This window comes from Larkinella sp. VNQ87 (assembly GCF_049445795.1).
Taxonomy (GTDB): domain Bacteria; phylum Bacteroidota; class Bacteroidia; order Cytophagales; family Spirosomataceae; genus Larkinella.
The window spans coordinates 515,635-570,802 of the sequence record NZ_JBMSDT010000002.1 but is presented as its reverse complement, the minus strand read 5'-3'; the positions used below and the strand labels follow the sequence as shown (position 1 = coordinate 570,802).

At 55.3% G+C, this 55,168-nt stretch carries 57 protein-coding genes and 3 pseudogenes (2 of these 60 running past the window's edge); 30 read left to right on the top strand and 30 right to left on the bottom strand.

Features of this window, described 5'->3' with window-relative positions; translation table 11 throughout:
• Positions 1–285 carry the 3' end of an adenosylhomocysteinase gene (gene ahcY, locus ACO2Q8_RS05070; RefSeq protein ID WP_423343696.1) on the top strand. The gene continues 1,032 nt to the left of window position 1, outside the view, so 285 of the gene's 1,317 nt are visible here — the last part of the coding sequence; its start codon lies beyond the left edge, outside the window; its stop codon occupies positions 283–285.
• Positions 286–445: 160 nt separating this feature from the next.
• Entirely contained in the window at positions 446–1,030 is a 585-nt protein-coding gene (locus tag ACO2Q8_RS05065) for a Uma2 family endonuclease (protein ID WP_423343695.1), read from the top strand.
• Positions 1,031–1,116: 86 nt separating this feature from the next.
• Here the strand turns inward: ACO2Q8_RS05065 and ACO2Q8_RS05060 are convergent, their stop codons facing one another.
• Positions 1,117–1,746 (bottom strand): DUF3267 domain-containing protein, encoded by a 630-nt coding sequence (locus ACO2Q8_RS05060; protein WP_423343694.1) that lies wholly within the window; start codon positions 1,744–1,746, stop codon positions 1,117–1,119.
• Between the two features lie 129 nt (positions 1,747–1,875).
• On the opposite strand from ACO2Q8_RS05060, the gene ACO2Q8_RS05055 reads away from it, so the two are divergent.
• The 11 genes from ACO2Q8_RS05055 (at position 1,876) to ACO2Q8_RS05005 (ending at position 12,515) form a co-directional block, all read left to right on the top strand.
• Complete coding sequence (locus tag ACO2Q8_RS05055) at positions 1,876–3,543, top strand: M1 family metallopeptidase (protein ID WP_423343693.1); 1,668 nt, start codon at positions 1,876–1,878, stop codon at positions 3,541–3,543.
• 149 nt (positions 3,544–3,692) lie between these two features.
• Positions 3,693–4,457 (top strand): 5'-nucleotidase C-terminal domain-containing protein, encoded by a 765-nt coding sequence (locus ACO2Q8_RS05050; protein ID WP_423343692.1) that lies wholly within the window; start codon positions 3,693–3,695, stop codon positions 4,455–4,457.
• Positions 4,435–5,358: a bifunctional metallophosphatase/5'-nucleotidase gene (locus ACO2Q8_RS05045; RefSeq protein WP_423343691.1), complete on the top strand. Its 924-nt coding sequence runs from the start codon at positions 4,435–4,437 to the stop codon at positions 5,356–5,358. The genes ACO2Q8_RS05050 and ACO2Q8_RS05045 overlap by 23 nt, the downstream gene beginning before the upstream one ends.
• A 150-nt stretch (positions 5,359–5,508) precedes the next feature.
• Positions 5,509–6,840 (top strand): NAD(P)/FAD-dependent oxidoreductase, encoded by a 1,332-nt coding sequence (locus tag ACO2Q8_RS05040; RefSeq protein ID WP_423343690.1) that lies wholly within the window; start codon positions 5,509–5,511, stop codon positions 6,838–6,840.
• 114 nt (positions 6,841–6,954) lie between these two features.
• On the top strand, positions 6,955–7,581 hold the full coding sequence (locus ACO2Q8_RS05035) for a sterol desaturase family protein (RefSeq protein WP_423343689.1): 627 nt from the start codon (positions 6,955–6,957) through the stop codon (positions 7,579–7,581).
• Between the two features lie 142 nt (positions 7,582–7,723).
• Positions 7,724–8,206 carry an NADH-quinone oxidoreductase subunit A gene (locus tag ACO2Q8_RS05030; RefSeq protein WP_423343688.1) on the top strand — a complete coding sequence of 161 codons (483 nt, stop codon included), beginning with the start codon at positions 7,724–7,726 and terminating at the stop codon, positions 8,204–8,206.
• A 93-nt stretch (positions 8,207–8,299) separates the two neighbouring features.
• Complete coding sequence (gene nuoB, locus ACO2Q8_RS05025) at positions 8,300–8,872, top strand: NADH-quinone oxidoreductase subunit NuoB (protein WP_423343687.1); 573 nt, start codon at positions 8,300–8,302, stop codon at positions 8,870–8,872.
• A 69-nt stretch (positions 8,873–8,941) separates the two neighbouring features.
• On the top strand, positions 8,942–9,289 hold the full coding sequence (locus ACO2Q8_RS05020; RefSeq protein ID WP_423343686.1) for a hypothetical protein: 348 nt from the start codon (positions 8,942–8,944) through the stop codon (positions 9,287–9,289).
• A gap of 9 nt (positions 9,290–9,298) precedes the next feature.
• Positions 9,299–9,796, top strand: a complete 498-nt coding sequence (locus ACO2Q8_RS05015; RefSeq protein WP_423343685.1) for an NADH-quinone oxidoreductase subunit C — start codon at positions 9,299–9,301, stop codon at positions 9,794–9,796.
• Positions 9,797–9,877: 81 nt separating this feature from the next.
• On the top strand, positions 9,878–11,563 hold the full coding sequence (locus ACO2Q8_RS05010; protein WP_423343684.1) for a TlpA family protein disulfide reductase: 1,686 nt from the start codon (positions 9,878–9,880) through the stop codon (positions 11,561–11,563).
• A 37-nt stretch (positions 11,564–11,600) separates the two neighbouring features.
• Positions 11,601–12,515 (top strand): glycosyltransferase family 2 protein, encoded by a 915-nt coding sequence (locus ACO2Q8_RS05005; protein ID WP_423343683.1) that lies wholly within the window; start codon positions 11,601–11,603, stop codon positions 12,513–12,515.
• On the opposite strand, the gene ACO2Q8_RS05000 is transcribed toward ACO2Q8_RS05005, so the two are convergent.
• The 4 genes from ACO2Q8_RS05000 to ACO2Q8_RS04985 all read right to left on the bottom strand — a co-directional run bounded on the left by ACO2Q8_RS05000 (position 12,430) and on the right by ACO2Q8_RS04985 (position 14,869).
• Entirely contained in the window at positions 12,430–12,789 is a 360-nt protein-coding gene (locus ACO2Q8_RS05000) for a hypothetical protein (RefSeq protein WP_423343682.1), read from the bottom strand. The two genes, ACO2Q8_RS05005 and ACO2Q8_RS05000, sit on opposite strands and share 86 nt — an antisense overlap.
• A 140-nt stretch (positions 12,790–12,929) precedes the next feature.
• Entirely contained in the window at positions 12,930–14,150 is a 1,221-nt protein-coding gene (locus ACO2Q8_RS04995; RefSeq protein WP_423343681.1) for an NADP-dependent isocitrate dehydrogenase, read from the bottom strand.
• A 126-nt stretch (positions 14,151–14,276) separates the two neighbouring features.
• Positions 14,277–14,663 carry a type II toxin-antitoxin system VapC family toxin gene (locus tag ACO2Q8_RS04990; RefSeq protein ID WP_423343680.1) on the bottom strand — a complete coding sequence of 129 codons (387 nt, stop codon included), beginning with the start codon at positions 14,661–14,663 and terminating at the stop codon, positions 14,277–14,279.
• The gene (locus ACO2Q8_RS04985) at positions 14,663–14,869 is read right to left on the bottom strand and encodes a DUF2281 domain-containing protein (RefSeq protein WP_423343679.1); all 207 of its coding nucleotides are present in this window, start codon (positions 14,867–14,869) and stop codon (positions 14,663–14,665) included. The genes ACO2Q8_RS04990 and ACO2Q8_RS04985 overlap by 1 nt, the downstream gene beginning before the upstream one ends.
• Positions 14,870–15,308: 439 nt before the next feature.
• On the opposite strand from ACO2Q8_RS04985, the gene ACO2Q8_RS04980 reads away from it, so the two are divergent.
• From ACO2Q8_RS04980 to ACO2Q8_RS04965, 4 genes are all read left to right on the top strand, one after another.
• The gene (locus ACO2Q8_RS04980) at positions 15,309–16,973 is read left to right on the top strand and encodes an amidohydrolase (protein WP_423343678.1); all 1,665 of its coding nucleotides are present in this window, start codon (positions 15,309–15,311) and stop codon (positions 16,971–16,973) included.
• A 7-nt stretch (positions 16,974–16,980) separates the two neighbouring features.
• Complete coding sequence (locus tag ACO2Q8_RS04975) at positions 16,981–17,568, top strand: Crp/Fnr family transcriptional regulator (protein ID WP_423343677.1); 588 nt, start codon at positions 16,981–16,983, stop codon at positions 17,566–17,568.
• A gap of 67 nt (positions 17,569–17,635) precedes the next feature.
• Positions 17,636–17,779 carry a hypothetical protein gene (locus ACO2Q8_RS04970; protein WP_423343676.1) on the top strand — a complete coding sequence of 48 codons (144 nt, stop codon included), beginning with the start codon at positions 17,636–17,638 and terminating at the stop codon, positions 17,777–17,779.
• A gap of 415 nt (positions 17,780–18,194) precedes the next feature.
• Positions 18,195–18,980, top strand: a complete 786-nt coding sequence (locus ACO2Q8_RS04965; protein WP_423343675.1) for an alpha/beta hydrolase — start codon at positions 18,195–18,197, stop codon at positions 18,978–18,980.
• A 73-nt stretch (positions 18,981–19,053) separates the two neighbouring features.
• Here ACO2Q8_RS04965 and kbl read toward each other — a convergent pair whose 3' ends face one another.
• Both kbl and ACO2Q8_RS04955 read right to left on the bottom strand, forming a co-directional pair.
• The gene (gene kbl / locus ACO2Q8_RS04960; protein ID WP_423343674.1) at positions 19,054–20,286 is read right to left on the bottom strand and encodes a glycine C-acetyltransferase; all 1,233 of its coding nucleotides are present in this window, start codon (positions 20,284–20,286) and stop codon (positions 19,054–19,056) included.
• Between the two features lie 91 nt (positions 20,287–20,377).
• Complete coding sequence (locus ACO2Q8_RS04955) at positions 20,378–21,340, bottom strand: NAD-dependent epimerase/dehydratase family protein (RefSeq protein ID WP_423343673.1); 963 nt, start codon at positions 21,338–21,340, stop codon at positions 20,378–20,380.
• A gap of 192 nt (positions 21,341–21,532) precedes the next feature.
• Here ACO2Q8_RS04955 and ACO2Q8_RS04950 point away from each other — a divergent pair, with 192 nt between their 5' ends.
• Positions 21,533–21,997 carry an Lrp/AsnC family transcriptional regulator gene (locus ACO2Q8_RS04950; protein ID WP_423343672.1) on the top strand — a complete coding sequence of 155 codons (465 nt, stop codon included), beginning with the start codon at positions 21,533–21,535 and terminating at the stop codon, positions 21,995–21,997.
• Here ACO2Q8_RS04950 and ACO2Q8_RS04945 read toward each other — a convergent pair.
• Positions 21,991–22,608: a trimeric intracellular cation channel family protein gene (locus tag ACO2Q8_RS04945; protein WP_423343671.1), complete on the bottom strand. Its 618-nt coding sequence runs from the start codon at positions 22,606–22,608 to the stop codon at positions 21,991–21,993. The genes ACO2Q8_RS04950 and ACO2Q8_RS04945 overlap by 7 nt on opposite strands.
• Positions 22,609–22,682: 74 nt before the next feature.
• Here ACO2Q8_RS04945 and ACO2Q8_RS04940 point away from each other — a divergent pair, with 74 nt between their 5' ends.
• Entirely contained in the window at positions 22,683–23,864 is a 1,182-nt protein-coding gene (locus ACO2Q8_RS04940) for a sialidase family protein (protein ID WP_423343670.1), read from the top strand.
• A 9-nt stretch (positions 23,865–23,873) separates the two neighbouring features.
• Here the strand turns inward: ACO2Q8_RS04940 and ACO2Q8_RS04935 are convergent.
• From ACO2Q8_RS04935 to ACO2Q8_RS04920, 4 genes and pseudogenes are all read right to left on the bottom strand, one after another.
• A pseudogene (locus tag ACO2Q8_RS04935) lies at positions 23,874–24,834 on the bottom strand (nitrilase family protein).
• 183 nt (positions 24,835–25,017) lie between these two features.
• Positions 25,018–27,033 carry an SUMF1/EgtB/PvdO family nonheme iron enzyme gene (locus ACO2Q8_RS04930; RefSeq protein ID WP_423343669.1) on the bottom strand — a complete coding sequence of 672 codons (2,016 nt, stop codon included), beginning with the start codon at positions 27,031–27,033 and terminating at the stop codon, positions 25,018–25,020.
• Positions 27,034–27,144: 111 nt separating this feature from the next.
• Positions 27,145–28,110, bottom strand: a complete 966-nt coding sequence (locus tag ACO2Q8_RS04925) for a dihydrodipicolinate synthase family protein (protein ID WP_423343668.1) — start codon at positions 28,108–28,110, stop codon at positions 27,145–27,147.
• A 126-nt stretch (positions 28,111–28,236) separates the two neighbouring features.
• On the bottom strand, positions 28,237–29,829 hold the full coding sequence (locus tag ACO2Q8_RS04920; RefSeq protein WP_423343667.1) for a sodium:solute symporter: 1,593 nt from the start codon (positions 29,827–29,829) through the stop codon (positions 28,237–28,239).
• Positions 29,830–30,063: 234 nt separating this feature from the next.
• On the opposite strand from ACO2Q8_RS04920, the gene ACO2Q8_RS04915 reads away from it, so the two are divergent.
• Positions 30,064–30,930, top strand: coding sequence for an AraC family transcriptional regulator (locus tag ACO2Q8_RS04915; RefSeq protein ID WP_423343666.1), 867 nt, complete (start codon positions 30,064–30,066; stop codon positions 30,928–30,930).
• Positions 30,931–31,045: 115 nt separating this feature from the next.
• Entirely contained in the window at positions 31,046–32,425 is a 1,380-nt protein-coding gene (locus ACO2Q8_RS04910) for a DUF3748 domain-containing protein (RefSeq protein ID WP_423343665.1), read from the top strand.
• A gap of 15 nt (positions 32,426–32,440) precedes the next feature.
• On the opposite strand, the gene ACO2Q8_RS04905 is transcribed toward ACO2Q8_RS04910, so the two are convergent.
• Entirely contained in the window at positions 32,441–33,565 is a 1,125-nt protein-coding gene (locus ACO2Q8_RS04905) for an ATP-binding protein (RefSeq protein WP_423343664.1), read from the bottom strand.
• A gap of 259 nt (positions 33,566–33,824) precedes the next feature.
• Here ACO2Q8_RS04905 and ACO2Q8_RS04900 point away from each other — a divergent pair, with 259 nt between their 5' ends.
• Both ACO2Q8_RS04900 and ACO2Q8_RS04895 read left to right on the top strand, forming a co-directional pair.
• Positions 33,825–34,700 (top strand): helix-turn-helix domain-containing protein, encoded by an 876-nt coding sequence (locus ACO2Q8_RS04900; protein ID WP_423343663.1) that lies wholly within the window; start codon positions 33,825–33,827, stop codon positions 34,698–34,700.
• A gap of 70 nt (positions 34,701–34,770) precedes the next feature.
• Positions 34,771–35,508, top strand: coding sequence for an SDR family oxidoreductase (locus ACO2Q8_RS04895; RefSeq protein ID WP_423343662.1), 738 nt, complete (start codon positions 34,771–34,773; stop codon positions 35,506–35,508).
• Positions 35,509–35,551: 43 nt separating this feature from the next.
• Here ACO2Q8_RS04895 and ACO2Q8_RS04890 read toward each other — a convergent pair whose 3' ends face one another.
• The 5 genes from ACO2Q8_RS04890 to ACO2Q8_RS04870 form a co-directional block, all read right to left on the bottom strand.
• Positions 35,552–36,028: a GyrI-like domain-containing protein gene (locus tag ACO2Q8_RS04890; protein WP_423343661.1), complete on the bottom strand. Its 477-nt coding sequence runs from the start codon at positions 36,026–36,028 to the stop codon at positions 35,552–35,554.
• Between the two features lie 41 nt (positions 36,029–36,069).
• Positions 36,070–36,258, bottom strand: coding sequence for a hypothetical protein (locus ACO2Q8_RS04885; RefSeq protein ID WP_423343660.1), 189 nt, complete (start codon positions 36,256–36,258; stop codon positions 36,070–36,072).
• A gap of 63 nt (positions 36,259–36,321) precedes the next feature.
• A complete protein-coding gene (locus ACO2Q8_RS04880) occupies positions 36,322–37,602 on the bottom strand; it encodes an alpha/beta hydrolase family protein (protein WP_423343659.1) in 1,281 nt (426 codons plus the stop codon).
• Between the two features lie 35 nt (positions 37,603–37,637).
• A complete protein-coding gene (locus tag ACO2Q8_RS04875; protein WP_423343658.1) occupies positions 37,638–37,790 on the bottom strand; it encodes a hypothetical protein in 153 nt (50 codons plus the stop codon).
• Complete coding sequence (locus ACO2Q8_RS04870; RefSeq protein ID WP_423343657.1) at positions 37,768–38,241, bottom strand: PIN domain-containing protein; 474 nt, start codon at positions 38,239–38,241, stop codon at positions 37,768–37,770. Before ACO2Q8_RS04870 ends, ACO2Q8_RS04875 begins: the two co-directional genes overlap by 23 nt.
• Positions 38,242–38,338: 97 nt before the next feature.
• Between ACO2Q8_RS04870 and ACO2Q8_RS04865 the strand changes: the two genes are divergently transcribed.
• The 3 genes from ACO2Q8_RS04865 (at position 38,339) to ACO2Q8_RS04855 (ending at position 39,827) form a co-directional block, all read left to right on the top strand.
• A complete protein-coding gene (locus tag ACO2Q8_RS04865; protein ID WP_423343656.1) occupies positions 38,339–38,686 on the top strand; it encodes an ArsC family reductase in 348 nt (115 codons plus the stop codon).
• 21 nt (positions 38,687–38,707) lie between these two features.
• Positions 38,708–39,106, top strand: a complete 399-nt coding sequence (locus tag ACO2Q8_RS04860) for a group III truncated hemoglobin (RefSeq protein ID WP_423343655.1) — start codon at positions 38,708–38,710, stop codon at positions 39,104–39,106.
• A 67-nt stretch (positions 39,107–39,173) separates the two neighbouring features.
• Positions 39,174–39,827, top strand: a complete 654-nt coding sequence (locus tag ACO2Q8_RS04855; RefSeq protein ID WP_423343654.1) for a DUF2306 domain-containing protein — start codon at positions 39,174–39,176, stop codon at positions 39,825–39,827.
• A 50-nt stretch (positions 39,828–39,877) separates the two neighbouring features.
• Here the strand turns inward: ACO2Q8_RS04855 and ACO2Q8_RS04850 are convergent, their stop codons facing one another.
• A complete protein-coding gene (locus tag ACO2Q8_RS04850; protein WP_423343653.1) occupies positions 39,878–40,021 on the bottom strand; it encodes a DUF2256 domain-containing protein in 144 nt (47 codons plus the stop codon).
• Entirely contained in the window at positions 40,018–40,665 is a 648-nt protein-coding gene (locus tag ACO2Q8_RS04845; protein ID WP_423343652.1) for a flavin reductase family protein, read from the bottom strand. The genes ACO2Q8_RS04850 and ACO2Q8_RS04845 overlap by 4 nt, the downstream gene beginning before the upstream one ends.
• 202 nt (positions 40,666–40,867) lie before the next feature.
• On the opposite strand from ACO2Q8_RS04845, the gene ACO2Q8_RS04840 reads away from it, so the two are divergent.
• The 3 genes from ACO2Q8_RS04840 to ACO2Q8_RS04830 all read left to right on the top strand — a co-directional run bounded on the left by ACO2Q8_RS04840 (position 40,868) and on the right by ACO2Q8_RS04830 (position 43,388).
• Complete coding sequence (locus ACO2Q8_RS04840; RefSeq protein ID WP_423343651.1) at positions 40,868–41,434, top strand: hypothetical protein; 567 nt, start codon at positions 40,868–40,870, stop codon at positions 41,432–41,434.
• Positions 41,431–42,426, top strand: a complete 996-nt coding sequence (locus tag ACO2Q8_RS04835) for an alpha/beta fold hydrolase (RefSeq protein ID WP_423343650.1) — start codon at positions 41,431–41,433, stop codon at positions 42,424–42,426. Before ACO2Q8_RS04840 ends, ACO2Q8_RS04835 begins: the two co-directional genes overlap by 4 nt.
• 110 nt (positions 42,427–42,536) lie before the next feature.
• Positions 42,537–43,388 carry an aldo/keto reductase gene (locus tag ACO2Q8_RS04830; RefSeq protein ID WP_423343649.1) on the top strand — a complete coding sequence of 284 codons (852 nt, stop codon included), beginning with the start codon at positions 42,537–42,539 and terminating at the stop codon, positions 43,386–43,388.
• An 87-nt stretch (positions 43,389–43,475) separates the two neighbouring features.
• On the opposite strand, the gene ACO2Q8_RS04825 is transcribed toward ACO2Q8_RS04830, so the two are convergent.
• The 3 genes from ACO2Q8_RS04825 to ACO2Q8_RS04815 are packed head-to-tail and all read right to left on the bottom strand — an operon-like array spanning position 43,476 to position 49,722.
• Positions 43,476–44,978: a SusD/RagB family nutrient-binding outer membrane lipoprotein gene (locus ACO2Q8_RS04825; protein ID WP_423343648.1), complete on the bottom strand. Its 1,503-nt coding sequence runs from the start codon at positions 44,976–44,978 to the stop codon at positions 43,476–43,478.
• Positions 44,979–44,997: 19 nt separating this feature from the next.
• Positions 44,998–48,579, bottom strand: a complete 3,582-nt coding sequence (locus ACO2Q8_RS04820; RefSeq protein WP_423343647.1) for a SusC/RagA family TonB-linked outer membrane protein — start codon at positions 48,577–48,579, stop codon at positions 44,998–45,000.
• 48 nt (positions 48,580–48,627) lie between these two features.
• Complete coding sequence (locus tag ACO2Q8_RS04815) at positions 48,628–49,722, bottom strand: FecR family protein (RefSeq protein WP_423343646.1); 1,095 nt, start codon at positions 49,720–49,722, stop codon at positions 48,628–48,630.
• Positions 49,723–49,908: 186 nt separating this feature from the next.
• Here ACO2Q8_RS04815 and ACO2Q8_RS04810 point away from each other — a divergent pair, with 186 nt between their 5' ends.
• Positions 49,909–50,466 (top strand): RNA polymerase sigma factor, encoded by a 558-nt coding sequence (locus ACO2Q8_RS04810; RefSeq protein ID WP_423343645.1) that lies wholly within the window; start codon positions 49,909–49,911, stop codon positions 50,464–50,466.
• Positions 50,467–50,493: 27 nt separating this feature from the next.
• Here the strand turns inward: ACO2Q8_RS04810 and ACO2Q8_RS04805 are convergent, their stop codons facing one another.
• From ACO2Q8_RS04805 to ACO2Q8_RS04775, 7 genes and pseudogenes are all read right to left on the bottom strand, one after another.
• The gene (locus ACO2Q8_RS04805) at positions 50,494–51,405 is read right to left on the bottom strand and encodes an ABC transporter ATP-binding protein (protein WP_423343644.1); all 912 of its coding nucleotides are present in this window, start codon (positions 51,403–51,405) and stop codon (positions 50,494–50,496) included.
• A gap of 38 nt (positions 51,406–51,443) precedes the next feature.
• The gene (locus ACO2Q8_RS04800; RefSeq protein ID WP_423343643.1) at positions 51,444–51,779 is read right to left on the bottom strand and encodes a DUF3817 domain-containing protein; all 336 of its coding nucleotides are present in this window, start codon (positions 51,777–51,779) and stop codon (positions 51,444–51,446) included.
• A gap of 12 nt (positions 51,780–51,791) precedes the next feature.
• Positions 51,792–52,262: a hypothetical protein gene (locus ACO2Q8_RS04795; protein WP_423343642.1), complete on the bottom strand. Its 471-nt coding sequence runs from the start codon at positions 52,260–52,262 to the stop codon at positions 51,792–51,794.
• Positions 52,263–52,342: 80 nt separating this feature from the next.
• Positions 52,343–53,260, bottom strand: a complete 918-nt coding sequence (locus ACO2Q8_RS04790; protein ID WP_423343641.1) for a helix-turn-helix transcriptional regulator — start codon at positions 53,258–53,260, stop codon at positions 52,343–52,345.
• 88 nt (positions 53,261–53,348) lie between these two features.
• Positions 53,349–53,573: pseudogene (locus ACO2Q8_RS04785) on the bottom strand (sigma-70 family RNA polymerase sigma factor); the annotation flags it as partial.
• Positions 53,483–53,788, bottom strand: a complete 306-nt coding sequence (locus tag ACO2Q8_RS04780; RefSeq protein WP_423343640.1) for a sigma factor — start codon at positions 53,786–53,788, stop codon at positions 53,483–53,485. The gene ACO2Q8_RS04780 and the pseudogene ACO2Q8_RS04785, both read right to left, overlap by 91 nt.
• Before the next feature lie 65 nt (positions 53,789–53,853).
• Positions 53,854–55,168: pseudogene (locus ACO2Q8_RS04775) on the bottom strand (TonB-dependent receptor plug domain-containing protein); its annotated part runs 922 nt beyond the window's last position; the annotation flags it as partial.

Sequence of the window (55,168 nt, the reverse complement as noted above, 5' to 3'; positions counted from 1 at the left end):
CTGGCCGAAGGTCGTCTGGTGAACCTGGGCGTGGCGATGGGCCACCCGTCGTTCGTCATGTCGTGTTCGTTCTCCAACCAGACGCTGGCGCAGATCGAGTTGTGGAACAACGCCGACAAATACGAAAACAAGGTGTACATTTTGCCGAAGCACCTCGACGAGAAAGTGGCGGCCCTGCACCTGGCGCACGTCGGTGCCAAACTCGAAAAACTGGAGCAGGAGCAGGCCGAGTACATCGGCGTGACCACCGAAGGGCCGTTCAAATCCGAGCTGTACCGGTATTAATTTCAGTGATGAGTTAAGAGTTGGCTACCGCAGCGCAACTCTTAACTCATCACTCTTAACTCTTAATTCTACTAAAGCGTGGTTCCGGAAACGGGGCCGCGCTTTTTGGTGTTTTATCGTTACTTTTAAGAGTATTGAGCGTCTATCTGAAAAACGACTTATGTATTTCCCGTTAAACATTCCTCCTTTCACTGCCGGAGATGGCCGTTTCACCGAAGACGAGTTCTACGCATTCTGCAAGGCAAATCCGGAGTTACGCATCGAACGGGCTGAAGACGGTCAAATCTATTTTCAGATGCCTACCGGAACCAATACCAGCATAAAAAATGCTGATCTTGTCATTGAAATTGGAATTTGGAATCGCGCTACAAAGCTGGGCAAGGTGACCGATTCGAACGGCGGTTTTACGTTGCCGGATTCGTCGGTTCGGGCACCGGATGTAGCCTGGATTAGCAACGAACGCTGGCAGGCCGTACCGGAAGAAGACCGGGATAAGTTCGCCCGCATTTGTCCGGATTTTGTGATTGAGTTAATGTCGGACCGGGATGAACGGTATTCACTGCCCGACAAAATGGAAAAATACCTCAAAAACGGCGTCCGGCTGGCCTGGCTGATTGACCCGTTTCAGCAACAGACCACTGTTTACCGACCCGCTGCCGACCCGGAAACAAAAGCCTTCACCGAACCTTTGACCGGCGAAGCGGTTTTGCCGGGCCTGGAACTCAACCTCTCGAAGTTGCTGTAACGAACGTACCCAAGGACTTTAGTCCGTGTGATCTTTGCAATTCCAGAAGTTGATATTTACTCACACGGACTAAAGTCCGTGGGTACTTAGGTACGTTCGTAGAAGTATGACATGCGCTCGGTCAGGTCATCGTAGGTGAAAACCGCCCGGTGCCGGTTTTTGTAGGCATAACGCACCAGCACGTAATCGCCCACGCAGGCCAGGGTGTGAAAGACCAGGGTTGAGCCCCACAGCAAACCCAGCGACGGCCAGACGACCCAGGCGATGACCAGCGCCGTCGTAATCACCAGAAACGGCATGGCTGCTACCAGTGCAACTTCCTTCATACTCAGGACAAAGCGTTGCGCGTAGGCGTAGACAATCAGGCTTTTCAGCGAGTAGCCAAAGCCGACATTCGGCGCGCCGAAGGCTTTGAAGACCAGGGCGTGGATCGCTTCGTGAATCGGTAACAGCAGAATCAAACCCACCAAACCACCGGCGAGTTGCCAGAAGGGCATCGTGATGGCACTTTTCGCCAGCAAAAAACCGGTGGCGGCTCCCAAACCGCCCATCAGCAGCGTGAAGGGGAGGGTTTTAAGGGTAAGCCGGGCGGGTTTCGGGGAAGAATTTATGCCCAGTTCGCGCAGCAAAAAATCTTTCATGTCGTCGATGGAAAAGGACTCAATGAGTTGATACCGACCGGAGTCCTGCAAGTCGGAAATGGTTGGTTTGTTCATACGAGTATATCCTTTATTGTCAACCTGAAAGATACGCAGAAGGATCGATTTGTTGGGCAAGAGCGAGCTGACTTGTAAGGCAGACAGGTGATAATTTCGTAGTATTGTGAAGAATTTGCAGCTTTCTTCATGAAACGATGGTTAGTGGTCCTGGCGGCCTTTTGGTATGTGTGTCCGATCTTTGCGCAGCAACCGCAGCAATCTCCTGAACCCGAACGGTATACCCGGCAGGACTCCCTCCGGGGAACATTGACTCCCGAACGAACGTGTTACAATGTGGTCTTTTACGATCTGGATCTGACGGTGGACCCAAAGACGAAATCCATCGCGGGTAGCAACACGATCCGCTACCGGGTTCGGAATTCGTTCAAACGGATGCAGGTCGATTTGTTTGAAAACCTGGCAATTAAGTCCATTACGCAGGAAGGGCAGGCACTCAAGTTCACCCGCGAGGGCAATGCGGTTTTCGTCACGATGAATGAAACGCAGGCCGAGGGCGAGGTTAAATCGATCAAAGTAACGTACCACGGCAAACCCCGCGAAGCGGTCAACGCACCCTGGGACGGCGGGTTTGTCTGGAGCAAAGACAGCACCGGCACGGATTGGGTGGGCGTGGCCTGCGAGGGACTGGGCGCCAGCTCGTGGTGGCCCTGCAAAGACCACCTGTCCGACGAACCTGAGTCGATGCGCATGACGTTCCGGGTGCCACGCGGCCTGAAGGCGGTTTCGAACGGGCGGTTGCAGGAAGAGCGCGAGGTGGGCAACAACCAGACCGAGTATGTCTGGGCGGTTTCGTACCCGATCAATACTTACAACGTGACCTTTAATTTGGGCGATTACGTCTTTATTCAGGAGCAATACCGGAGCCGCGATTACCAGTATCTGGACTTGAACTACCACGTTCTGCGTTACAACGAGGAAAAGGCCAAGGCGCATTTCGAGCAGGTGATCGGGATGCTGGATTGTTATGAGTGGTATTTCGGGCATTATCCGTTCTGGCGCGACGGTTTTGCGCTGGTCGAAACGCCGTACTGGGGCATGGAACACCAGAGTGCCATTGCGTACGGCAACAAGTACCAGAACAATACCTTTGGCTTCGATTTTATCATCATCCACGAAGCTGCCCACGAGTATTTCGGCAACAGCCTGAGTGTGTCTGATCCCGCCGAAATGTGGATTCATGAAGCCTTTGCGACTTACATGGAGTCAATTTACGTCGAAAACACGCACGGCCCCCCGCAGGCCATTAAGTACCTGATGAGCCAAAAACCGCTCATCAAAAACAAGTACCCGATGATGGGCCCCAAGGGCGTTAATTACCAGCACAAAGACACCGACATCTACTACAAAGGGGCCTGGCTGCTGCATTCGTTGCGCTGCGTGGTCGACGACGACAACATCTGGTTCATGGCGCTGCGGAAAGTGGCGCAGGAACGGAAACACTCCATCGTGACGACTAAGCAGATCATCGACATTCTGTGCCGGGAAACCGACAAGGATCTGCGCCCGATTTTCAACCAGTTTCTAAACCATGCGGCCCCGCCTGTAGTGGAATACCGGGTGACCGAAAAAGGCGATTTCATCGAGGTCCAGCACCGCTGGATTGCCGATGCCTACGGGTTTAACATGCCGCTGAAATACCGGTTTGCGTACGGCCCCTGGCACACGCTGTACACCACCCGCGAGTGGCAGACCACGCTGATCCGGCGATCGAACGGCTGGCTGAATTTTGGATATGAATTGCAATACTTCGGAGCCAAACACCTCGACCCAAACAACTTAAAGGCTCAGGAGTGAGAAGTTAATTGAATCGTTTAAGGTTTGACGTTTAACGTTTAAGGTCTTTCTGGAATGAGTTGACAGTGCAGTAGTTAGGAGAGATCCTGAACCCTAAGCGTTAAACTTTAAACGTTAAACCTCAAACGTTAAACGCCACAAACCCCCGCATGCGCTTCATCAAAACACTTTTCATCCCGGTTCTGACGCTGCTGATCGCAGCCTGTCAAAAACCGGGTTACCACCTGACTAACCAGACGTATAGCCGCATCCAGGTCGATTCGCTGGCGGCTCCGGCCGATAGCGACATGACCCGGTTTCTGCAACCCTACCGACAGCGGCTCGACCAGACCATGAACGAAGTGCTGGCGGTCTCGACCGTGCGACTGGACAAGGCAAAACCGGAATGTGCCCTGAACAACCTGTTGACCGACGCCATGTTGCAATACGGCAATCAGAAGCTGGGCCAGACCGTCGATTGCGCACACCTAAACTACGGTGGCATCCGGACCGGTTTACCCCAGGGGCCGATCCGAATCGGCAACATTTACGAAGTCATGCCCTTCGATAATCAGTTGACATTGCTGACGCTGAAAGGGTCGATGCTGCGGCAGTTTCTGGAGTATTTTATTGGCAGTCAGGCCGATGAGAACGCGCTGGTCGTGAGCGGAGTGCGCGTGGTGATCAAAGACAATGTCCTTAGTTCAATCACGTTTACGAACGGAAAAACCTTCGATCCGAACCAAAATTACACGGTTTTGGTCAGCGACTACATTGCCAACCGGGGCGGAGGCACGGCTTTTCTGAAAGACGCCGTGGCCCGAAAAGACTATGCCGTCACGATCCGGGATGTGTTTATTGACTACTTCCGCCAACTCGGCAAAGCCGGCCAACCCATAACCCCTACGACCGATGGACGCATTGCAATCCAATAGACGCCAGTTTTTGAAATTTTTCGGAACAGCCGCCGTCGTGGGCAGTCTCACGCCGGATGTCTGGGCCAAACCGAAAGCCATCAGCCTGACCATTCTGCACACCAACGATGTGCACAGTCGGCTGGACCCGTTCCCGATGGACGGTAGCCGGAACGCCGGTCGGGGTGGGATTGTTCGCCGGGCCGCGCTGATCGAGCAAATCCGGAAAGAGCAGCCAAATGTGCTGCTGTTCGACGCGGGCGATCTGTTTCAGGGAACGCCGTATTTCAATCTGTACAAAGGCGAGCCTGAAATTCTGGCCATGAACCGGATGCGCTACGACGCCAGCACCATCGGTAACCACGATTTCGACGGCGGGATGGACAACATGGTGACGCAGTTTGGCAAAGCCGGTTTCCCGTTTCTGATTGCCAATTACGATTTCAAAAATACCGCCATGAACGGCCGGACCGAACCGTATCGGATTTTTAAAAAAGACGGTTTGCGGATTGGTGTTTTTGGCCTTGGCATTCAGCCAGAAGGGTTGATTCCGAAGGAGTTGTATCGGGAAACCGTGTATCGGGAACCGGTAGAAATCGCCAATGCCGTGGCGGCAACCCTGCGAAAGGAGAAAAAATGCGATTATGTCATCTGTCTGTCGCACCTGGGCTATCAGTACAACGACACGACGGTTTCGGACCGCGTGCTGGCGGCCAAAAGTAAAAACATTGACCTGATTATCGGAGGCCATACGCACACGTTTCTGGAAGCGCCCGTCAACGTAATCAACCAGGACGGCTTGCCGGTTTTGATCAACCAGGTCGGTTTTGCCGGGATTTACCTGGGTCGTATTGATCTGTTATTCGAGCCGGGGAAAGCGCCTGTTCTCGCCGAAGGCCGGGCTGTGGAAGTCAAGTCGTAGCGAGACCTTCGGGCGGTTTAGCCCCCGGTTTTTCCGGTTGTTGGATAAAAAAGGGAGGGTCGGGCCAAAATCAGCCGTTTTCGGGAACACGTGTGAAACCTTACGGAATCGAATCGAGTTATGCTGACAGAGGACATAACTCGATAGAATATGAACCCAAATATTCCACGTACGGACCGAAAGCGCGTAGTGATTGTGGGGGCAGGGTTCGGCGGGTTGAAACTGGCCCGCAAACTCGCGAGCCGGAAGGAGTTTCAAGTCGTTCTGATCAATAAAAATAACTTCCACGAGTTTCAGCCGCTCTACTATCAGGTGGCGACTTCCGGGCTGGAAGCCAGTTCCATTCTATTTCCGCTGCGGGCGGTTTTCCAGAACTGCAAAAACATTCACATCCGCGTGACAACCGTTACGGCGGTTCATACCGATACCAAAACGGTCGATACCGATCTCGGACCGATCGAATACGATTACCTGGTGGTAGCCACCGGAGCCGATACTAATTTTTTCGGCATGAAGAACATCATCGAGCGGGCTTTGCCGATGAAGTCTGTTTCCGAGGCCATTACGCTCCGAAACCGGGTGCTTCAGAACTTTGAAGATGCGCTCTCGGTCGATAGTGTGGACGAAAAAGAGGGTTTTTTGAATGTGGTCGTAGTGGGCGGAGGGCCAACGGGTGTCGAGTTATGCGGAACGTTTGCCGAAATGCGGAAAACCGTACTGCCAAGCGACTATCCCGAGCTGGATTTCCGGATGATGAAAATTTACCTGATCGAATCCGGCGCGGAGCTGCTGGGACCGATGTCACAGGAATCGCAGGTTAAATCCCAGGAATACCTTGAAAAGCTCGGGGTTATTGTCCGGTTGAACACCCGGGTTCAGGACTTCGACGGCCGGACGGTTTACATGGCCGATGGCTCCACGATCCGGACGAATAATCTGGTGTGGGCCGCCGGTGTTCGGGCCAATCCGCTCAATGGCTTGCCAGCCGAAGCGGTTGGGCGAGGCAATCGGTTGCTGGTCAACCGGTTTAGCCAGGTGCAGGGCTTTACGGATGTTTTTGCCATTGGCGATATCGCCCTGATGACCGAGGAAAAGTACCCGAACGGTCACCCGCAGATTGCGCAACCGGCCATTCAGCAGGGTAAACATTTGGCTGGCAATCTCATCCGGCTGGTAAAAGGGCTGGCGTTGCAGGCGTTTACGTATAAGGATCTGGGAACGATGGCGACCATCGGACGTGGCAAGGCCGTGGTCGATCTGCCGTTCTGGAGTTTTCAGGGGGCTTTTGCCTGGCTGGTCTGGCTGTTTGTTCACCTGATGGCGATCGTCGGCGTCAAAAACCGACTCCTGATTCTGGTCAACTGGGCCTGGAACTACCTGAGTGACGATCAGTCGCTGCGGCTGATTATCAAGCCCAAACTGCCAAAAGGAAATCTGGAAGCGATTAAACAGAAAGTTGAGGATCAGTTGGTCACGAAATAGATTCAGTCAAACAGGTTGACTAGTTCTGAAAATGAAGTATACCTTTGCATACTATAATCACACCCCCGTCGGAGCGTCCTCCAGCGTTTCGGCGGTTTTTAATCACATATCCCTATGGAAGAGACGATAACCAAAACCAAAATCAGACCCAAAAATAGTGGCACCAAACCGTTGTTCGAGAACCCGATTCTGGAGCGATTGTCACGTACCCACATTTCCGTACCCATCACGATTTATCTGGTAACTTCTACATTCTTCGGCTGGTACGCGTTTGCCTACACCGACATGTCGGCAGCCTGGATTGCCTTCCTGTTTTTTGCCGGAATTACCGTATTTACCCTGGTCGAGTACGCCGTTCACCGGGGTGTTTTCCACATGGAGACCGATACGCCGACGAAAGCGAAGATTCAGTATACGTTTCATGGCATTCATCATGAATACCCGAAAGACAAAACCCGGCTAGCGATGCCTCCGGCTGCGGCTATCTTTGTCGGGGCGGCTTTGTTTGGCGTTATTTTCCTGTTGTTGGGTGAAGCCTCGTACGCCTTTTTTCCCGGTTTTTTAGTGGGTTATTCGGGCTATCTGTTCGTGCACTTCATTGTACATGCGTATTCGCCCCCGAAAAACTTTTTTAAATGGCTCTGGATCAATCACTCGGTTCACCACTATAAAAGCCACGACAAGAATTATGGCGTCTCCTCCCCGGTTTGGGATTATGTGTTTGGGACGTATATGAAATAAAAACCGTCTTGAACCTGGATTACACGGATTCATGGATTAACTAAGATCAAAAAGAAAGATTGCGGTAGCCATCCCAGCCGCGTCGGCGGTCCGATAATCTTTTAATCCGTGTAATCCCAGTTCAAGACAATCAAGTTCAGAAATGCTATCCGACTTCGGCATCATCTTATTGTTCATCATCACCGGCCTGGCGTTCGTTGGGCTGGTTTTGTTTGTGGGAGGATTGCTCCGGCCCAACCGCCCAAATCTTGAAAAGCTGACGACGTACGAGTCGGGCGAAGAACCGGTCGGGAATGCCAACGTGCAGTTCAATGTGCGGTTTTACGTTGTGGCCATCATCTTCGTGTTGTTCGAGGTCGAACTGGTCTTTTTGTTTCCGTGGGCAACGGTTTTCGGGCAAAAACTGTTGATTGAAGAGACGTACGGCCTGTGGGGCTGGCTATCGCTGACGGAGATGCTCATTTTTGTGGCGCTCCTGGCGCTGGGTCTGGCCTACGCCTGGGCCAAAGGCTATCTCGACTGGGTGAAACCGGAACCGAAACTCCCGGAAGTTAAAACCGCCGTACCAGCCTCACTGTACGAAAAAGTTAATCAGAAATATAAAAAAATACCCCCAACCCCCTGAAGGCCGGGCGGCCGGTGCCGGGCTTCTACAATTAGTTTGCTAAAGCCCGGCACCGGCCGCCCGGCCTTCAGGGGGTTGGGGGCGAAATCAATAATGAGTGGATTACTCGATCAACGATTTAAATCCGGCGAGGGGGGTGTGTTGCTGACCACCGCCGAAGACCTGCTGAACTGGGCGCGGCTGTCGTCGCTGTGGCCGATGGGCTTCGGGCTGGCCTGCTGCGCCATCGAGATGATGCAGACCTTTGCGTCAGGCTACGATCTGGAGCGGTTCGGAATTTTTCCGCGCCCCTCGCCCCGGCAGTCCGATGTGATGATTGTTTCCGGAACGGTTACCTTCAAAATGGCCGACCGCATCCGGCGGCTCTACGAGCAGATGCCCGAACCACGGTACGTGATTTCGATGGGCTCCTGCTCCAATTGCGGAGGGCCGTACTGGCAGCATGGCTACCACGTGGTCAAAGGCGTCGATCGGATCATTCCCGTCGATGTGTACGTGCCGGGTTGTCCCCCGCGCCCGGAAGCGCTCATCGGCGGTTTTCTGAAGCTCCAGGAAAAAATCCGGAATGCCCGGCTGACGGAAGAACCCGCGCCAACGGCTCTGCTGGCGCTGGAAGCCGCCGAAGAGACGAAGCCGGTTGAAGCTGAGACGACTGAAACGCTTTAAATTTGGGGCCTGTTCCAACCGCTGCATGGCCCAACGGGTCTGGTGGGTAGTGTGGAAAAAGCAAAATATATGAAAACGACCCTGATATTCCTGATGACCGTCCTTGGTCTGGCAATGTGCCGGGAAAGCGACGATCCGAAGGGGCCTGAGCTCCGCGATGATGTGATGCTATACGCCAACGGCCTGGCCTATGACGGTTGCGAACAGCACGTTGTCTTGAACTGGAACGATCCGAACAAGGTCGTTCGCTACGCGCCCGATGCCGAATCGGTCAGTCTGATCGATAGCTTTCTGGGAAAAGAGACCCAGAAACAGGGGGACATCATTTATAAATTTACGGGCCTGAAAAAGACCGTTCAGTGCGGCTGGGGTTCTAAATTTGAAGCAGACGAGATTACGATTGTCTCGATTCGCTAACTTGCGGACATGACGTTTTCCGAAATCACCGAGCTGCTGGTTGCCCAATTTGGCGCTGACGCTGTTCAGCAATCTAACTCGGGCAATCCGCAGCCTTCTTTTGTCGTTCCGACGGCGCTTTTACCGAATGTTTGCCAGTTTTTGCGCGACGACGACCGGCTTTTCTTCGATTTTCTGGCTTGCATGACCGGCATCGACAACGGTCCGCAGGCTGGCACGATGGAGGTCGTGTACAACCTCACCTCCATTCCGTACGAACACGATCTAATGCTAAAGGTGGTGGTGCCGCGCAATGCCGATAGCGAGCCGCTGCCGATGGTGCCGACCGTAAATCACGTCTGGCGAACCGCCGACTGGCATGAGCGCGAGATCTATGATCTGGTCGGTATCCGGTTTGAAGGTCATCCGGATTTGCGCCGGATTTTGTTACCAACCGACTGGCAGGGACACCCGTTGCGGAAAGATTACCAGGATCTGGAAACCTACCACGGGATTCAGGTGAAATGAGCAGGAAGTAAAAACCGTTTGGTAGAATGAATCGGGCCGTTTAACTTGTATTCTTTTCGGATTGAACGAGCCCTTGCTTTCATGTCAACCCTTCGCCATACACTAGTTCCTGTTTTTACGCTTCTCCTGACGGTTTTTTTCGGACAAGTTCCGGAAGCTTTCAGCCAGTTGAAAACCGACTCGGTGACGGTTCGCGGACGGATCAAAAACCTGACCCTCCAACTCTACCGCCAGAGCCCGAATGTAACCATTTCCCGCAACAACATTTTGCAGGCCAGCCGCGAAATGGCCCGCCCGGCTCCGCTCGAACCCGACGGTTCGTTTCGGGTAACGGTGCCATTGGTGTATCCCTACGAAGAACTCTATTTCAATTTCGGGCAGGTTTCGACGGCTTTTCTGGCTTCGGCCGGCACGATTGAGATTGCGCTCGACGCCGATTCGCTGTTCCTGTCGGAAGCCCCGTTTCGGTTCAGTGGCACCAACGCGCAGGTGAACAATCAACTGACTCGTTATAAGGCTTTTGAGTTTAAAAACCGCCCTAAAATCGACAACCGGCAGCTTTCCCGGCGGCTCATCGGTCGGTCGGCGGAAGATAACCGGAAGATTCTGACAAACGAGTTTATTTCGACTTACGAGAAATACCGCGAAACCAACGAGGTGTTGCCGCTGCTCGATCAATACATCAACTCCGTGATCCGTTACGAAGTATCGGCGTTTCTGTACGACAAGGCGTTGGCGGAAGAGGATACGCGGCTCGAATCGAGCCTGCCGCGCGGGATTTTGCGACCGGCCGACGATCTATTTCTGACCATTCAGCGAACGACGGCGATGGCGCGGTTTGCGGAATATGCCGGGTCCCGGGTGATCCAGCAGACCCCGCCGGGTTCCAGTCGTGGCGTTCCGATCGGGACGTTTGCGACCCTGGTGGACCGGTACGTTACCGATCTGTCGGCCACGGAACGGAGTCGGATTCAGGAACTGAAAACGGCCAGGAGCGGCCAGAGTCGTGATTTGTCGATGCTCCAGCGGATTCTGGAACGGCATGAGGATACGCTGTCGCGGCTGCTGACGTACGAGACGACGATGGCACAATACCGGAAGAGTGTTGACAGCACGGGGATGGACTACCTGAAAGCCCATTTTCTGGCCGTCAACCTTCCGAATATTGAACTAAACAACCAGAAGCTGCTGTATCAGCACATCAGTCCGCAGGTGGGCGACCGGCGCTACCAGCTTTCGCTTGAAGAGCTGTATCGGCTGGAAGTGAAAGACAGCGCAACAGTGCGGGAGGTGGCCCAAAAATTCAGCGACAAACGGGTCAATGAGGTGGTGGAAGTGTTGCCGGATGTGCGCCTGCTTCGCTACGACGGGGATGGTCGGGAGCTCTTTCAGCAGCTTCGGGATCAGGCACAGGGGCGGTTGATCTATCTGCTGGCCTGGTCAACCGACGTGGAACCCTCGCGGCAGGAAGTGCTGGCCGCCCGGGCTTTGCAGGAGCGGCTGGGGAGCCGAGACGTGTTGTTTGCGTATGTGTGCAGCAACGAAACATCAGTAACACATTGGCGGGAATGGGTGGCCAAAAATAAACCCAAAGGCCTGCATGTCTATGTCGATGGCGATCAGTTGGGCAGCCTAATCGGTTCGCTGCGGGCCGAGGGCATCCCGGCGGCCGGTTTGCTCGGGCGCGACGGTAAATTTATCAAACGGAATGCCGCTTTGCCTTCAAACCCGGATGAGGTGTTGAAACTCATTCGCGAGCGACTCTAGTACCGATTACCCACTACCATCTCTATACCGTACACTTGTGTTTGTTTCCCTGATCATTCCGACCTATAACCGGGAAGCGTTATTGGTCCGTTGTCTGCAATGCGCCTTGCAGCAGCAGTATTCCGACTATGAAATCATTGTGGTCGATCAGACCCGCCAGCACGAACCGGCTACCGAACAGTTCCTGACCGCCAATCAGGACCGGTTGCGGTGGATACGAAGCGAAAAACCGTCGCTGACGGCCGCTCGAAATCTGGGGCTTCGGCACGCCCGGGGCGAGGTAGTCATTTTTATCGATGATGATACCGAATTCGATCCCGATTTTATCCTGAACCACGTTCTGGCCCATCAGGGCGGACTGGATGTGGTGCAGGGCCGCATCGTGGAGCAGGGTATCCCGCCCCAATCAAAACCGTTGTGGCTGACCTGGTATCTGAAGTTTACGGGGGGCGACGACTGTGCCATCGACGGGCCGGTCAACGTGGTGACGGGAGCTAATTTCTCGGTATCTCGTGCGGTATTTACCAAAATCGGTACGTTTGACGAACGGTTTTCGGGCGTGGCCGTTCACGAAGATGCTGATTTTGGCATTCGAGCCCACCGGGCCGGTTTTCGGATGGGCTACGTGGCCAAAGCCGCCCTGATTCACCACGCCAGTAGTCAGGGTGGAGTGGATTCGGGGGTGGAGGACAAGTTCTTTAATCTCAGCTATCACCAAAGCAGCTTGCTGTTTGCCCACAAGCATTTCCCGGTTTACATCGTGGCGTATTTTCGCATTCGTCTCACCCTGCGCGGATTACGAAGCGTCAAGGCACTGATCCGGCAGGCCGACCAGCGCGTTCGAGCGCAGCTTGATCCCAGCGAAATTACCGCGCAATCCGCAGTTTCGTCAGCTTCACAGGCACACCAGCCAGCCGGACGTTCGGCGGGGGCGCAAACTCATCGGCATTGAAGACCACCCTCGTCCCGGTTTTCTGCGCCTGGTCGGGCAGGTTGCAGGCAAAATACCGGGTGCTGTCGCTGGTCAGGATGTAAACCCAGGTGCTGGTTTGGGAGGTTTCGGCTTCGTTGATTACGGTGCCGGGCACTTCGCGCAATTCGGCGGCTTTCTTCCATTCGGCATACGACGAACAGTCGTTGCCGACGGCTATTTCATTTTCCCAGGGTGCGGTTTGGCAGGCGACAATTCCCAGCGCCAGGCCAAAAACCAAGATTAACGTCTTCATCCTTGTGCTCGTTTTTTTTAATAAGACGCCGGGGAAGGGGAAAAGGTTGGAGGGGAAGCGCATTTAATGGAGCTTACTCAATAAAAAAGGCCCGGTTTAAAAAACCGGGCCAAAATTATATCAAAGTACTTAGCTCAGGATCAACCCAGCTTCACTTTCAGATTCTGATCCAGCGCTTCCAGGAAGTCCTGGGTGTTGAGGTAGTGCTCACCGGCGACCAGTTTCGTGCCGGCCGGGAACGCCGACAACGCCAGGTCCTTCGTCATTTTCCCGCTTTCGACGGTTTCGATACAAACCGCTTCCAGCGCGTTGCAGAAGTCGATCAGCGGCTGGTTGCCGTCGAGTTTGCCCCGGAATGCCAGACCGCGCGTCCAGGCAAAAATCGATGCAATCGGGTTGGTCGAGGTCGGGTTGCCTTTCTGGTGTTCGCGGTAGTGGCGCGTAACGGTCCCGTGGGCGGCTTCGGCTTCCATCGTTTTGCCATCGGGCGTAACGAGTACGGACGTCATCAAACCGAGTGAACCGAAGCCCTGTGCTACCGTATCCGACTGAACGTCACCGTCGTAATTTTTACACGCCCAGACAAAGTTCCCTTCCCATTTCAGGGCGGAGGCCACCATGTCGTCGATCAGGCGGTGTTCGTAGTGAACGCCCTTCGCCTTGAACTCGTTTTCGTAGATTTCCTGGAAAATATCCTTGAAACGACCGTCGTATTTCTTCAGAATCGTGTTTTTGGTCGACAGGTACAGCGGCCAGCCTTTTTGCAGGGCCATGTTGAAACAAGCCTGCGCAAAACCGCGAATCGACTCGTCCACGTTGTACATGCCCATCGCCACGCCCGGGCCTTTGAACTGGTACACTTCGTATTCCTGCACGGTGCCGTCTTCGCCTTCGAACTTCATCGTCAGCTTGCCTTTGCCCGGCACGACGAAATCCGTCGCGCGGTACTGGTCACCGAACGCGTGCCGACCCACGATGATCGGGGCCGACCAGTTGGTCACCAGGCGCGGTACGTTTTTAATGACGATCGGCTCGCGGAAAACCGTACCGTCCAGAATGTTCCGGATCGTGCCGTTCGGCGATTTCCACATTTGTTTCAGATTGAACTCTTTGACGCGGTCTTCGTCCGGGGTGATGGTGGCGCATTTAATCCCGACGCCGTATTCTTTAATGGCGTTGGCGGCATCGATGGTCACCTGATCGTTGGTTTCGTCGCGGTATTCGACGCCCAGATCGTAATATTTAATGTCAACGTCGATGTAAGGGAGGATCAGCTTGTCTTTAATAAACTTCCAGATAATGCGGGTCATTTCGTCGCCATCCAATTCGACAACCGGATTAGCTACTTTAATTTTCTCCATTTGTTAGCTATCAATCAGTGAAACGATACAGGAAATCAGCCGCAAAGGTAACAATTCTGGGCGTAACGGGAAATGAAAGCGAATGAATCAGAGGGAAGGAATGCGATTAGCCGAATAAACCGAAAGTCACCATATCCAGCGAATCGGATAGTTAGGGAAGTTACTGTCTTTAGAAACCAGAGTCATATTTTCGACCAGGCATTGGGCGATCAGTAAGCGGTCAAAAGGATCGCGGTGGTGCATATCGAGATCCAGCAATTGCTTTGTATGCCGGAACGTGATTGGCAATAGTTCAAAACCGTTTTGATCGAGCAGAACAAGCAGGTTTTCGTAACCGGGCTTAAAGGTCAGGGTCCCGAGTCGAATTTTAATGGCCATTTCCCACAAGCTGACGACACTGACAAAGGAAGTATTCTGACTACTCTCGATGGCAGCACGCGCACGGAGCGATAGCTCCCTTTGATCGCCGTTGAGGAACCAGATGAGCGTGTGTGTATCCAGCAGTAAATCCATTACATGTAATCAGCAAAGTCATCCAGCGGTTTGTCGAAATCCGAAGAGATGTCAAATTGTCCCTTTGCACTTCCGAAAACCGGTCGCTTTTTAGGCTGTACGTTTTTTTGCTGCTTTGCTTTCAGAAAGTCGATAAAGTCTTCGACCTCAGTCTGGTAGCTGGGAGGCAACATTTCTATTTTTTTATAAAGCTCCAGGTACGTCATAAAATTTACCTCACATTAAACTAGCCTAATGATAGTCTAAAGGTAACAATTCTGGGCGTAACGGGAAACGAAAGTTCGCGAAGGCTCCTCACCATCAACGCGCTTCTTGCCTGGAGGACGCAGGCCCACCGGGCCGACCGTGGATAACCCCGGGTGCAACCCGGGGCTGTGGGGGCAGAGGATGCAGAGACACCGGAGAGGCTAGGCCGGGCCTGAGTGGCTGCCCGACCGGACACCCAGTCAGCCACCGACGACTCCGACCGTGTAGCCCCGACAGCTCCGGTAGCTCCGGCGTTCTCGGTAGCCCCGGGTTGCACCCGGGGTTATCCATAGGAAGCCCTGGCGGGCTTTTAGGAGGAAGGGTAGTGCTATATTTATTCGTTAGCCGTATATTTAGGCTGTCTTATTGCTTCTTCATCAAATAAAATTTGGCTATTCCATGAAAAACTTTACAAAAATCATTTTTGTGCTATGGTTGGCACCGGCCTTGCTCTGGGCACAATCGAAAAAAGCGAAGGCCCCCGACAAACTGGAAAAACTGAAGCAGGAAGCCATCGCCGAAATCGACAAACGGAAAGACCAGGCGCAGCAAATCAACGACATGTTGTTCAGCTTTTCGGAACTCGGTTTTCAGGAAGAAGAAACGTTCAAGTACCTGACGACCTTGCTCGAAAAAGAAGGCTTCAAAGTCCAGAAAGGCATTGCCAACATGCCCACTGCCTGGATTGCGACCTGGGGCAGCGGCAAGCCCGTCATCGCCATCGGCTCCGATGTGGACTGCATTCCGAAAGCCAGCCAGAAACCGGGGGTGGCCTACCACGATCCGCTGGTCGAAGGCGCACCGGGACACGGTGAGGGTCACAATTCCGGCCAGGCACTGAACATCGTCGCGGCTTTAACGGTGAAACAAATCATGGAGCGCGAAAAACTGTCGGGTACGCTGATGCTCTGGCCGGGCGTGGCCGAGGAACTGGTGGGTGCGAAGGCATTCTACGTCCGCGACGGGTATTTCAAGGACGTGGATGCCTGCATTTTTACGCACGTCGGCAACAACCTGGGTGTGTCGCACGGCGACGCGGGCAACAATGGAGTGGTGTCGGTCAAATTTATGTTTGAAGGGCAGGCAGCTCACGCAGCCGGAGCGCCCTGGCGCGGCAAAAGTGCGCTGGATGCCGTTGAGTTGATGAACATCGGCTGGAACTTCCGGCGCGAACACCTCGAACTGACCCAACGCTCCCACTACGTGATTTCCGACGGAGGAGATCAGCCGAACGTGGTGCCGTCGAAAGCGGCCGTCTGGTATTATTTCCGCGAACGGACCTATCCCAAAATCAAGAAACTGTATGAAACCGGGATCAAAATAGCCGAAGGGGCGGCCTTGATGACCGACACCAAGTTTAGCTACGAAATCCTGGGTTCGGCCTGGCCGGGGCACTTTAACAAACCGATTGCCGAAGCGATGGACGCCAACATCCGGAAAGTGGGCCTGCCGGTTTGGTCGGAAGAAGACCAGATGCTGGCGAAGGCGTCGCAGAAGGAATTGCAGGCCCCGAAGGTGGAAGGGTTGGCGATGAAACTGGACAGTATGAAAGCACCCTCCGCACCGACGGCCATGATGGGCGGTCAGATGATGACCTCGATGGGGGGCGGTTCGGACGATATCGCCGACATTTCATGGTCGCTGCCGACGGTGGTGCTGCGGTATCCGTCCAACATTCCCGGCCTGCCGGGTCACCACTGGTCGAATGCTATTTCGATGGCGACGCCGATTGCGCACAAGGGCGTGGTGGCCGGAGCCAAAGCCGAAGCCATGACAATTCTGGACATGCTGATGAAGCCCGAAATCATCAAAAACGCCTGGGAGTATTACACCAAAGAGCAGACGAAAGAGATCAAGTACACGCCCTTGATTTCGCCCAAAGAATATCCGGCGGTTTATCTGAACAAGGAAATTATGGCTAAATTCAAGCCGGAACTCAAGAAATACTACTACGATCCGACGAAATACAAAACCTATCTGGAGCAACTGGGCATCAAATACCCGACCCTGCGCGAAGACCAGAAGGCGGAGCTGATGAAGGACAAGGAACCGAAAGGGAAATAACGGTTTTATGACGGAAATCGATTTACTGGGGTACGCCCTGAACCAGTTTGCGGGAATGGACGAGGACGCGTTTGCCTTGTCCGTTCCCTACTGGGAAAAAAAGCAGTACGGAAAAGGCGAGTTTTACAACGAATACAAAAACGTCTGCAAACACCTCGGTTTTATTCTGGACGGTATTTTCCGGACGTATTACATTCACGCCGAAACCGCCGAAGAAAAAAACGTTTTCTTCTTCTCCAAGAACCAGATTGTCGTTTCCTACAAGAGTTTTGTCAACCAGACGCCCTGCAATTATTACACGGAGTCGATGGTCGATTCCACCATTCTCTACATTCACGTCAACCACATCAACCGGCTGTACCAGGAGTCCAAACCGTGGGAGCATTTTGGCCGGCTGGTGGCCGAACGGGCGTTTAATTTGGCGATGGACCGGGCGGAGGATTTTTTGTTCAAAACCCCGGAACAACGGTACGCCGAACTGATGCAACAGCACCCGGATTTACACAACGCCATTCCGCTCTACCACATTTCGTCGTACCTTGGCATCCAGGGCCCGTCGCTGAGCCGGATTCGGAAACGGATGGCGGGGCATTGAGCGGAGTGAGGAGATCCACTTCGCAACCGGTTTTTCCGGAAAACTATACCTGTTGACCAACTAAACAATGGAGATTGCTCTGTGTCTTGGCTTGAGTTTTGTACTGCTTTGGCTGTTTAAACAACGGCGTGAAGCCACCCAGAAGCAATATCTTTTTGTGGGTATCGGTTTGCTTATGGTCTATCTGGTAGCTCGTTTGATAGGGTTTTAGAAGACCGTGGCCGAAAGTTGGGGTAGCTCTCACGAATATTCTCCGAAACCGGATACCCGTTTTCATCTACCGAAACCGCCGACTGGACAATCCAGGTTGTCAGACAAAGCCCAGCGGTGATCAGACAGAAAAGGAAGCCTGAAAGCCCGTAAAGGTGGTTGGAAATCAGGGCGATACATAGACTCAGGACAAGTAGTGCGGTGGTTGGCTTTCTCACGTTTTTGGTATTCGGTTTTGTTGTATTTGACGGAGGAGGCAACAACAAGTCACACGTTAAGCAGAGGGTGTGACAAAAAAATCAGGCGCTCATACGATCTTAACCTCGGTTAAAATTATTGATCGTCGTCGTGCGGACCTTTGTCTCGTTCAAATCGCTGAACGACAGACAAAAACACAACACGAAAACGATACGATCATGAAAGCCAGTACCACCAAAACCGTCCTGTTTATCACCGGAGCCTTTGTTGTCAACACCAGTTGGAAAGAATGGCAGGAATATTTTGAAAGCAAAGGGTACAAAACGTACGCACCAGCCTGGCCGTACAAAAACGGCACCGCGGCCGAACTCCGCAACCGCCAGCCGAACGACACCGATTTAGCCGCACTAACCTTAACGGAACTCGTTGATCACTACGCGAATTTTGCTAAAAATTTACCCGAAAAACCGATCATCATCGGCCACTCGCTGGGCGGTTTGGTCACGCAAATTCTGATCAACCGGGGCCTGGGCGTGGCCGGGGTGGCCATTCACCCGGTTCCTCCGTTGGGCGTATTTCCCTACGAATTTTCGTTCCTGAAAGCGGGGTGGAAAGCACTCGGATTGTTTACATCCCTGAAGAAGACGTATTTGATGTCGTTCAAAGACTGGCAGTACGCGTTTGTGAACGGCATGCCGCTGGACGAACAAAAAAAGGCGTACGAAGAAAATACCATTCCGGAATCCAAAACCGTCGCCCGGGGCGGATTGACCAGCGCGGCCAAAGTCGATTTTGCCAAGCCACACGCGCCGTTGCTGATTACATCCGGCGAGATCGATACTATCATCCCCGCTCACTTGAACTACCGGAACTACAAAGCGTATAAACCCAGTGGTTCGGTGCTCGATTACAAGGAATTTCCCGGCCGAAACCACTTTGTCCTGGGCCAGCCCACCTGGAAAGAAGACGCCGATTACATTTTCGACTGGCTCACCAGGCATTGACTGACCCACAAACCCGCAGGGTTTGACCGTAGATAACCCCGGGGTAACCCGGGGTTATCTACGGTCAAACCTGTCAGGCTCGGGGAGAGGAAGCTACGGGGATGGTGGTGGACTGCTCCGCCGGAATCACGCCCAACTCGCGGCCAATTTTGGTAAACGCGGCTACGGCTTTCCGGATGTGCTCCGGTTCGTGGCCGGCCGAAATCTGCACTCGAATCCGGGCTTTGCCTTTCGGCACCACCGGGTAGAAGAAGCCGATGACGTAAATACCTTCTGCGAGCAGCCGGGCCGCAAATTCCTGCGCGAGGGGCGCGTCGTACAGCATGATCGGCACAATCGGGTGTTCGCCCGGCAGAATATCGAAACCGGCGGTCGTCATGGCTTCCCGGAACTGCCGGGTGTTGGCTTCGAGCTTGTCGCGCAGGGTCGTCGACGATGCCAGAATCTCCAGCACTTTCAGCGATGCACCGACAATGGCCGGAGCCAGCGTATTCGAAAACAGGTAGGGCCGCGACCGTTGCCGCAGCAGGTCTACAATCTCTTTCCGGGCCGCCGTAAAACCGCCTGATGCGCCCCCGAGGGCTTTGCCGTAGGTGCCCGTAATGATGTCGATGCGCCCGAACACGTTGCGGTATTCCGGCGTTCCGCGACCGGTTTTGCCCAGAAAACCGCTGGCGTGGCATTCATCGACCATTACCATCGCGCCGTACTGGTCGGCGAGATCACAGATTTTATCGAGTTGGGCAATCGTGCCGTCCATCGAGAACGCGCCGTCGGTTACGATCAGCTTCCGCCGACTGCTCGCAGCCGCCTGCAACTGCGCTTCCAGATCGGCCATGTCGTTGTGTTTGTAGCGAAACCGTTTGGCTTTGCACAACCGAATGCCGTCGATGATCGACGCGTGGTTCAGTTCATCGGAAATGATGGCGTCTTCTTCGTTCAGCAGCGGCTCGAACACCCCGCCGTTGGCGTCGAACGCAGCCGCGTACAGAATGCAGTCTTCGGCCCCGACAAACTCGGCGGTTTTTCGTTCCAGTTCCTTGTGAATGTCTTGCGTACCGCAGATAAACCGCACCGACGACAGGCCAAAACCGTGGCTATCGAGCGTTTTGTGGGCGGCTTTGATCACTTCCGGGTGCGACGACAGGCCGAGGTAGTTGTTGGCACAGAAATTTAGCACCTCGCGGCCACCGTGGATGGCGATAACCGACGATTGGGGCGAGATAATAATCCGTTCGGATTTGTATAAACCGGCTTCCCGAATCGAATCGAGTTCCTGCTGGAGTTCTTCTTTGATCGTATACATACCGTTATTGGTTTGCCCCTAAATCCCCTGAAGGGGACTTTTGATCCGGATGTATCAAGTCCCCTTCAGGGGATTTAGGGGTAAGATTACGTTAATGCGTTGGAATCAGGGTGTGATAGACCGTCGAAAGCTGAGTGATCATTTCCTGCGTCATGCGCGGCAGATCAAATTCCGGTTTCCAGCCCCAGTCGTGCCGGGCAACGCTGTCGTCGATGGTTCGGGGCCAGGAATCGGCGATGGCTTGCCGGAAATCCGGTTTATACTGAACGGTAAACTCCGGAAAATACGCCTGAATGGAAGCCGTTAGTTCGGCAGGCGCGAAGCTCATCCCGGCCAGGTTGTACGAGGTTCGCACGCTGATGCGGTTTTCGGAGGCCTCCATCAGTTCGAGCGTCGCGCGCAGGGCGTCGTCCATGTACATCATCGGCAGCAGCGTGTCCGGGGCCAGAAAACACTCGAACGGTTGCCCCTGAACGGCCGCGTGAAAAATCGCCACGGCGTAATCGGTGGTGCCGCCCCCCGGCATCGACTGGTAGCTGATGATGCCCGGATACCGCAGCGAGCGCACGTCCAAGCCGTAGCGTTTGTGGTAGTACAACGACCAGTTTTCAGCGGCAACCTTGCTGATGCCGTACACCGTAGCCGGGTCGAGCGATGCGGTTTGGGGCGTTTCGAACTTGGGCGCGTGTTCACCGAAAGCAGCAATGGAGCTCGGAATAAATACTTTCCGAATCTGTTGCACGCGGGCAACTTCCAGGACATTGAGCAGCGTCTGCATGTTCAGGTTCCAGGCTCCGAGCGGATCGGTTTCCCCTTTGGCCGAGAGCACGGCCGCGAGGTGATAAATCTGGGTAACCCCGTAGCGACTGACCAGTTCGGCCAGTTCGTCGGCTTTTGTGGCGTCCAGTAATTCGAAAATTCCTTGCTCCGAGGGCGCGCGTCGCAGGTCGGCACCCACAACGGAATTCAGTCCGTATTGGGCCTGAAGGCGGGGGAGAAGAGCTGTACCGATCTGGCCGTTGGCCCCGATCACGAGAATGGTTTCGCGCTTCATCTTTTAGTGTGTTAGGAAGTGTAAACTTAACAACGCCAAAGCCGTTGCTGTTGCGGTGCAAATTTACAAATACCGCCTTTTTTAAGGTATAAGTTTAATAAATACGTTAATATTGTGGTATAGCTGGATTTTTAAAGATAAAATATCTGTGCAAGTTCTTTCCTGATCATCCCTTTTAGAAAAATTTTCGGCATGGAAGTACTCGATGAAACTGACAAGAAATTGCTGCGGCTTTTGCAGGAAGATGCGAAGCTGACCACCAAGGAGTTAGCCGCTCAACTGGGCCTGACGCTCTCGCCGGTGTACGAACGAATCAAGCGGCTGGAAACACTGGGCGTGATCCGGCAATATGTGGCGGTGTTGGATAAAAACTTACTGGGGCAACCCATCACGGCGTTTTGTCAGGTGTCGATGCGCTACCACGACAAGGCCTTTATCGACAAGTTTGAGGAGGAAATTAAAAAGCTGGAAGAGGTACAGGAATGCTACCACATGGCCGGACAGGTCGATTTTTTGCTAAAAATCCACATCAGCAGCCTTGACGGGTATCACAATTTCGTGAAATACAAACTTTCTGAAATCGAGAACATCGGTGTGTTGAACAGCACGTTTGTGCTGAAAGAAATCAAGCACAATCTGGGCTACGTCATTCATTGAGCGCCGATGCGGGGCAAGGTCCAGCCGTACCGAATCGCCAGCAGACGAATAAGGGTAATACTTCCGGCGGAGAGCAAAAAGTTGAGATTAGGGTCTAGTTTGAGTTGATTTCCAAGAAGATACAGCACAGCCCCGACGAGACAGGCGGTGGCATACACCTGTTTTTCGAAAATGAGCGGCAGGTCGTTCACCAGCGTGTCGCGCAGGACGCCCCCGAACAGCGCCGACATCAGGCCCAGCAAAACTGCAGCCCAGCCGTTGACGTGCAGGCTCAGGGCTTTCTGCAAGCCAAAAATGGTGTAAATCCCGATCCCGAGCGTGTCGAAGAAGAGCAGCGGTCGGCGGAGTTGCCCAAACCACCAGCGTCGCCCGGCAATGGCGATGCCCACTCCAACCAGAATGACGATGAGGTAATTCGGGTCCCGGATCCAGAAAACGGGATGAGCGCCCAGGATCACATCCCGCGTCGTTCCCCCGCCGACGGCCGTCAGAAAGCCGATGAACGAAACCCCGAACAGGTCGTGGTACATCTTTTTGCTGAGGGCCGACAACGCGCCCGAAATGGCAAACACAGTGGTTCCGATTAAGTCGAGGAGATACCAATTGCTCATGACTCAAAGGAACTACTTTTTTGCCAGTTGAACTGAAAATTCTCTAGCTTCGCACTATTCCGACCCTTTCTGCCATGCTTCGTTCTGGTTTTTTCTTCCTTTTGCTTCTCGTCAATTTGCTGACGTTATCCGGTGAAACCGTTTGGCAAACCGGTCCGATTACCGAAACGACGGTTTTTCAGAACGGCGACAACGGCTACCAATGCTACCGGATTCCGGCCATTGTAAAATCCCCGGACGGCCATTTGCTGGCTTTTGCGGAAGGTCGCCGGAAGGATTGCGACGACTTTGGCGACATTGATCTGGTGCTTCGCGTGAGCACGGACAACGGCCGGACGTGGGGGCCGCTTCGCGTCGTGGTCGACAACGGGAATGCACAGGCCGGGAATCCTGCGCCGGTTTTCGACCTTACCGATCCGGCTTTTCGGCGTGGACGGTTTTTTCTGATTTACAACACAGGGATTACGTCGGAAAATAACGTGCGGAAAGGGGAGGCTGTTCGGGAAGTCTGGTACAAAACCAGCGCCGACGCGGGCCAGACCTGGTCGGAAGCCGTCAACATTACGGCGCAGGTTTCCCGCCCGAACCAACCGGCTGCCAATCCGGCGTATGCGTTTCCGGAAGACTGGCGCTCGTACGCCAACACGCCGGGCCACGCGCTGCAACTACAGAAAGGCCGGTACCGGGGACGGCTTTTTGTACCGGCCAATCATTCGGCCGGGCCACCGCAGCCGCAGTTCCGCGATTACCGGGCGCACGGTTTTTACTCGGATGATCACGGGAAAACCTGGAAAATCAGCCTGAACATCGACTATCCCGGCAGCAACGAAAGTACGGCCGTGGAAACGTCCGACGGAAATCTGTTGATGAACAGCCGCAACCAGTCGGGGGATGTGAAAAACCGGCTGCTGTCGGTTTCAAAAACCGGGGGAGAAAGCTGGGAGCCCGTGCGGATTGCCCACGATTTACCCGACCCGGTTTGTCAGGGAAGCCTGATCGAGTACCAGCCGCGCCGGGGTCAGCGCGTTCTGTTGTTCTCGAATCCGAACAGCCAGACCAGCCGGACAAACCTGACGGTTCGGGTGAGTACCGACGACGGTAAAAGCTGGTCGGCCGGGAAGACCATTCACAGTGGGCCGTCCGCGTATTCCGATCTGGTGGTTCAGCAGGATCGAAAAATTGGTGTTTTGTACGAGAAAGACGGCTATGCGAAAATTGTCTATGCACAGTTTACATATGAGTGGCTGGTGAAGTAGGTTCGCTTCTTACGCCGACGGATCGGTTTCGGGGTTTAGCCAGACCACTTTCTGCTCGGGCTGGTGCGGTTTTCCGATGATGTCGCGGTACAGATCGGGCCGACGCGCCTGTTTGTAGCGATACCCACCCGCCATCGTCAGTTTTTCGGGCGTGCAGAGCGCAATAGCAACGTCGTTGTCGAGCTTCCGGCATTCGGCCAGGATGTCGCCAAACGGGTCGAGAATCATTGAGCAGCCGTTTTTGAGCTGGTCGTCGTCCATGCCGATGGGATTCGAGAACACCACGTAAATCCCGTTGTCGTAGGCGCGGGCCGGAAGCCACTTCATGAGCCAGGCGCGTCCTTTCAGCCCATCAAATTCGATGCGCAGCGAGGTCGGGTCATTTTCCCGGTTTTTCCAAAGCGCCGGATCGACGAAGCCCGCGCCGGGTCGAGGGCGTACACATCGTGACGTGCGGCATGAAAATGATGTCGGCACCGAGCAGCGTCGTAGCCCGGACGTTTTCGATGACGTTGTTATCGTAGCAAATCAGAATGCCGCATTTCCAGCCCTTAATCTCAAACACCACGTACTGATCGCCCGGCAGCAGGTGCGGATTAATGAACGGATGCAGCTTGCGGTATTTGGCCACCAGACCGTTTTCGTCTACGCACACATACGCCTTGAACAGGCGGTCCTGCTCGTCTTTTTCGAATAAACCAGCCAGCACCACGATGCGGTTTTCGCGGGCAATGTCCGTCAGAACCCGGATGCTATCGCCGTCCGGAATGCGCTCGGCCAGGTCGAGCATCTGCTCGCGGGAGAGGTGCCGGGCGTGGGTGTAGCCCGTAATCGAGCATTCGTGGAAGGCAATAACCTCGGCACCCTGTTGGGACGCCTGGGCGGCAAGCTGTCGGATTATTGAAAGGTTATACGCTTTATCACCGTTGTGGTGTTCAAACTGGGCGGTAGCAATGCGAAGCGGTTCCATTTGGCAAAAGTACGGACAGAAACCGGTTCGGTAAATTTTTCGCCCACTGAATAATCATTGCTTTAGTTAGCCCCCAACCCCCTGAAGGACGGTCGGCCGCTGCCGGGCTTTTGAAATCCAGATGTTTCAGCCCGGCAGCGGCCGACCGTCCTTCAGGGGGTTGGGGGTGAAAATCCTATTAACCTATTGCCGGGCCGCTTCCACCACCATTTTCTGTTGCAACCAGGCCAGGTTAAACCGGTAATGAATGCTGCTGCTGATGAGGTGAATCAGGTTGTCGGGCGTTTGCGTCAGGGCCAGATAACCGCGCGGTTCGGCGTGGGTCGCGTCCATTTCGAACGCGCCGGTCCAGGCTCCGCCGTTCAGGTACCGGTATTGCCCGTCGGTCAGCAGCTTTTTGACTGGCCAGGTTTTGCCCTCGTCGAACGACAGGGCCGCGTACATCCCGTAGCCTTTGAACGAATTGCCTTTGGCGTCGGTAAACAGCATGCCTTTTTTCGTTTCGTCCGGTTCTTCGGGGTGGTGCGTAAAACCGATCAGCATCAGCGGGCCTTCGTTTAATCGGTAAAAAATCAGCCGCTGCCCGCCCGCAATCGGGGGAAATTCAGAAGGTGAATACGTCCAGGTTTGGCCCATATCCCGCGACAGGCTCATCGGCATCCGGGGTTTTCCGTCCGGCCCCGGGAGGTTATCGCTCCGGCCAAACGCCAGCAAACTGCCGTCTTTCAACTGGGCAACCCCCGCGTGAATCCCGGCAATCAACCCGCCCGACGCCCCGGTTTTGTAGTCCGGTTTGGCCGGGTCGGTGTACGGCGCGACCCAGGTTTTGCCGCCATCCTTGCTGACGTGTACCGCCGTGCCGCCCGACGAGCTGGGGTCGGCGTCGCAAGCCTGCACCAGCCAGCCTTCTTTGGATTTAAACATCCCGGCAATCACCTGATGGCGCTTTTCGTGTTCGGGAGCCACCAGCAGCGGGGCCGACCAGGTGGCGCCGTTGTCGCGGCTGGTGCGGAGAGCCATCGCCAGATTCTGCCAGTCGCCACTGGCTTCGACGCCGTTCATGTGGTAAATCGTGCCCGTGCCGTCGTGGAAAATTGAACTCCCGGTCATGTTCCGGTCCGGCACTTTAAAGAACTCGGACGGAGCGTCCCAGCGGGTTTGCCCGGCCCGTAAGCGACTGGCGACGACGGTCATCTCGCGCCCGGCTTCTTTTTCCGTCGAAAACCAGATCGCGAGCAAATCGCCGTTGGGGCACCAGGTGAGGGCCGGCTGGTGGTTGTGCGAATAAAACGGAACGCCCGCGTCGCAGGCCGGTTTGTTGACGTAGCGGATCGGTTCCAGAAAAACCGGTTGTGAGGCCGAGACGGTTTTCCAGGCAAACGGTTTTTGCGAAACGTTTTGTGCAAAGGCCTTAGGCGGAATGGCGGGGAGCGGTTGCGTCGCCGGTTTTTCGGCCTGCACCACCCGGAAACCGACCAGCCAGTGCTTATCCTCCGGAATCATGCCGAGCCGGTTGGTGGTACGCAGGTACTGCACCGGCGTCCCGTGGCTGCCTCCGCGTGTGACGCGAAAGAGGCCCGAAGCCCGGCCGACCGGATCGCGCTGCTCCCCGGCTTCGTAGGGGCCGTACCAGTCGGAGCACCATTCTTCCACGTTGCCGTGCATCTCCTGCAAGCCCCACGGGTTGGCGGGTGTCTGGCCAACTTTTAGCGAAACAACAACGGGGGTACGGTCGGTTTTCTGGCTTTTCTGATAGTTTGCGGGCAAAAACCGACCCGTCGAAAAGGGCGTCACGGTGCCCGCGTGGCAAGCATATTCCCACTCGGCTTCGGTCGGGAGCCGGTACGGTTTTCCTTCTTTTTTGCTCAGCCACTCGCAGAAGGCGACGGCTTCCGGGTAGCTCACGAAGATCACGGCTTCGTCGTCGTCTTTCGAAAAACCGGCTTTGCTCCGCAGCTTTTTGTGTTCGGGATCGAAGGCTTCGTACTGAGCGTTGGTCACTTCCGTGATAGCCATCCGAAACGGCTTCGAAATCGTCACGCGGTGAACCGGCGCTTCGTCATAATCTTCGCCTTCGCCCTCCGAACCCATGTAAAACCGGCCCGCCGGAACCGTCACGAGCTTCATGCCCAGCGAGTTGGTTTCCTGCGCGAAGGCGGTTGCGGATAGCAGAAAGGATAACAGGAAGGTGTATTTCATAGCACTGTATGGGTTGGACTGGAACGCGGATTGAACGGATGAAACGGATTTACACGGATCTTTATCCGTTTTGATCCGTTTCATCCGTTCAATCCGCGTTCCTATTTTCTCTTACTCCACCAATTTTTCCACCAACACCGGCTCGATGCCCAGCGACGCCTGAAGCTCGTTGGCGGTTTCGATCAGGGCGTCCATCTCGCGTTGTAACTCAGCCGTCAGCGGACCAACCTCCCGGCGGGTGTAGAGCGAAATCGGCAAACCGCGTTTTTGCAGGGTGTATTTGGCAATGGTGGGATAGGCTGAATGGACAAGATCCATGCAATCGACGAAAAACTGCTGCACCCGGTCGATGTCTGATTGCCGGGCGGTGTTGTTGAAATTGTCGCACAACCAGACGATCAGTTCCGGAAATTCGTTGCCCTGAATGCACGACAGCCCGGCGGCTCCGGCCCGCAGCGATGACACCGCGTTGACCATGTAGGCGTCGTACAGCCCGAACCGGTAATCGGCTCCGGCGGCAATCCGGCGGGCGACTTCGGCATCGTCCAGACAAGTGTCTTTGTGGTAAATCAACCGGCCGGTGGGCAGCAGATCGTTCAGAATGTCGGCGCTGATCAGCCGTTTGTACGGCACGGGGCACTCGTAAAAACCGAGCGGAATGTCGTCAGTCCGGTCGATCAACTCGTGCATCCGTTCGAGAAAAACCGCATCGGATTCGTCTTCGTCGGCGATCAGGCTCGTAATGACGATCACGGCCTGAATGCCGGTTTCGTAGATGCGCTTGACAAACTCCGCCTGCCGGGCAATCGGCCCGCCGAAGGTGCCCGTCGCCACGACCGGCACGCGTCCCGCCGTCTGCTCGACCACAAACCGCGTGATTTCCAGCCGTTCATCTTCCGTCAGCTCGTACATCTCGCTGGATAAACAGTTGGCAAACAGGCCTGTAGCTCCGATTTCCAGGTAAAAGTCGACCAACTGGGCGAGCGCGGGGTAATCAACGGCACCGGTTTCCTGAAACGGTGTAAGCATGACGGGGATGAACCCACGGGGTAACGATTCGACGGAGGAAGAAGGCATGGTGAGTGAAAGAGTTGGAAATGTAGAGAAGGGTTGTTACACAGGGTTAATCAGAGACTCTGATAACCTCTGATGTCCTCTGATCAACTCTGTGTAACAACTTAAAAGTAAGGGTTTAGGAATAAGCTATACGTTGAGAACAGAATTTTCAGGATTGGAGGATGGCACCGGTTTGTTGCCGCGCAGTTTGGTCAGCAGCAGGCCGACCAGGAAGATCGTCAGCGTTCCGACGACCATAATCATGTTCTGGTGCAGGGTGCTGCGGACAAACGCGTACTCGTCCGGAATCTGGGGTGAAAACGTCATCCAGACAATCACCACGATGCCGACAATTGTCGCGGTCAGCGCTTCGGTGTTGCGGGTTTGCCGCGAGATAATGCCGAGCAAAAACAAGCCCAGCATCCCGCCCGCAAAAATCCCGGACAGCATCCACCAGATATCGAGCACACTTTTGACGCCGATCATGGCAATGCCGGTCGTCATGCCGAGCACGCCGAAAACCGTGGTGGCGATGTACAGCAACCGCAGCGATTGACCGCCCGACAGGTTGGGGTTCAGGTACCGTTGGTAAATGTCGACCGAGAAAACCGTGGCCGACGCATTCATGCTCGAACTGATGGTGCTCATGGCTGCCGACAGAATGGCCGCGACGATCAACCCGACCAGCCCCGCCGGAACCTTGTTGACCATGAAATGCGGCATCACCTTGTCGCCAAATTCGGCGGGTGTCAGCGTGTTGGCGAGTTGCCGAATGGCCTCTGGACTGCCGTTGGGCAGGCGTTCTCCGGCCACCTGCATCCGGACCGCGTCGAGCATTTCGGGGTTGGTCTGGTAATAGGCGTACAGGCACGAACCGAGCATGAAAAACATCAGGGAAACCGGCACGTAGAGGTACACACAGAGCCAGATCGATCGCGCGGCTTCTTTGATGGAGGTCGTGGTGTGGTAGCGCTGGACGTAATTCTGGTCCATGCCGAAGTTGTTCAGGTTCATGAAGAAACCGTAGAGCAACACCACCCAGAACGTTGCCTGGGTGAAATCCGGCGCGTAACTGCCCAGGCTGAATTTGTCGTCGGCCTTCCCGATGTCGACGATCTTGCCCACCCCGCCCGGCATGCCGTCGACCACCAGCCAGAGGATAATCAGCGCCCCGGCGGTTTTGATCACGCCCTGGACCACCTCCGTCCAGATAACGGCTTCCATGCCCCCCATGACGGTGTAAAAAATGATGCAAAGCCCGACCACAACCATAATCGTCGCCATCGGGTAACCGGTTAACGCTTGCAAACTTAGCGCAATGCCGAAGAAAATGGACCCCATGCGGGCTAGTTGCGTCAGCAGAAAACAGACCACGGCATAAGTCCGAGCCCAGGCCCCGAACCGGTGTTCGAGGTGGGTGTAGGCCGATACTTCGCCGGTGGTGCGGTAAAACGGAATGAAAAACCGGGCTGCTACCCAGGCCGAGAGCGGCATTGCCAGGCTGAACACGAACGAGTTCCAGTTGCTGCCGAACGCCTTGCCCGGTACGCCCAGGAAGGTGTTGCTGCTCAGGAATGTCGCGTAAATCGACATGCCGATGGCCCAGCCCGGAATCCTGCCCGATGCCTTCGTAAACTGGTCGGCGCTTTTGTTGTTGCGTGAAAAATACACGCCAACAGCAACCATCCCGATCAGATAGGCAACGATTACGAGCAAATCAATCACGGGCAGGCTTTTCATCGGCGTCGCAAAAGGGTCGGGTTTAGGAGATAGTCAGGTACGCTAAATTATCAGAATATTTTTTTTCGTCTTCTTCAAAAACCGTAGTACTTTTCGAGTATACTACCGTAGTTTTATCACTGGGCGAGTAAATTATTTGATTTTACTGGCAAAACTAGTAGATAAAGGGACTGCTGTTTTGTGTAGACTTTCCCAATTTATGTACAAATTTACCATATCCATTTTGGTAAACGAATGAAGCCGCATTTTCATAAAGTACCCGTCAACGCTCAGGATTCGTTCAGCGTCCGGCACGACATCAAGCCCAACTTCGGGAACCTCTGGCATTACCACCCCGAACTGGAGTTGCACTACGTCATTCGGGGAGAGGGCGTGCGGTTTATCGGCGATAACGTCAGCAACTTTTCGGCCGGGGAAATTTTGCTGGTGGGCGAAAATCTACCGCATACCTGGCGGTGCAACGAAGCCTTTTTCCAGGACGAACCCGACATGCAGGTCGAAGCCATTCTGATGCAGTTCCGGCCCGATTGCCTGGGCCGCGATTTCCTGAACCTGGCCGAAACCCAGCCCATCCGGCGGCTCTACGAACGGGCGCTACGCGGTTTGTTGATCAAGGGCGAAACGAATAATAAAGTGGCCGAATTACTGTACAGCGCCGTCGAAGCCCGGCCGTTGCAGCGGTTGATCGTGCTGCTGTCGATTCTGGAACTGCTGTCGCAATCCGATGAACTAGAGACGATTACATCGGAGCGGGTGTTCTACCAATCGAACGAACTGGAGACGGTTCGGCTCAACAAGGTGTGCAGCTACACGCTGTCGAACTACGCCAAAGAGATTACGCTGGAGGAGATTGCGTCGGTCGCCAACCTGAGTGTGACCTCGTTTTGCCGGTATTTCAAACTCATGACGCACAAGACCTACCACGAGTTTCTGACCGAAATCCGGATCAGTCACGCCTGCCGGGCGCTGGTCGAAAACAAGCTGAGCGCCGAGGTGATCTGTTCGGAAAGCGGCTTCAACAACCTCTCAAACTTCTACCGCCATTTCAAGCGTGTCAAAGGCGTCACGCCACTCGAATACAAGCGAAATTATTTGCAGTGAGACGGTTTACAGGTTTCAGTTTTCTGCGAAAATGCAGCCGCTGAGGTTCCCAGCTTGTTAACTCCTGCAACCATAAACTGAAAACCGTATACCGAAAACTGAAAACCGAAAACCCATGAACGCCCGGATCGGCTGGCTCCTGCTCGGTGCGGGTTTACAAACCTGCGCTCCCAAACCACACCTGACTATGAATTTTACCGAACGACAGCTTACGTTTGATGCCAAAGGCCACACCATCCACAACGCCCAGGCTTTCTCGCCGAACGACGAATGGCTCGTTTACGACACCCGTAACGTGGATACGGGCATCGGCAGCACGGGTTCTATTGAGATGGTAAGCGTCAAAACCGGCGAAATCCGGTTGTTGTACCAGACTGAGAACCAGACGGAGTTTGGGCCGGGCGTGGGCGCGGCAACGTTTTCGCCTACTCAAAACCGGGTGCTGTTCATTCACGGCATCCGGAACGCCAACCAACAGAAACCGTACGATTTTGCCCGGCGGACGGGCGTTGCCATCGACACTGACCAGCCCGGAAAACCGGTTTTTCTCGACGCCCGCGACGTGACGCCACCGTTTACGCCTGGCGCACTACGGGGCGGTACGCACGCCCACGGCTGGAGCGCCGACGGCCAGTGGATCAGCTTTACGTACAACGATTACGTGCTCGACCGGTTGAGCAAAACGAATCCGGCCGTCAGGGATCTGCGCGTGGTGGGCGTCATGGCACCGTTCGGAAAGGTGGCCGTGGCCGACGATGGTTCGCGGGAGAATAATTCGGGCGAGTTGTTTTCGGTGGTTGTCACGCGCGTCACTGAGTCGCCAAAACCGGGCAGCGACGAGATCGACAAGGCGTTCGATGAAGGCTGGATTGGCACCCACGGCTACCGAAAACCGGACGGAAACTGGCAAAACCGGGCGCTGGCGTTTCAGGGCAATGTCCGGAAACCGGATGGCAAAACCGTCGCCGAACTTTTCGTGGCCGACTTGCCCGACAACCTAACGCAAGCCGTTGACGGTCAGCCGCTGGAAGGGACTGAAACCGGGCGTGCTAACCCGCCGAAAGGCGTGCAGCAACGCCGGATCACATTCACCGAACACGGCGCGGAAGGCCCGCGCCACTGGCTCCGAACCACGCCCGACGGCGCGCTGATCGGTTTTCTGGCGAAAGACAAAACCGGAACCGTGCAACTCTTCGGCGTCTCGCCCAACGGCGGAGCGATTCGCCAACTGACCCGCCAGCCGTTTTCGATTCAGACCACGTTCAACTTCAGCCCCGACGGCCGGTGGGTGGCCTATGCCGCTGACAACAGCGTGTTCGTGACCGAAGTAGCCACGGGCGTGTTCAAACGCCTGACACCCCGCGCATCGGACGACGCCCAACCCCGCAACGGCATCGTCTGGTCGAACCGGGGCGACAAAATCGCGTATAATCGGTACGTTTCGACGGAGCAGGGGCGGTTTTTACAGTTGTTCGTGCTGGAGCGGGTGCGGTGAGGAGGGTTTTAGCGATTATAACCCCACAAACTCTTCAAAGTTATTCGGGTGAATAACTGCCGTTTGAGCAAGGTGGTATGTCTCCGTAAAGGTTTTGGGGAACCGAGCTTTGGCGTTGGGATTCCATTTGAACTCCCAGGCCCGCAAAGCGCCGTCCTTTTCTTCGAGGTAGTCGATCTCCTGCTGCTGATGGGTGCGCCAGAAGTACGGTTTTGCCCAAATCTGGTGGTAGTGCAACACTTTTTGCCGTTCGCTGATCAGAAAATTTTCCCACAACGCTCCGACATCGTTTCGCAGACCGAGCGGTTTGAAATCCGCCAGAATGGCGTTGCGAATCCCGTTGTCGTAGAAATAAACTTTGCGGCTGCTGCTAATTTCGGTGCGCAGGTTTCGGCTGTACGGCTGGAGCCGAAAAACCACAAAGGCTTTTTCCAGTAAGCCAATGTAGGATTCGACCGTGGCCCGGTCGACCTGAAGCGTGCGGGCCAGTTCGTTGTAAGACACTTCGGAGCCGAGTTGCAAGGCCAGAGCCACGAGAAGTTTTTCCAGCAATTCTGGCCGCCGAATGCCACCAAACGTCAGCAGATCTTTGTAGAGGTAGCTACTGCTGAGTTGCTGCAACACGGCGCGTTCGTCGCCGAGGCTGGTGACGACCTCCGGATAAAAACCGTACAGAAGGCGGATTTCCAGTTGTCGGCGGGCGTCCAGGAAGCCGACACGACCCACCAACTCCTGCCAGGCAATCGGAAAAAGCCGAAACTCCCACTTTCGACCCGTCAGGGGTTCGTTGATCTCATTCGCCAAATCGAATGACGAGGAGCCACTGACCAGCAACCGAACCTCGGGAAGCTGATCGGTCAGGAGTTTGAGCGTCAGGCCGATGTTCGGAACGCGTTGGGCTTCGTCGATGAAAACAATCCGGTTTGATCCGATGATCTGGCGGAGCCGGGTGAGGTTTGCATTTTCCAGTTGGGTCCGAACATCAGTTTCGTCGGCATTGAGCAACAGATAAGCGCCCTGCTCCTCGCACAGCTTGCGCAGGAGGGTTGTTTTGCCGACCTGACGCGGCCCCATGACGACCAGCGCCTTCCCGGAATCCCAGCGAGTCCGCAGTTGCGCTTCCAAAAGACGAGGGATCATTACTTAATCTGTCGATTACAATCGACAAATTAAGTAAAAATTTGCGATTGTAATCGATAAATATAAAAAAGGCTACTGCTTAACACGAATGACTAAGGCTTTTTAAGCAATAGCACTAAATCTACAGCATTGTCTGGTTGAATCGGGGCGACACAATTGCCTACAACCGTTCGACGGAGAAGGGGCGATTCACGAGCCGGCCAGGACACAAATCGCTGCTTTTTGTTGTTGTGGATTTGTTTTAGAGACCGAATCAGCCATGCAGGAAACCAAAGGATTACTCGATCAGATCAAGCACCACGAGCAGTTGCCCATTCTGGTGAACGAAAATTGTGCCGTCGCACTCCCGGAGAAGGTGTGGAAAAAGCTGCTTCAACCCCATAAACTGGCCTATTATTATTTCGTGTTTGTGGACCAGGGCGTAGAAACCGTTAAGGTCGACTTGCAGGACATTACCCTTTCCGATGGCCAGGTCGTTTTTGGGGTGCCCAATCAAATCTTCACTCCTTCTCCCCAAAAAGCGACGAAGCAGTATAAAATTTCGTTCGATGAGAACACGCTGGCGATGCTTCCGCAGACATACCCTTTTCTGGTCAATCCGTTTCATGCCAACACCATCACGTTTGATTCGGACGCCAAACAGCGGGTAAAAGCGGTGCTGTCCATCTTGTTTCAACTGCTGCATTCGCCCGGAAAGCAGACGAAGGTGCCCATCATTCTGGCGCATTTGAACGCGCTATTAACCGAGTTTAACAGTGCTTATTTCGAGCAGCGTGATCAGACGAGCCCCTCAAATCCGAAGCTGGCAAAATATATTGCCTTTAAGTTGGCGGTGGAAACCCATCTGACCGAACAGCACGATGTCCACGCCATTGCCGAAGAACTGGCCATGACGCCGGGTAGTCTTTATGGTCTTGTCAAAGAGTTTTCGGGCCTTTCGCCCAAAGAATGGATCACCAACCGGCTGATGCAGGAAGCCCAGCGAAAGCTCCAGTATGCGCCCCTTTCGGTGAAGGAGCTGGCGTACGAGCTGGGCTTTAATGACCCTAATTATTTTTCACGACTCTTCAAAAAGCGTACCGGCAAGAACATCAGCGCCTTTCTGGCCGACCGACACGGTTTGTCCAGCAATTGAGCGGATTTGTCCAGATCGACTGGTTGAGGACGAGCTACTTTTGCCTCGTTCATTTAAACCAGTCATCCAAATGAAATCAGCACTTGTAACCGGGGCCAACAAAGGCATTGGCCTGGAAGTCGTCAGACAACTCGCACAAAGCGGATTTTTCGTTTACATGGGCAGCCGCAGTCTGGAGCGGGGTTTGGCCGCCGTAGCAAAGCTCAAAGCCGAGGGGCTGAGCACGATTGAAGTCATCCAACTGGACGTCACGGATCCGGCGTCCATCGAGGCCGCCCGCCGGGCAATCGGCGAAAAAACAACGGTTTTGGATGTACTCGTCAACAATGCCGGGATTTCGGGCGCATTTCAGCAATCGGCCCTCGAAACAACGATCGATGAATTCAGAACCGTTTATGAAACCAATGTGTTCGGCGTGGTCGGGGTGACACAGGCGTTTATCGATTTGCTGAAACCCTCACCGGCCCCCCGGATCGTGAATGTGAGCACCAGCATGGCTTCCCTTACCCTGGCCGCTGACCTGGACAACCCGAATTACCCCACCCGGTTTGTGGCATATCAGTCGTCGAAGGCCGCCCTGAATATGTACACGGTCAATCTGGCCTACGAGCTTCGGGTTACGCCTTTCAAAGTAAACGCGGTTTGCCCCGGATACACCCAAACCGATTTCACCAACCACCAGGGTACCAGCACGGTCGAAGAGGCCGGGCAACGGATCAGCAAGTACGCGCTGATTGGCCCGGATGGACCCACCGGAAAATTTTTCAGTGAGGAATACTTTCCCGAACCGGGCAGTCTGCCCTGGTGACCCGACCATTCGGAGGGACGGGCCCAACACTTAGCGGATTAATTTACTTCACCGGCACCCAAATCTCTTCTTCCGAGCTCGGATCGTTGTTTTTGTACTTCTCGCCCAGGACCTCAAAATGCGGGCGGTGGTCGAGAGCGTACGCCGAGTTCGGGAGCCAGGTGCCGAAAATGTAGTGGAAGGTTGCGGCAAACGCATTAGCTAAACCCTGGTAGTGAAAAACCGCATATAACCCGCGGGGCAGCGTGAAGGCTTCCATGCCGTCAGGAATTGTTTCAAAATCACCCACTTCCACCAGCGCCCATTTTTCAAACCCGGTCGTCGGGCCGAAATCGGCGTAGGTCAGCGGTTGGTCGTAGACCTGCAACGAGATCAAATCGCGCGTCACCGGGTTGGGAATCTCTTTCCGGCGGGGCATGAAGTTGCGCCACAGTTCGCCGGTTCGGTCGTTGGCCAGCGACATCCGAAGGTGTTGGCCAACCAGTTTCGTTTCAGGTAGCGTTTCAAGGCGGGGTGTCATGCGGTTTGGCAAGGGTGAGTCCTTATGACCTGGCGAGTTTGTCACCGTTTGCGTTTTTGTTCCCACCAGCCTTTTTTGACCTCTATGGCTAATTCGTCTACTTGCTCCTGAGTGGCTTTCGAGGCAGACGCTGTATACGTTAAATAGTCTACCAGTCGCTGTAACCCCGTGACATCGACCGAAGCGGGCAGGCGAATGATGACCTCGTTTGGAGTTCGCTCAATTAACATAGGGTATATTTTTTACTAAAGATACGAGAATTCTGCGAACGGCTGTTCTTTGAACGAAATAGCTTACGGCCGGGCGTGGCGCATTTCCAGCCCCACCGACGAGCGGGGTTTGAAACCGGTCCAGGGCGCGTCGTTGGCGTTCTCCGGTACATCCAGGTACTTTCCGTAGTCCAGCCCTTTCAGGTGAATGCCCAGAAAAGCCGTGACGAAATGCTGGTTGATGTTGTTGATCCGGCGTTCGTTCCAGGCGGGTTCGGCAAAGTGCTGGTAGTCATCCGGAAAACCGGGTTTCAGGGTGGCGGCCGGGGGCGGGTTCGGAGCCACGTTGTGCCGGGCGTTGATGTAGGTCAGCAAATACCGGTCGGCGTTGACGGCCCCGTCGTAAATGGCTTTAATGCCTTTTTCGTAGCCCGAAATATCGTCTTTGCTCCCCGCCACGAACAGCAGTGGGCGGGTCAGGCCCCGGAGTCCGTCGGCGTCCCAGACGCCCCGTTCCATGCCCCAGGGCGCGAAGGCTACCACGGCTTTAATGCGCGGGTCCTGCGAAGCTTTGTAGTCGGGTGCGCTGGTGGTCCGGGCTTGCAGGGCCGTGCTGCCGTTGGTCAACTGGCTAAAAAACTGGACGGCCTGGGCGCTGTAACCGGCACCCACCACGTTGAGCGCCCCGTAACCGCCCATCGAGTAACCGATCAGACCGGTTTTGTCCGTATTGACCAGCCCCGCCAGGAAGCTTTTCGCGGTTTTGGCGCTCAGCCGGGTGATTTCATTCAACACAAACAGGTCGTCGAGCGAGCGGTTGAGCAGGGTGCTCGGAAAACCGCCCAGGTCGCGGTAGGTCGATTCGGTATGATCAATCGCCACCACCACGTAGCCTTTCGACGCCAGATTCTCGGTCAGGTAAGTCAGCAGCAGCCGCGAGCCGGGGTAGCCGTGCGACACGATGACGAGCGGATAGGCACCCTCCCGGCGGTCGGGTTCGGCATCGCGCCGGGCGCGGCCCCCGAACGTAAACGGCACCAGCGGCCGTTTGGGGTCGTTGGCGCGGCCGAGTACTTCCTCGTAGGTGACGAGTTGCAGCTGGCTGGCCGGAACCTGGGCCGGATACCAGATTTCCAGCGTCAGCGGCCGGTCGTACAGCGGACTTTTCCCGTCTTTGGTGTGCAACACATCAAGCTGGCCCGTGTGGACCACTTTCAGCGTTCGCACCCCCACGGCAAACGAGCCCCGGGGAGCCAGCTCGGGGGCGTCGGGCAGCGGGTCGCCGGGGAGAAAGGTGTCAGCAGTGGATTGGGCCTGAGCCAGAAAGGCGATGGCTACGAAAAAAAAGGTCAGGACGGTTTTCAAGGGAATAGGCGCAGAAGTTGGTCAGGAGTAAGTGATTACTTGGAAAGGCGGTTTTCCTTTTCTCGTAAATACGCCTGAATTTGCGGCAATGTCATACCGGCAATGTCTTTGGAGATCTTTTCTTTGATGGCTCGAAAGGTTTTAACCGTGTCGAATTCTTTCTCGTTAGCTTTCTGTTTCGTCTTCATAATCCACAATATCTTTAGGAGAACGTATTTCCAGCGTTGAATAGCCCTGACGTAAATTTACCGAATTATAGCCGCGTATCCGATAAATGTTCACGATGTGTTTGAAGTTCCAGCTAACCAGCAAATCGGCTTTGTGGATAGTAGCCAGAGCTATGTGAATACAATCATCGAAACTAGTCTCACCCACCACTTTTTCAGCAATGTACTGTCTCGCCAGCCCCAGACTTTCATCCGATATGTGAACAAATTCCAGGTGGTCAGTTGGTAAGGTTTTTATGAAATCCTGAACTCGCTGAGGAGCGTAGTGAAGCTCACCCAAGGTTAAGTCTGAATACATGCAGGTAATGGCTCCCAACCGCACTTTTTCAAAAAGTTGGAGAGAAAGTTCGTCAAATTCACTATCGTAAACACCGCCAAAAACCGAGGTGTCAAAGTAAAAGCGTTGTTTCATGATACAAACTTAGGAAAAGTACGATGGTTTGTTAACCCTGCCGAGGGGTAATCGTTGCGATAAATCCCGTACTTTAGCATCCCGAAAAATCCCTGCGATGTACACGCTTTACGCCATCCCCAATTGCGATACCGTCAAAAAAGCCCGCGTCTGGCTGGCGGCCAACGGTGTTGACTACCAGTTTCATGATTACAAAAAACAGGGCATTGACCGGCCCACGATCGAGCGCTGGCTGACCCAAAAACCTTGGGAAGACCTTGTCAACCGCGCCGGAACCACCTGGCGGCAACTGCCCGAAACCGACCGGCCCACGCAGACCGACGACGCCATCGCCCTCATGCTGGCCAACCCGTCGGTGATTCGGCGACCGCTGATCGAAAGCGAGGGGAAAATAATTGCGCTCGGATTTAAACCGGATGACTACCAAACGGTGTTCTCCCACTGAGCATATGGATTGAAAACCGGTATGAGCAAACGCACGCTGGATTCGCCGGAAGCCATCCGGTTTTTGGTGGATTCGTTTTATGATAAAGTTCGGGCCGACGACCTGATCGGCCCGGTTTTTACCGACGTTGCCCGGGTCGACTGGGCCCAACACCTGCCCAAGATGTACGCCTTCTGGGAGAACATCATTCTGGGTAACAACGCCTACCAGGGCCACCCGTTCCGGCCGCATTTGATCGTCAATCAGCAGCATACGCTGACCCTCGACCATTTTGAGCGGTGGCTGCAACTATTCACGGCCACGCTGGCCGAACACTTCGAAGGCAAAAATGCCGAGTTGGTCCGCCAGCGGGCTACGCAGATTGCCCTGGTCTGGAACAACAAACTGGAGTACATCAACAACGACTCGGACATGGGCTGATGACGCTTGCGCTGATTTTGCCGAACCCCCGGTTTTTCGGTACCTTTCTGGTGATTTAAAACATGCTATGGCCGCAAAAACGCTTCTGCGCCGGGTTGGCACCGGGGTAGGTTACTTCCTCATCTATGTCGTTGCGGTGTATGCGCTGACGTACTTTCTCCCGAACTATACCCCCGGTTTTCTCCGCGACAAACCGCTGGACAACGGATTCTGGCGGGCGGTTTTCTTCACGCACGTGGCCCTGGGAGCCATCGCACTCGGACTGGGGCCGTTTCAGTTTTCCAAAAAACTCCGCCAGCGCCGGGTCAGATTGCACCACACGCTGGGTAAACTCTACGTAGTCAGCATTCTGGTGGGCAGTGTAGCGGCCTTTGGCGCGGCCTGGTTTTCGAGCACGGGCTGGGTGGCGGCTACGGGGTTCATGAGCCTGGCCGTAGCCTGGTTTTACACCACGTTCCAAGCTTACCGGGCCATCCGGTGCGGGCAAGTCCGTAGCCATCAGGCCTGGATGTACCGCAGCTATGCCGCCACCTTAGCCGCCGTCACCCTGCGCATCATTCTGCCCTTTGAACTGGCGGTTTTGCAAATGCCTTTTTCGACGGCCTATCCCATCGTCGCTTGGTTGTGCTGGATTCCGAACCTGCTGGTGGTGGAATGGTGGCTGGTTAAACGGAACCGTGCCGAGGTGGCTCTTACCCCCAACCCTCTAAAGGGGGCTTAGTCAATCCGGATGTTTAAGCCCCCTTTAGAGGGTTGGGGGTAAGAACCGCTTCAACCCGGAACACCGGTTTTGTCTCGGCGACACCGCTCGCTGCAATACTTCACCTCGTCCCATACTTTCTCCCATTTCTTCCGCCAGGTAAACGGTTTTTGACACACGACACAGGTTTTGGTGGGCAAATGCGGTTTTTTCATGCGTCGGTTTTCGCGGAAAAATCGGGCATCGTCTGCGGGCGGGCGTAGGGAAACTGGGCCAGTTTTTCCAGCTTGTAATAGCTGTTGAGGCCCGAAATGCCGACATCGTTCACCGCACTCAGGTCGATGTGACCTTGCTCATCGACGGCTTCGTCGGGCACCACCACATGCTCCACCTGACCGATTACCAGCAGCGTGCCGTTCAATTCAATCGGGAGGGCCTGCAAAAATTTCATGCCCAGTTTGAGCCGACTTTCTTTGACGAACGGCGCCGTAAAGTCGAACAGGTATTCTTCCGTAAACCGGCATTGTTCAAATTCCGATTCCTCCCGTTTGAATTTAGCCGAGGTGTAATGCGCCTGCTCGATAAAACCGTCATGGACGTGGTTGATCGTGTAAAAACCGCTTTCCCGAATGTTTTCGTAGGTGTGCTGGCCCGCGTCGCGGTCGGGGCGCAGGACGAAGCCCAGCAGGGCTGGATTGCTGCCCAGATGCACCACGGAACTGAAAATAGCCAGGTTGGTCTGCTGCTGGTTCGATACCGTGCCGATGAGGTTGGCCGGTTTGATGCCGGTTACGGAGTTGATGAGGTTGAGCCGCCGGAGCCGCTCAGTGTTTTCAAGGTCTTTACTGGTTAAGTACATTGTATTGGATGGTTACGTTTGCCACCCTCCGGTGGGGTTTCGGGTGATTGTTTGGTTCAAAACTTTCCGTTAACAGCCTGTTGATGGAAAAGGTTAGAGGTAACGGCGGTTTTTGTCGTGTTTTGCCGGTTTTTTAACGTCTCCTGCCATCCCGCGTTAAAGACGATTTCAGGAACTTTGCACTGATAAACAACAACATACAATGAAACTGATTGCATACCTGATGACCACGTTGCTGGCGATGAGCGCGCTGACGGCCCGGGGCCAGAGCCTGCGGGTGGCGTATTTCGGCGAAACGATTACCCATTACGGGGCAAAGATCGCGTACGAATATCCGATCATTTCCCGGATCAAAGCCAGTAATTCGGCCCGCAAAGAATTTCTGTTTACGCCCGGTCTGGCCATTTATAACCACCCGCGCAACCACGTTGGCGTCATCCTCTCGCCCGAACTGGCCTACCAGCGGACCAGCCAGCGGGGCAACGTGTTCGAAGTGAGCCTTTCCAATTCCTACTTCCGGTATTTTCTGGCGGGGCAGACGTTCGAAGTGGCCGAAGATGGCTCGTTCCGGCGGGTGAAGATGGCCGGTCGGGGCGCTTATTTGCCCACGCTTTCTGTAGGGTATGGCCGGGATTTATCCGCTCGGCGAAACGTCCCGCTGGCCTGGTATGCCCGGCTGAATGTGATGCAGCAACGGCCTTACAATGCCTCCCATTTCTATCGCTTCGCCATCGAATGTGGTATCCGTAAACCCCTGAAAAACCGATGAAAACGCTTTATCCATACCTCCTTTTTCTGTTCGCTCTCACGCTCGTTTCCTGCGAAAAAGACGATCCCGGTACTACTGATCGAACGTTATTTCTGCGGCACAAAGGCGCTGACATGCCCATTTGGGTACGCGGTAATCTGGCTTCCAACAAACTCGTGCTGTTTCTGCACGGAGGCCCCGGCGACTGCGCCATGTGTTACCGACATTACCTCAAAAACCTGGAAAACGACGTGGCCGTGGCTTACTGGGACCAGCGAATTGCCGGGTCATCGTCGGGTAAGGTGGATGTCAAAACGCTTACCTATCAGCAATTTGGGGAGGATGCGTATTACGTCGTCAAACTGCTGAAAGAACAGTATCCGAACGCGCAGATCTACCTGTTGGCCCACAGTTTTGGCGTCGAGCTGGCCTGGCAGTTTCTGACCACCCACGACAACCAGAAGCTGGTGAGCGGCCTGATGGCCGTCAACGGCACGTTCTCGACCTACCGCTGGCTAGTGCAGATGCGCGAGTGGGTGCTGCGCGAAGCCCGGCAGCAAAATAAGCCCGACATTGAAAAATACGTCGAAGCCCACCCGGTAACCCGCGAGAACCTGGCGACCTACGAGTGGCCCGAACTCTACAAGCGCATGCTCGACCTGGGCGGCAATCCGGTTTCGATTTATGACGACAAGGCATTTGTTATCAATTATTTGTTCGCATCACCGAATACCGCCCTGGCGCAGTTTTCGCACCCGAAAGCCTATACAGAATACGGCGATTACGAAATTCAGCGGTACGAAAAGAGCGACCAACTGAAAACCGTTCGCATTCCGGTGGCTTTGTTCTGGGGGCAGAAAGATGGGGTGGTGCCGATTGAAATTGGCTACGAAACCCGGGAGCTATTGGTTAATGCGCCAAAATCGTTCGTGACGTTTGAAGAATCATACCACGAGCCGTTCATTTCGGAAACCGACCGGTTTGTCGCCGAAGTGCTGAAGTTTGTAAAGTAATATGGTAAAGAGTCTCGGGGTTCTAAAGGCCACAGCGTAATTTTTAGCCGGGTGCGGAACCGAAAAACCGGTTTTTGGGTGTTGTAGCTAATTCAAAAGAACCACACAGGATGAGCAACACAACACAAACCGCGCTGACGTTCACCATCGGCGGGGAACTGGAAATCAACCGGCTGGGCTACGGCGGCATGCAACTGACCGGGCCGGGTGTTTGGGGCGATGCGCCCGACCGCGAAACGGCGAAAAAGGTGCTGCAAACCGCCGTGGAATCCGGCGTCAATTTTATCGATACCGCCGATTCGTACGGCCCGCACACCAACGAAGTTCTGATTGCCGACGCCCTGCATCCGTACCCCAACGGCCTGATCATTGCCACCAAAGGCGGTTTTGATCGGACAGGACCGAATCAATGGATTCCGAACGGACGGCCCGAGCACATTCGGGAAGCCATCGAGGGAAGCCTGCAACGCCTGAAGGTGGACCGCATTGACCTCTGGCAACTGCACCGGTTCGACCCAAAGGTGCCGGTGGAGGAAACCCTCGCGCCGGTGGTCGAAGCCATTCAGGTGGGTAAAATCCGGCACGTCGGGCTGTCGGAAGTGGGTATTGAAGACATCGAGCGGGCTGAAAAAGTGCTGCCGATTGTTTCGGTTCAAAACCTGTACAACCTCGGCAACCGGCGGTGGGAAGACGTGCTGGATTATACGGTTCAACGCGGCATGGCGTTCATTCCGTGGTACCCGCTGGCATCCGGCCCCGACAAACTGGCGAGTAAAATTCAGGCCATCGCCAGCAAGCACCAGGCAACCACCGCCCAGATTGCGCTGGCCTGGTTGCTGAAACGCGCGCCGAACATCCTGCTGATTCCGGGAACAAGCTCGCTGACGCACCTGAACGAGAACCTGGCCGCCGACAAGATCGAGTTGTCGGACGAAGACTTTGCCGCGCTGGCGAAAGCGTAAGAAAAAAATATCAAATGTAAAATGTCGAATGTAAAAGTTGTCTCGCGCAATCACTTTTACATTCGACATTTTACATTTGATATTCCCTCACCGTTTATCCCACCAAACCTTGCTCAGGTAGGTGTCGCCGTTAGCGAGTCTTGAAGACGCTTCGTTGTAACTGGCAACATTCCGCAGTCGTTCGGTGCTGGAATACACGCCCCGGCGCGGTATCTGGCCGTTGGTGGTGCCGGGATTCGGGCCGGGCGTCAGTTTCGGATAGCCCGTCCGGCGCCATTCGGCGTAGGCTTCGTAATGCCGCATGAAGAGGCTGAGCCATTTCTGCGTCATGATCTGCTCCAGTTGCTGTTCGGGCGTGCCGGTTAGTTTGCCTTCCCGGGCGAGGTATTCGGTGATTGCTGTTTCTGAAATCGAATACGGCTGGATTTGCATGGTGGCCCGGATACCAGCCTGGTAGAAACCCTCAGCCTGGGCGGGCGTCAGACCACCCCAGCCGAGCAAAGCCGCTTCGGCCTTGAAAAAGCAGTTGTCGGAATAGGCCAGAAACACGTACGGGAAAGTCGCTTTCCGGTCGTTGTAAATCGAAATGGTGCCGTACGAATAATCGTCGCGGTTGATAATCACGCTGCCGCCCAGCGCGACGCCCAGCCCGCGGTACACCGGTTTCCCGGCTTTTTTCGAGTTTTCGGTCGGTTCGGCAATGCGGGGCAGCCGGGGGTCGTTTTTCGCCAGCAGCACGTCGATCAGCGGGGCCGCGAGTTGGTTCAGTTCCTTGCTGCTGTTGTAGCCCGCGATAATCGGGTGATACCCAAACGGGTTGCCATCCTGGGTCACGGTCGGCATTGCGCCGTTGTCGGCATTGCTTTCAATCAGCGGGGCTTTCAGGGCTTCCTCGACGGTTTTGCGGGCCAGGGCCGGGTCGGCAAACCGCAGCCGCATTCCGAGCCGGAGTTTCAGCGAATTGCCCAGCCTGCGCCATTTCGTCACGTCACCTTTGTAAACAAAATCCGCGTTGCCGTATGATACGTCGGCGGCCGTCAGTTGACCGATGGCTGCGTCCAGGTCCGCAATCAGCGATTTGTAGATGTCTTCCTGTTTGTCATATTTCGGCAGCAGAACCAGGTTGTCGTCGGGCAAACCGGCCTGAGTGTACGGGATGTCGCCCCAAAAGTCGGTCATGCGTTGCCAGAAATAGATTTCCGTGATTTTGGCAATCGCCAGTTTCGTCCGGCCGTTGGGCGTGGCTTCCTGTCCTTTCAGAATCTGGTTCCGGATTTGCGCCAGGTTTTTGATCAGTTCGTAATGCGTCGCCCAGTTGCCGGTTTCGTAGAGGTCGCGATCTTCGAGGTATTGCGAGGGGGCCGAGAGCGAGCCGCTGGCCCAGTGCTGCACCCACGAACCCACCTGCCACCAGTTGGTGCCATCGGCCAGAAAACCGTTGAGTTGGGCTTGTGAGTACAGGTATTCCGCCGGAACGCTGCGGGGCTGGGTGGGCGAGGTGTTCAATTCCTCAAAATCATTGGTACAGGCCGAGGCCGTAACGAGCAAGCCCAGAACCGGAAGGAGTATTTGTTTTGATAAACGTTTCATGATGTCAAGTCAGTTAGGGTCAGAAGCTCAGGTTCAGGTCGACACCGACGGTGCGCATCAGCGGCAGCGAGTGCTGCTCCATGCCCATCGTGCCAGAGTTGACGTTGATCGACGAATTTTCGGGCGAAAAACCGTCGGTATGCCGTTCGATGTACCCCAGATTCCGTCCGTAAAGGGCAATCGACGCGCTCCGGACTACTTTGTTGTTTTTCAGAATCGTAGACGGAAGCTGGTACGCCAGCCGCACTTCCCGGATCGCGATGTAACTGGCGTCGTACAGAAACTCTTCGGCCACGGCAAAGCCTTTGTCCGAGGCCACCCGGTTCCAGTAGGCCTGGGCCGTCACCGGAATGTCGTTGGGCTGGCCGGTGCTGATCCACTGGTTGCCTTCCCGACGGGCTTTCACCCCGGCGGCAATCAACCCGCCTTCGCGGCCTTCCAGCGTCCGTTTCGAGGTTCCGTAGGCGGCTTCCTGCACCCGGCCCTGCGAGAAAATCTGACCGCCCCGCCGGATATCGAGCAGCGAACTCAGCGATAAGCCTTTGTAGGAGAAGCTGTTGGTCAATCCGCCGATCCATTTCGGTGTGGCGTTGCCGATGGCGACGGTTCCGATGCTCTGGACAATGGGCAGGCCTTTGTCGTCGATCAGGCGGTTGCCGTTGGCGTCTTTCAGCCAGGCATAATCGGCGGCTTTCAACTGGCCGTAAGGTTCACCCGGGGCAGCCACCACCCGGATGTTGCGGTCGGAACCGACCACGATTTCGTTCACGCCGTCGATCAGTTCGAGCACCTTGTTGCGGTTGACCGAGAAGTTGAAGCTCGCATCCCAGCTAAACCCGTTGCTGAGCTTGACGGGCGTACCACCGATCAACAACTCGACACCCTGGTTTTCGATCCGGCCCGCATTGGTCAGTTTGCTGCTGTAACCCGTTGATTGCGAGATAACAATCGGTAGAATCTGGTTGCTCGTGACGGAATGGTAGTACGTGAAGTCCAGGTTCAGGCGGTTTTTGAAAAACCGGAGTTCGGCTCCCGCTTCGTACGACGTTTTTAGCTCGTTTTTCAGGTTCGGGTCCACCACCGTGCTGGTGTACGTGGCCAACGGCTGGTTCAGGAACGTGTTGGCATTCAGGTTGTAATACCCCAGCGTCGAGTACGGATCACCCGAGCGACCGGCCTGCGCGTACGAGGCCCGGATTTTCAGGTAGTCCAGCGCCGGGACATTCAGCGGAATGGCGTCCGTCACGGCCCAGCTCAAACCCACCGATGGGTAGAAGTACGAACTGTTCGTGATCGGCAGCGTCGACGACCAGTCGTTCCGGGCCGATACGTCGAGGAACAGATAGTCGCGGAAACCGATGCTGGCCTGCCCGAACACCGAGTTGATGACCGATTCGGCCACGCCCAGCCGGGGCGTGTTCAGCACCGTGCGACCAATGGCGTACAGGCCCGGAATGCTTAGTTGCGTCCCGGCGTTCCCGGTGATCCGGTAACGGCTGCTCAGGTGGTTGGCTCCGAAGTTGGCACTCACGGAAAAATCGCCCAGTTCCCGGTTGATCATCAATAACGCATCGACGTTCTCGGTTTTGTTAAACTCCACGTTTTCAAAGACTTCGCCGGTTTGCGAGGTCCGTGTCCCGACGGCTTTCCAGCCAAACTGCCGTTCGTAGTACAAATCCGAGCCGTAGCGAAGCTGCACGTTGATGCCTTTCGCGAGTTCGTAGTTTAGCTTGGCGTAGGCAATGATCCGGTCGCGGGTGTCTTCGTTGCGGGTGTTGTTGATGGTCCAGAATGGGTTGGACGTCACCGAGTTACTTTCAAAAATCTTTTCACCCCCGACAAAAAAACCGTTGCCGCCCAGATCCCGGGAATACTGGATGTCTTTGGCCGAATACTCGTACCGTTTCAGACCGTCCATGCTCAGGCTGCGCGGAATGTACAAAAACCGGTACACCGGGTTCATGCCATCGTCGCCCACGTACGGCCGGTTGTTGACTTTCTGGTTGATGTAGTTAATCTTGGTGTCCAGGTTCAGTCCTTTGGCAATATCCGCCGACAGCTTGACCGTCACCGAGTTGCGGTTCAGTTTGTTGGTCGGCACAAAACCGTTGTTGTTCAGGTTGGTCAGCGAAAAGTAGTAATTGACTTTCTCGCCCCCGCCATCGACGCTGACGGTGTTAATGGCCTGTTTTTCAGGTTGGAAGAATTCCTTGTACGGATCGGCGATGGGCGAATAGCTCACCGTGTCGCCCCACATGTCTTCTACGGTCTGGCCCTGCATTTTCGGCCCCCAGCTTCCGCGCGTCGTGGGGTTGCGGCCCCCGCTCAGTTTGGGAATTCCGCCGGTGAGGGAGGGATTGTAGGCCACCACCGAGCCGTTGGCCTGCCGGTAAAACGTAAACTGGCCGTTGTAGCCCTGGCCGTATTCGTTCTGGTAATCCGGTTTGACGAGCGCGTTGCCGACCGAATAGCTGCCGTTGTACTGAATCGTCGGCCGCCGGTTGCGCCGACCCGATTTGGTCGTGATGATCACTACCCCATTGGCACCCAGTTGGCCGTACAAAGCCGCGCCGTTGGGGCCTTTCAGGATGGTCATTGATTCGATGTCGTTCGGGTTGATGTTCGAAATGCCGTCACCGCCGTCCAGACCGCCCTGCAACTGAAACGAGCTGATGGCCCGGCGGTTGGAGTTGTCGATCGGAACGCCGTCGATGACGTACAACGGCTGTGAATTGCCGGATAGTGAGGAGTTTCCGCGAATCACGATCCGCGATGATCCCGTGGCGCCCCCCGCCGACGAGGTCACCTGCACCCCGGCCACTTTGCCCGACAGGGCGGTTCCGAGGTTCGTGACGTTGGCCTGCGCCAGATCGGTTCCTTTGATTTCCCCGGCCGCGTAGGTCAGCGCTTTCTTTTCCCGCTTGATCCCTAATGCCGTGACGACCACTTCGTTCAGCGTCTGATCGCCGGGCAGCAGCCGGACGTTGATTACACTCTGCGTGCCGACCGTGATTTCCTGTTTGGCATAGCCCACAAAGCTGAACACCAGCACGGCATTCCCGTCGGCTACGTTCAACCGAAAACCGCCCTGGGCATCGGTGGTGGTGCCCTGCGTGGTGCCTTTCACGGTGATGCTCACGCCCGGCAGTCCTTCGCCCTTGTCGTCGGTGACGGTGCCCGAAACCGCCTGGTCGAGAAGCTGGCTCTGAGCGGGCAGCAACTCGCTGGTTTTGCCTTTGGTCAGGATGATGCGGTTTTCGGCCACTTCGTACGTGATGCCCAGGGGCGTAAAGACCCGCTCCAACACCCCGGCCAGGGCTTCGTTGGTGGCCTGAACCGAAATGTCGCGGTCGGCCCGGATGTTCTGCGGCACATAGATAAACTTGACCTGGGTCTGTTTTTCAATGGTGCTCAACACCTCTTTCAGCGATTTATTTTTTAGTTGCAGACTGATGCGCTGATTCAGCAGTTCCTGCGCCTGGTCCACCACGGGCGCTAAGCCGTGGGAAGCGAAACCGGCCTGGCTGAGCAGCACCAGCAGCAGGACCGCCATTCGGCGAAGGTAGAAGACAAGGGGTTGGGTTGGTAGTCGGTTTTTCATGGTTTGTTCAATAAAGGTGTCGCATACTTGAGAATACAGAAGAGAAGGTTACGGGCCGCATCCGGTCGCCAGGATGAGGATTTTGCCGTCGGTTACTTCGTAGGAACCTTCAAGCGATTTGCTGATCAGACGCAGTTGTTCGTAGAGCGTCAAGCCGGTCAGCGAGGCCGTGAGGGTGCAGTGTTGCAGCAGCGATTCGTTGTAGACAATGTCGATTTCGTACGTTTCCTCAATGCGCCGGAAGACTTCGGCCACGGGTACGTCGTCAAATTCAAAGGAAACCGGTTTTGACGCCGGAACTACCGGCACCGGTTTTTCGACCAGTTCTTTCCGGAACATGGCTTCGCGGGCGTTGAAAATGACCTGCTGATTCGGCGTCAGCACCACGCCCGACACCTCCGGTTTTTCGACGTTGCGCTGTTGTTCCAGTTCTTTCCGGGAATAAACCGTCACGCGCCCCGTTCGGACGGCCACCGTCACCTGCGGATTTTCTTCGAAAGCTTTGATCGTGAAACTGGTGCCTACCACGCGCGTTACTACATCACGGGCGTAGACCAGAAACGGTACTTTCGGATTCGGAACGACCTCGAAAAACGCTTCGCCGGTCAGAATGACGGCCCGGACGCGCTGCCCGAACCCGGCCACATGCTGAATCCGGCTGTTGGGCTGGAGCCGAACCGTGCTGCCGTCGGGCAAGCTCACCAGCACCGGTTTATCGGTACGGTTGGCCTGTTCCACCACGCCCTCGCGGGGGCGGGCAACGGGCAGGAGGTCGGCGAGCAAGGGCGTTCGGTTGGCCATCCGCCAGACCAGCCAACTGGCTCCGAGCAGAAACACGACCGCAGCCGCCAAAGGCCAGAACCGCCGAAAAACCGGCATCGGTCGCCGGGTAGGTTCCTGCCGGATTCGGCCCAGAATCTGGCCGGTTTCGTGCGTCAGGGTGGCTTCGGTTATTTCAGTTTCGGGCAGGTCGAGGGCTTCCAGCATGTCTTTGGCCAGCAGGGCTTCGCCCCGGTTTGGGTGGGCCTCGGCCATCCACCCGGACCAGAACGCAACAGCCGCCGGATCGCGCCCATACACCCAGGCGATGAACGAATCGTCGGTCAGAAAATCTTCGGCTTTGTAAGTCTGGTACGGCTGCATGATGGTCGAATCAGTCCCGGCGTGGTTATCAGGAGATAGGACGGTTTTTGGGGTTCATACCCACCGACTTGGGAAATTTTTTGCCGATGGCCACAATACGGTTTATAAATAATGCACTACTTTGTAGTTCAGGCGGTTTGCTTGCCCCGTTACCCTGAACCACCGTATGCCTAACGCGCTGTTCGTATGAAAAAAACTGTACCGGACCCGGACTTGTGGGAGCAGGTTCGCCAGGGCGATGAGTCGGCTTTTGAAGAATTGATCCGGCGGTTTTACCGGCCGCTATATCACTACGGGCTGAAGTTTACGCGCGACGCCGATTTGCTCAAAGACGGAATTCAGGATTTGTTTGTTGAACTCTGGGCCTACCGCCGGAACATCGTGCAAACCGAGTATGTGCGGGTCTACCTGTTCAAATCCTTACGCCGGAAATTGTACCGGGACGCCCTGCGCCGGGGGGGGACGGAATCCCTGGACGACGGTTTTTTCGAGCATGAGTACACCGAAAGTTTCGAGGAAGAATTGATCCGGACGGAACTATCGGCCTACCAGCGCAGCCGCCTGGACACCCTGTTGCAAACCCTGACGGAGCGGCAGCAGGAAGCCATTCATCTGAAATTCTTTGCGGCCCTGCCCAATGACAAGATTGCGGAAGTGATGGGCCTCAGTTACCAGTCGGTCGCCAACCTGCTGCACCGGGCCGTCAACAAACTCCGCGATGGCTGGCACGGTTTGCTGTTGTGACACAGCGGGCTTGCGGAGAGATAGCCGTCAGATGACAACAGAGGTCGTATGAATTAACTGCCTGACGGCATCGTCTAAACCGCCCCGGCTGACCGCCAGGTCCGAAAGTTGTTCGTCATACTGAAAAAGAAGCCGCAGAACGGATTCGGGGGTTGGCGTATGGATGTAGACAAAAGCTTCTTCGCGGCAAACATCGGTCACGCTCGGAAGTTGCCGAAGCCAGTCCAAATCGAGCGATGTTCGGCACCGAATCCGCGAACCGCCAGCTTGTTGCCGGAGTTGCGCGGGAGTCGCGTCGGCTAGCAGACAGCCGTGGTGTAGCACCAGAATCCGGTTGGCCAGGGCCTCCGCTTCGGTCAGATCGTGGGTCGTCAGGACCACCGTGCGGCCCGTTTGGGCGAAGTGCCGGATTTGTTGGGCCAAAACCGTCCGCCCGACCGCATCCAGGCCGGTCGCCGGTTCGTCGAGCAACAGCAAATCCGGGATGCCGCAAAGGGCCAGCCCAAACGCCAGCCGACGGCGTTGCCCGTTTGAGAGCGTGGCAAGTGGGGCGGACTGGAAGTCTGATAAATCCGCTACATCGGCCACAAAGGAAGGGGGCAGCGGGTCATCGTAGCGCTGCGAACAGAAGTCGATCCACTCATCGACCTGCAAAGATTCCGGAACAGCCCTGGTATGCGGCATCAGGCCCACACGTCGCCGGTTTTGAGACGCCGATGCTTCCTGGTCGAACAGCCTAACCTGACCTTGCGTGGGCCGAAGCAGCCCCGCCATCAGCGCCAAGGCCGTTGTTTTACCGGAACCGTTGAGGCCGATCAGCGCCACAATTTCCCCTTCGAAAATGGTTACATCCAGCGCCTGAACCGCCGGGACGCAACCGTATGACTTGCTCACCCCGATCAGTTGAACCACCGGTTGAGGAGTTTGCCGCTGCACCATACCGTGTAATGAAATAGGCTTGAATGAAGAGAGAACAATTAGTCGGATTGCGCATCCGGCCGGTGCGGTTTGTCTGTTAACTGGGGTAACAGCCGGGACGTTACATAAAACGTGCCGAACGGAATAACCGACAGCACGAGCGCGAGGGCGGTTTTGCCGTTCGGCCAGTCGAGTTCGAGCTTGGCCTGAATGACGTTCAGGATGTACAGAATGAACAACAGGCCGTGAATCAGGCCGATGTTCTGCACCAGCCAGGGTTGTCCCCAGATGTATTTCAGGGGCATGGCAATGCCAATCAACACGAGAAAGGAAATGCCTTCCAGCACGGCGACCAGCCGCAGACGGCGGATGCGGGGAGTAAGTGGTGTTTGCATAGTTTCAGGAAGTTAAAAAGCACGTAACCAGGGCCGCTGGACGAAGGGTGAAAACGGCCAGGGAACCGCCATCAGAATCAGCAGTGTTCCGGCCAGGAAATAAAGCGCGACAGTGCGGTGTTTAAGCGTATCCGTGGCAGCCCGTTTCCCGAGCGACGATCCGAATGTCAGCACCACCACGGCAATCACCATCAGGCTGATGTGATAAACACCGAAAAAAGCCAGTTCGGGGTAGCGCAGGTTCTGTCGGACATCCTGCCGGAAGTAGCTGACAATCGGGCTGTTAAAATATAATCCGAATCCCAGCAGCAGTTGCAGGTGCGTGAGCGAGGTGGCGGCCGATCGAAGTCCGGCATCGGCGCGGGTATACGGTTTTTGGCGGAGCCACCCCCGGAAACTCCGGAGCAAGGTCAGCACGATGGCGACTACCACCAGCCAGCGAACGAAGGAATGCAGGGCCAGCAGCCCGGAATACAGCGTCATAATGCGTTACGATTTACGCTGCAAAGTTCTGGTCTGGGCGTCTCTCCTGTTCGGACGAATCAGGTTATTTCTGGTATTTTTCAATCAACACGTCGAAATTCGAGGGGCGTCTGTCCGGACACTTTTTTGAAAAACCGCCCGAAATACGACGGATCATCGAAGCCCAGCCGGTGGGCAATTTCGCCAATGGTATAGTTGGTGTGTTTCAGCAGCACCTTGGCTTCGAGCAGCAGGACATCGTTGATGAGGGCGGTGGCCGGTTTGCCCGTTGCCTGCTTCACAGACTTGTTGAGGTGATTCGGTGAAACGCCGAGGTGATCGGCGTAGAACGTCATGGGCGGGTGCAGGCTGCAATACTGAAGGACCAGCCGCTTGAACTGTTCGGTTAGTTCGAAGGGCATCCCGGGGGCCGTCCGGGAGCCGGTTTCGGGCTGGATGGCGTTCCGGATTTCGTAGCATAGGGTTACCAGGTAGGCATCGATCAGGCTGAGGTCGTTGTTCGTTCGGTATTCCTCAACCAGGCGTTCAAAGAGCGTTTGGACGGCGGGTAAAGCCTTGTCGGCCAGGTGAATAGAATCGTGTTGCATGAACGCGTTCAACTGACTCAACTCCTTGACCATGTGTTCTTTATGGTAGAGCCGAATGATAGTTTCCAGGCTGAAATGGCAATAAAAACCACTTACGTCGTCCGTGACGGTATCGACTGTCGCAATCTGATTTGCCAGCAGCAGGTGGATGTGACCAGGACCGATGGTAAGCTGATTCAGGTTGCAGCTTCGGGTGAGCGTTCCCTTCGTGACCAACACCAGTTCGTTGACCTGTCGGCGGTGGGGCTGCGTGGGCAGTTTCAGGATCGAACGGATGTCCTCCAGCCGGGTAATCAAAAAGTCTTCCGGATTGTCCCGAAAGGAGGCCGACAGCGTCTGCGGGTCGTGAACGTACCGCTGCCAGAGGTCGGCGGTGTTGAGTAACGGGATTTCCGAACCGGGAAGCTTCATGATCGTTTTGGTAGAAATCAATCATAAAGGTAAGCGGTTTTGCGCGATCAGCAATCGGTTTTGTCAATTCAGTTAAAACCGGTACTCTTCAATATTTTTTCAGCAAAGTCGCGAGTTTCTTCAGGGCAATGCCAATCTGGGTTTCGACTGTCCGAGGTGAAATAGCGAGCAGGTCGGCCACTTCCCGGTAGCTCAACTCCTGCTCGCGCACCATCCTGAAAATCAGTTTACACTGCGCCGGTAACTGCTCAATGGCCTGTTCGGCCATGTCCTCGGCTTCCTGCGAAAGATACACCCGCTCGGGGTCCCGGCTGTCGTCGGGCGGGTCGGGGGCGGTTCGTCATCCCGATCAGCGGTCAGCGGCCGGTGCTTTTTTTGCAGGTAATTCAGGCAAAGGTTGCGGGTGGCCGTGAACAGGTACGAGCGAAGGTTGTCGATGGTAGGCAACAGGTGCCGACGCTGCCAGATTCGGACGAACACATCCTGAATAATCTCCTCGGCTTCCTCCCGGCTTTTGACCAGGTACAAGGCAAAACGAAGCAAATCCCGATAAAAGGCATCGAATAGGGACCGAAAAGCGCGCCGGTCGTCATCCTGAGCCGCCGGTCGTTGGCCCGGTCGAAGTTCGCCAGCGTTTTAAACTGCTGGCTCAGGCGCAGGTTCGGCCCCGAATTCAGCGTGTTGACGTTGGCGAGTTGGGCCGCCGTGTAAGGGGCTTGCAGGACGTAATGGGTTCGTAGCGGGGCGGAGTTGGTGGTGCGCGAATTGCGTCCGGTGACGTGAACCATTTCAAAAATCACTTCGCTGCGGGTGGCCGAGTTGGTCGTCGGCATGATGCCCGACCGCTGGTAAACCGTCTGCAGCAGCGACGCGCCCGGCGTGCCGTCCCAGAGGTTGCCCGTCCCGACGGTTTGCCCGCTGATGGCAAACTAGTTCCGGTCGCGCTCGTAGAAGAGTTCGTTACCCGTGACGGGATCAAAACCGGCAAAACGGGGCATGTAGTACGTGCCGAGCGGAGAGCCTACGGCGGCAATGTTCGTTCCCGAAATGAACTGATACGGATAATTCAGAAACGGTGCGGTATAGGTCGACAGCACCTTGTTTTGGTTGCGGGCGATGTTGAAGTCCGTCGTCCAGCGGAAACCGGGTCGGGTCAGGTTTTGCGTACTAATGCTGAATTCGACGCCCCGGTTTCGGACCGATCCGAGGTTGATCGTCATCACGTTGTTGATCGTACCGAACAGGGGCCCCAGGCTGTATTCGAGCAACAGGCCGTCCGAAACTTTGTGGTAAAAATCGAACGTACCCCGGATTCGGTTGTTGAACAGCGTAAAATCCAGCCCGGCGTCGAATCCCAGCTCAGGTCCGTGTTACCCGGATTCGTGAACTGACCACCCTGCACCCCGCCGTAAATGGCCGCGTTGTAGCCGACGTAGGTGAAGGATTTCTGCCACGAAAAGTTACCGATTTCGGCATTTCCGGTCAACCCGTACGACGCCCGCACTTTCAGGAAGTTAACCGCCCGCAGGTTGTCGCGCAGAAACGGCTCTTCGCTCAGGACCCAGCCCACCGATACGCCCGGAAACGACGCCCAGCGCCTGCCGGGGCCGAAGCGTGACGAGCCGTCCGTCCGGAAGCTGGCTTCGAACAAATACTTATCGCGGATGATGTAGTTGAGCCGCCCGAAAAACGACGAAAACCGGTAGGCTGGGTTGTCGTCCACCTTCACGACCCGCACGGTATCGATGCCAGCCCGGGCTTCGGGGGCGACGTTTTCGGTAATGTAGGTGTTCGAGCGGTTGGTCTGGCTCTGCACACTGTTTCCGAGCATGGCCGTCAGGCGGTGGCCTTTCCAGAGGTCGCGGGTGTAGGTAATCAGGTTGTTGGTGTTCCAGGTGTAGCTGGTGG

Bases quoted from the DNA above. Each gene is read 5' to 3' on its own strand.
- ACO2Q8_RS04800 (WP_423343643.1), bottom strand. From the start codon at position 51,779: ATGCAAACACCACTTACTCCCCGCATCCGCCGTCTGCGGCTGGTCGCC.
- ACO2Q8_RS05060 (WP_423343694.1), bottom strand. From the start codon at position 1,746: ATGAACAAACCAACCATTTCCGACTTGCAGGACTCCGGTCGGTATCAA.
- ACO2Q8_RS04900 (WP_423343663.1), top strand. From the start codon at position 33,825: ATGCAGGAAACCAAAGGATTACTCGATCAGATCAAGCACCACGAGCAG.
- ACO2Q8_RS04980 (WP_423343678.1), top strand. From the start codon at position 15,309: ATGAAAAACTTTACAAAAATCATTTTTGTGCTATGGTTGGCACCGGCC.
- ACO2Q8_RS04860 (WP_423343655.1), top strand. From the start codon at position 38,708: ATGAGCAAACGCACGCTGGATTCGCCGGAAGCCATCCGGTTTTTGGTG.
- ACO2Q8_RS04790 (WP_423343641.1), bottom strand. From the start codon at position 53,260: ATGAAGCTTCCCGGTTCGGAAATCCCGTTACTCAACACCGCCGACCTC.
- ACO2Q8_RS04925 (WP_423343668.1), bottom strand. From the start codon at position 28,110: ATGCCTTCTTCCTCCGTCGAATCGTTACCCCGTGGGTTCATCCCCGTC.
- ACO2Q8_RS04895 (WP_423343662.1), top strand. From the start codon at position 34,771: ATGAAATCAGCACTTGTAACCGGGGCCAACAAAGGCATTGGCCTGGAA.
- ACO2Q8_RS04805 (WP_423343644.1), bottom strand. From the start codon at position 51,405: ATGGTGCAGCGGCAAACTCCTCAACCGGTGGTTCAACTGATCGGGGTG.
- ACO2Q8_RS04905 (WP_423343664.1), bottom strand. From the start codon at position 33,565: ATGATCCCTCGTCTTTTGGAAGCGCAACTGCGGACTCGCTGGGATTCC.
- ACO2Q8_RS04930 (WP_423343669.1), bottom strand. From the start codon at position 27,033: ATGAAATACACCTTCCTGTTATCCTTTCTGCTATCCGCAACCGCCTTC.
- ACO2Q8_RS04825 (WP_423343648.1), bottom strand. From the start codon at position 44,978: ATGAAACGTTTATCAAAACAAATACTCCTTCCGGTTCTGGGCTTGCTC.
- ACO2Q8_RS04830 (WP_423343649.1), top strand. From the start codon at position 42,537: ATGAGCAACACAACACAAACCGCGCTGACGTTCACCATCGGCGGGGAA.
- ACO2Q8_RS05010 (WP_423343684.1), top strand. From the start codon at position 9,878: ATGTCAACCCTTCGCCATACACTAGTTCCTGTTTTTACGCTTCTCCTG.
- ACO2Q8_RS04975 (WP_423343677.1), top strand. From the start codon at position 16,981: ATGACGGAAATCGATTTACTGGGGTACGCCCTGAACCAGTTTGCGGGA.
- ACO2Q8_RS04820 (WP_423343647.1), bottom strand. From the start codon at position 48,579: ATGAAAAACCGACTACCAACCCAACCCCTTGTCTTCTACCTTCGCCGA.
- ACO2Q8_RS05020 (WP_423343686.1), top strand. From the start codon at position 8,942: ATGAAAACGACCCTGATATTCCTGATGACCGTCCTTGGTCTGGCAATG.
- ACO2Q8_RS04815 (WP_423343646.1), bottom strand. From the start codon at position 49,722: ATGCAGCCGTACCAGACTTACAAAGCCGAAGATTTTCTGACCGACGAT.
- ACO2Q8_RS04890 (WP_423343661.1), bottom strand. From the start codon at position 36,028: ATGACACCCCGCCTTGAAACGCTACCTGAAACGAAACTGGTTGGCCAA.
- ACO2Q8_RS04955 (WP_423343673.1), bottom strand. From the start codon at position 21,340: ATGAAGCGCGAAACCATTCTCGTGATCGGGGCCAACGGCCAGATCGGT.
- ACO2Q8_RS04990 (WP_423343680.1), bottom strand. From the start codon at position 14,663: ATGGATTTACTGCTGGATACACACACGCTCATCTGGTTCCTCAACGGC.
- ACO2Q8_RS05065 (WP_423343695.1), top strand. From the start codon at position 446: ATGTATTTCCCGTTAAACATTCCTCCTTTCACTGCCGGAGATGGCCGT.
- ACO2Q8_RS04915 (WP_423343666.1), top strand. From the start codon at position 30,064: ATGAAGCCGCATTTTCATAAAGTACCCGTCAACGCTCAGGATTCGTTC.
- ACO2Q8_RS04840 (WP_423343651.1), top strand. From the start codon at position 40,868: ATGAAACTGATTGCATACCTGATGACCACGTTGCTGGCGATGAGCGCG.
- ACO2Q8_RS04995 (WP_423343681.1), bottom strand. From the start codon at position 14,150: ATGGAGAAAATTAAAGTAGCTAATCCGGTTGTCGAATTGGATGGCGAC.
- ACO2Q8_RS05030 (WP_423343688.1), top strand. From the start codon at position 7,724: ATGCTATCCGACTTCGGCATCATCTTATTGTTCATCATCACCGGCCTG.
- ACO2Q8_RS05040 (WP_423343690.1), top strand. From the start codon at position 5,509: ATGAACCCAAATATTCCACGTACGGACCGAAAGCGCGTAGTGATTGTG.
- ACO2Q8_RS04885 (WP_423343660.1), bottom strand. From the start codon at position 36,258: ATGTTAATTGAGCGAACTCCAAACGAGGTCATCATTCGCCTGCCCGCT.
- ACO2Q8_RS05015 (WP_423343685.1), top strand. From the start codon at position 9,299: ATGACGTTTTCCGAAATCACCGAGCTGCTGGTTGCCCAATTTGGCGCT.
- ACO2Q8_RS04845 (WP_423343652.1), bottom strand. From the start codon at position 40,665: ATGTACTTAACCAGTAAAGACCTTGAAAACACTGAGCGGCTCCGGCGG.
- ACO2Q8_RS04835 (WP_423343650.1), top strand. From the start codon at position 41,431: ATGAAAACGCTTTATCCATACCTCCTTTTTCTGTTCGCTCTCACGCTC.
- ACO2Q8_RS04870 (WP_423343657.1), bottom strand. From the start codon at position 38,241: ATGAAACAACGCTTTTACTTTGACACCTCGGTTTTTGGCGGTGTTTAC.
- kbl (WP_423343674.1), bottom strand. From the start codon at position 20,286: ATGTATACGATCAAAGAAGAACTCCAGCAGGAACTCGATTCGATTCGG.
- ACO2Q8_RS04810 (WP_423343645.1), top strand. From the start codon at position 49,909: ATGAAAAAAACTGTACCGGACCCGGACTTGTGGGAGCAGGTTCGCCAG.
- ACO2Q8_RS04855 (WP_423343654.1), top strand. From the start codon at position 39,174: ATGGCCGCAAAAACGCTTCTGCGCCGGGTTGGCACCGGGGTAGGTTAC.
- ACO2Q8_RS04950 (WP_423343672.1), top strand. From the start codon at position 21,533: ATGGAAGTACTCGATGAAACTGACAAGAAATTGCTGCGGCTTTTGCAG.
- ACO2Q8_RS05000 (WP_423343682.1), bottom strand. From the start codon at position 12,789: ATGAAGACGTTAATCTTGGTTTTTGGCCTGGCGCTGGGAATTGTCGCC.
- ACO2Q8_RS04865 (WP_423343656.1), top strand. From the start codon at position 38,339: ATGTACACGCTTTACGCCATCCCCAATTGCGATACCGTCAAAAAAGCC.
- ACO2Q8_RS04940 (WP_423343670.1), top strand. From the start codon at position 22,683: ATGCTTCGTTCTGGTTTTTTCTTCCTTTTGCTTCTCGTCAATTTGCTG.
- ACO2Q8_RS05055 (WP_423343693.1), top strand. From the start codon at position 1,876: ATGAAACGATGGTTAGTGGTCCTGGCGGCCTTTTGGTATGTGTGTCCG.
- nuoB (WP_423343687.1), top strand. From the start codon at position 8,300: ATGAGTGGATTACTCGATCAACGATTTAAATCCGGCGAGGGGGGTGTG.
- ACO2Q8_RS05035 (WP_423343689.1), top strand. From the start codon at position 6,955: ATGGAAGAGACGATAACCAAAACCAAAATCAGACCCAAAAATAGTGGC.
- ACO2Q8_RS04970 (WP_423343676.1), top strand. From the start codon at position 17,636: ATGGAGATTGCTCTGTGTCTTGGCTTGAGTTTTGTACTGCTTTGGCTG.
- ACO2Q8_RS04965 (WP_423343675.1), top strand. From the start codon at position 18,195: ATGAAAGCCAGTACCACCAAAACCGTCCTGTTTATCACCGGAGCCTTT.
- ACO2Q8_RS05050 (WP_423343692.1), top strand. From the start codon at position 3,693: ATGCGCTTCATCAAAACACTTTTCATCCCGGTTCTGACGCTGCTGATC.
- ACO2Q8_RS04910 (WP_423343665.1), top strand. From the start codon at position 31,046: ATGAACGCCCGGATCGGCTGGCTCCTGCTCGGTGCGGGTTTACAAACC.
- ACO2Q8_RS04875 (WP_423343658.1), bottom strand. From the start codon at position 37,790: ATGAAGACGAAACAGAAAGCTAACGAGAAAGAATTCGACACGGTTAAA.
- ACO2Q8_RS04850 (WP_423343653.1), bottom strand. From the start codon at position 40,021: ATGAAAAAACCGCATTTGCCCACCAAAACCTGTGTCGTGTGTCAAAAA.
- ACO2Q8_RS04795 (WP_423343642.1), bottom strand. From the start codon at position 52,262: ATGACGCTGTATTCCGGGCTGCTGGCCCTGCATTCCTTCGTTCGCTGG.
- ACO2Q8_RS04985 (WP_423343679.1), bottom strand. From the start codon at position 14,869: ATGACGTACCTGGAGCTTTATAAAAAAATAGAAATGTTGCCTCCCAGC.
- ACO2Q8_RS04920 (WP_423343667.1), bottom strand. From the start codon at position 29,829: ATGAAAAGCCTGCCCGTGATTGATTTGCTCGTAATCGTTGCCTATCTG.
- ACO2Q8_RS05045 (WP_423343691.1), top strand. From the start codon at position 4,435: ATGGACGCATTGCAATCCAATAGACGCCAGTTTTTGAAATTTTTCGGA.
- ACO2Q8_RS04945 (WP_423343671.1), bottom strand. From the start codon at position 22,608: ATGAGCAATTGGTATCTCCTCGACTTAATCGGAACCACTGTGTTTGCC.